General features: G+C 68.5%; 47 protein-coding genes (2 of these 47 only partly in view). 29 read left to right on the forward strand and 18 right to left on the reverse strand.

All coding sequences use genetic code 11. The features are described 5' to 3' along the window. On the forward strand, nucleotides 1–14 hold the final stretch of the coding sequence (gene ddaH / locus BJ987_RS19625) for a dimethylargininase (RefSeq protein ID WP_209892061.1). It extends 835 nt beyond the left edge of the window; the window shows 14 of its 849 coding nt (coding positions 836–849); its start codon lies beyond the left edge, outside the window; its stop codon occupies nucleotides 12–14. Between the two features lie 15 nt (nucleotides 15–29). On the opposite strand, the gene BJ987_RS19630 is transcribed toward ddaH, so the two are convergent. The 6 genes from BJ987_RS19630 to BJ987_RS19655 all read right to left on the reverse strand — a co-directional run bounded on the left by BJ987_RS19630 (nucleotide 30) and on the right by BJ987_RS19655 (nucleotide 6521). Further along, nucleotides 30–1151: a transcription termination factor Rho, short form gene (locus tag BJ987_RS19630; protein ID WP_372446880.1), complete on the reverse strand. Its 1122-nt coding sequence runs from the start codon at nucleotides 1149–1151 to the stop codon at nucleotides 30–32. Nucleotides 1152–1474: 323 nt separating this feature from the next. Continuing rightward, on the reverse strand, nucleotides 1475–2656 hold the full coding sequence (gene cobG, locus BJ987_RS19635; protein ID WP_209892065.1) for a precorrin-3B synthase: 1182 nt from the start codon (nucleotides 2654–2656) through the stop codon (nucleotides 1475–1477). Nucleotides 2657–2822: 166 nt separating this feature from the next. Beyond that, nucleotides 2823–3233 (reverse strand): arsenate reductase ArsC, encoded by a 411-nt coding sequence (locus BJ987_RS19640; protein ID WP_209892068.1) that lies wholly within the window; start codon nucleotides 3231–3233, stop codon nucleotides 2823–2825. A gap of 107 nt (nucleotides 3234–3340) precedes the next feature. Further along, nucleotides 3341–4432, reverse strand: coding sequence for an ACR3 family arsenite efflux transporter (arsB, locus tag BJ987_RS19645; RefSeq protein ID WP_209892071.1), 1092 nt, complete (start codon nucleotides 4430–4432; stop codon nucleotides 3341–3343). Beyond that, nucleotides 4429–4806 carry an ArsR/SmtB family transcription factor gene (locus BJ987_RS19650; protein WP_209892074.1) on the reverse strand — a complete coding sequence of 126 codons (378 nt, stop codon included), beginning with the start codon at nucleotides 4804–4806 and terminating at the stop codon, nucleotides 4429–4431. Before BJ987_RS19650 ends, arsB begins: the two co-directional genes overlap by 4 nt. Before the next feature lie 140 nt (nucleotides 4807–4946). Beyond that, nucleotides 4947–6521 (reverse strand): MFS transporter, encoded by a 1575-nt coding sequence (locus BJ987_RS19655; RefSeq protein ID WP_209892076.1) that lies wholly within the window; start codon nucleotides 6519–6521, stop codon nucleotides 4947–4949. Between the two features lie 95 nt (nucleotides 6522–6616). Here BJ987_RS19655 and BJ987_RS19660 point away from each other — a divergent pair, with 95 nt between their 5' ends. From BJ987_RS19660 to BJ987_RS19670, 3 genes are read left to right on the forward strand one after another with little or no spacing between them, the layout of a single operon-like run. Continuing rightward, a complete protein-coding gene (locus BJ987_RS19660; protein ID WP_209892079.1) occupies nucleotides 6617–7216 on the forward strand; it encodes a TetR/AcrR family transcriptional regulator in 600 nt (199 codons plus the stop codon). A 10-nt stretch (nucleotides 7217–7226) separates the two neighbouring features. Then, complete coding sequence (locus BJ987_RS19665) at nucleotides 7227–7667, forward strand: nuclear transport factor 2 family protein (protein ID WP_209892082.1); 441 nt, start codon at nucleotides 7227–7229, stop codon at nucleotides 7665–7667. A 29-nt stretch (nucleotides 7668–7696) separates the two neighbouring features. Further along, nucleotides 7697–8824, forward strand: a complete 1128-nt coding sequence (locus BJ987_RS19670; RefSeq protein ID WP_209892085.1) for a methyltransferase — start codon at nucleotides 7697–7699, stop codon at nucleotides 8822–8824. Here the strand turns inward: BJ987_RS19670 and BJ987_RS19675 are convergent. Further along, nucleotides 8821–9204 (reverse strand): RidA family protein, encoded by a 384-nt coding sequence (locus BJ987_RS19675; protein ID WP_209892088.1) that lies wholly within the window; start codon nucleotides 9202–9204, stop codon nucleotides 8821–8823. The two genes, BJ987_RS19670 and BJ987_RS19675, sit on opposite strands and share 4 nt — an antisense overlap. A 263-nt stretch (nucleotides 9205–9467) precedes the next feature. Between BJ987_RS19675 and cobN the strand changes: the two genes are divergently transcribed. Continuing rightward, the gene (cobN, locus tag BJ987_RS19680) at nucleotides 9468–13232 is read left to right on the forward strand and encodes a cobaltochelatase subunit CobN (protein ID WP_209892091.1); all 3765 of its coding nucleotides are present in this window, start codon (nucleotides 9468–9470) and stop codon (nucleotides 13230–13232) included. Between the two features lie 223 nt (nucleotides 13233–13455). Beyond that, complete coding sequence (locus tag BJ987_RS19685; protein WP_209892094.1) at nucleotides 13456–13968, forward strand: DUF8020 domain-containing protein; 513 nt, start codon at nucleotides 13456–13458, stop codon at nucleotides 13966–13968. A 124-nt stretch (nucleotides 13969–14092) separates the two neighbouring features. Here BJ987_RS19685 and BJ987_RS19690 read toward each other — a convergent pair whose 3' ends face one another. Beyond that, nucleotides 14093–15067 (reverse strand): helix-turn-helix transcriptional regulator, encoded by a 975-nt coding sequence (locus BJ987_RS19690; RefSeq protein ID WP_209892096.1) that lies wholly within the window; start codon nucleotides 15065–15067, stop codon nucleotides 14093–14095. 146 nt (nucleotides 15068–15213) lie between these two features. Between BJ987_RS19690 and BJ987_RS19695 the strand changes: the two genes are divergently transcribed. Continuing rightward, a complete protein-coding gene (locus BJ987_RS19695) occupies nucleotides 15214–15567 on the forward strand; it encodes a hypothetical protein (RefSeq protein ID WP_209892098.1) in 354 nt (117 codons plus the stop codon). Here BJ987_RS19695 and BJ987_RS19700 read toward each other — a convergent pair. Beyond that, nucleotides 15564–16112, reverse strand: coding sequence for a class I SAM-dependent methyltransferase (locus BJ987_RS19700; protein ID WP_307869682.1), 549 nt, complete (start codon nucleotides 16110–16112; stop codon nucleotides 15564–15566). The two genes, BJ987_RS19695 and BJ987_RS19700, sit on opposite strands and share 4 nt — an antisense overlap. Before the next feature lie 201 nt (nucleotides 16113–16313). Between BJ987_RS19700 and BJ987_RS19705 the strand changes: the two genes are divergently transcribed. Continuing rightward, entirely contained in the window at nucleotides 16314–17480 is a 1167-nt protein-coding gene (locus tag BJ987_RS19705) for an epoxide hydrolase family protein (RefSeq protein ID WP_209892100.1), read from the forward strand. Between the two features lie 154 nt (nucleotides 17481–17634). Here BJ987_RS19705 and BJ987_RS19710 read toward each other — a convergent pair whose 3' ends face one another. Beyond that, nucleotides 17635–17898: a helix-turn-helix transcriptional regulator gene (locus BJ987_RS19710; RefSeq protein WP_209892102.1), complete on the reverse strand. Its 264-nt coding sequence runs from the start codon at nucleotides 17896–17898 to the stop codon at nucleotides 17635–17637. A gap of 82 nt (nucleotides 17899–17980) precedes the next feature. Between BJ987_RS19710 and map the strand changes: the two genes are divergently transcribed. Then, nucleotides 17981–18748, forward strand: a complete 768-nt coding sequence (gene map, locus BJ987_RS19715; RefSeq protein WP_209898744.1) for a type I methionyl aminopeptidase — start codon at nucleotides 17981–17983, stop codon at nucleotides 18746–18748. A gap of 12 nt (nucleotides 18749–18760) precedes the next feature. On the opposite strand, the gene BJ987_RS19720 is transcribed toward map, so the two are convergent. Continuing rightward, nucleotides 18761–19477 (reverse strand): DUF8817 family protein, encoded by a 717-nt coding sequence (locus tag BJ987_RS19720; protein WP_209892104.1) that lies wholly within the window; start codon nucleotides 19475–19477, stop codon nucleotides 18761–18763. A 107-nt stretch (nucleotides 19478–19584) separates the two neighbouring features. On the opposite strand from BJ987_RS19720, the gene BJ987_RS19725 reads away from it, so the two are divergent. From BJ987_RS19725 to BJ987_RS19735, 3 genes are all read left to right on the forward strand, one after another. Next, nucleotides 19585–20133, forward strand: coding sequence for a PadR family transcriptional regulator (locus tag BJ987_RS19725; protein ID WP_209892107.1), 549 nt, complete (start codon nucleotides 19585–19587; stop codon nucleotides 20131–20133). Nucleotides 20134–20168: 35 nt separating this feature from the next. Then, nucleotides 20169–20552, forward strand: coding sequence for a PPOX class F420-dependent oxidoreductase (locus BJ987_RS19730; RefSeq protein ID WP_209892110.1), 384 nt, complete (start codon nucleotides 20169–20171; stop codon nucleotides 20550–20552). A 157-nt stretch (nucleotides 20553–20709) separates the two neighbouring features. Then, nucleotides 20710–21228: a DUF4333 domain-containing protein gene (locus BJ987_RS19735; protein WP_209892112.1), complete on the forward strand. Its 519-nt coding sequence runs from the start codon at nucleotides 20710–20712 to the stop codon at nucleotides 21226–21228. Between the two features lie 4 nt (nucleotides 21229–21232). Here the strand turns inward: BJ987_RS19735 and BJ987_RS19740 are convergent, their stop codons facing one another. Together BJ987_RS19740 and BJ987_RS19745 are read right to left on the reverse strand one after the other, a co-directional pair. Next, nucleotides 21233–22645 (reverse strand): TldD/PmbA family protein, encoded by a 1413-nt coding sequence (locus BJ987_RS19740; protein ID WP_209892115.1) that lies wholly within the window; start codon nucleotides 22643–22645, stop codon nucleotides 21233–21235. Then, complete coding sequence (locus BJ987_RS19745) at nucleotides 22642–24159, reverse strand: TldD/PmbA family protein (protein WP_307869683.1); 1518 nt, start codon at nucleotides 24157–24159, stop codon at nucleotides 22642–22644. The genes BJ987_RS19740 and BJ987_RS19745 overlap by 4 nt, the downstream gene beginning before the upstream one ends. Nucleotides 24160–24285: 126 nt before the next feature. Here BJ987_RS19745 and BJ987_RS19750 point away from each other — a divergent pair, with 126 nt between their 5' ends. Beyond that, nucleotides 24286–24936, forward strand: a complete 651-nt coding sequence (locus BJ987_RS19750) for a TetR/AcrR family transcriptional regulator (protein ID WP_307869684.1) — start codon at nucleotides 24286–24288, stop codon at nucleotides 24934–24936. 13 nt (nucleotides 24937–24949) lie between these two features. Here BJ987_RS19750 and BJ987_RS19755 read toward each other — a convergent pair whose 3' ends face one another. Continuing rightward, a complete protein-coding gene (locus BJ987_RS19755; protein ID WP_209892121.1) occupies nucleotides 24950–25717 on the reverse strand; it encodes a sulfite exporter TauE/SafE family protein in 768 nt (255 codons plus the stop codon). A gap of 80 nt (nucleotides 25718–25797) precedes the next feature. Here BJ987_RS19755 and BJ987_RS19760 point away from each other — a divergent pair, with 80 nt between their 5' ends. From BJ987_RS19760 to BJ987_RS19805, 10 genes are all read left to right on the forward strand, one after another. Then, a complete protein-coding gene (locus tag BJ987_RS19760) occupies nucleotides 25798–26976 on the forward strand; it encodes a sensor histidine kinase (RefSeq protein WP_209892124.1) in 1179 nt (392 codons plus the stop codon). A 26-nt stretch (nucleotides 26977–27002) separates the two neighbouring features. Further along, nucleotides 27003–27659 (forward strand): response regulator, encoded by a 657-nt coding sequence (locus BJ987_RS19765; protein ID WP_209892127.1) that lies wholly within the window; start codon nucleotides 27003–27005, stop codon nucleotides 27657–27659. Between the two features lie 129 nt (nucleotides 27660–27788). Continuing rightward, nucleotides 27789–28292: an FxsA family protein gene (locus tag BJ987_RS19770; protein ID WP_209892129.1), complete on the forward strand. Its 504-nt coding sequence runs from the start codon at nucleotides 27789–27791 to the stop codon at nucleotides 28290–28292. Between the two features lie 67 nt (nucleotides 28293–28359). Then, nucleotides 28360–28935 (forward strand): Uma2 family endonuclease, encoded by a 576-nt coding sequence (locus BJ987_RS19775; protein WP_209892132.1) that lies wholly within the window; start codon nucleotides 28360–28362, stop codon nucleotides 28933–28935. 80 nt (nucleotides 28936–29015) lie between these two features. Continuing rightward, nucleotides 29016–30611 carry an amidohydrolase gene (locus BJ987_RS19780; protein ID WP_307869685.1) on the forward strand — a complete coding sequence of 532 codons (1596 nt, stop codon included), beginning with the start codon at nucleotides 29016–29018 and terminating at the stop codon, nucleotides 30609–30611. A gap of 102 nt (nucleotides 30612–30713) precedes the next feature. Continuing rightward, the gene (gene lnt, locus BJ987_RS19785; protein ID WP_209892138.1) at nucleotides 30714–32336 is read left to right on the forward strand and encodes an apolipoprotein N-acyltransferase; all 1623 of its coding nucleotides are present in this window, start codon (nucleotides 30714–30716) and stop codon (nucleotides 32334–32336) included. Between the two features lie 373 nt (nucleotides 32337–32709). Next, nucleotides 32710–46563 (forward strand): non-ribosomal peptide synthetase, encoded by a 13854-nt coding sequence (locus BJ987_RS19790; protein WP_209892141.1) that lies wholly within the window; start codon nucleotides 32710–32712, stop codon nucleotides 46561–46563. Beyond that, nucleotides 46563–46784, forward strand: coding sequence for a hypothetical protein (locus BJ987_RS19795; protein ID WP_209892144.1), 222 nt, complete (start codon nucleotides 46563–46565; stop codon nucleotides 46782–46784). Before BJ987_RS19790 ends, BJ987_RS19795 begins: the two co-directional genes overlap by 1 nt. 66 nt (nucleotides 46785–46850) lie before the next feature. Further along, nucleotides 46851–47846, forward strand: a complete 996-nt coding sequence (locus BJ987_RS19800; protein WP_209892147.1) for an ATP-binding cassette domain-containing protein — start codon at nucleotides 46851–46853, stop codon at nucleotides 47844–47846. 77 nt (nucleotides 47847–47923) lie between these two features. Continuing rightward, the gene (locus tag BJ987_RS19805; RefSeq protein WP_209898751.1) at nucleotides 47924–48739 is read left to right on the forward strand and encodes an ABC transporter permease; all 816 of its coding nucleotides are present in this window, start codon (nucleotides 47924–47926) and stop codon (nucleotides 48737–48739) included. Between the two features lie 338 nt (nucleotides 48740–49077). Here BJ987_RS19805 and BJ987_RS19810 read toward each other — a convergent pair whose 3' ends face one another. After that, the gene (locus tag BJ987_RS19810) at nucleotides 49078–49413 is read right to left on the reverse strand and encodes an RNA polymerase-binding protein RbpA (protein ID WP_209892151.1); all 336 of its coding nucleotides are present in this window, start codon (nucleotides 49411–49413) and stop codon (nucleotides 49078–49080) included. A 169-nt stretch (nucleotides 49414–49582) separates the two neighbouring features. Here BJ987_RS19810 and BJ987_RS19815 point away from each other — a divergent pair, with 169 nt between their 5' ends. Then, nucleotides 49583–49942 carry a hypothetical protein gene (locus tag BJ987_RS19815; RefSeq protein ID WP_209892154.1) on the forward strand — a complete coding sequence of 120 codons (360 nt, stop codon included), beginning with the start codon at nucleotides 49583–49585 and terminating at the stop codon, nucleotides 49940–49942. On the opposite strand, the gene BJ987_RS19820 is transcribed toward BJ987_RS19815, so the two are convergent. Next, entirely contained in the window at nucleotides 49914–50987 is a 1074-nt protein-coding gene (locus BJ987_RS19820) for a hypothetical protein (RefSeq protein ID WP_209892157.1), read from the reverse strand. The genes BJ987_RS19815 and BJ987_RS19820 overlap by 29 nt on opposite strands. Nucleotides 50988–51162: 175 nt before the next feature. Next, entirely contained in the window at nucleotides 51163–51873 is a 711-nt protein-coding gene (locus BJ987_RS19825) for a M23 family metallopeptidase (RefSeq protein ID WP_209892160.1), read from the reverse strand. Nucleotides 51874–52083: 210 nt separating this feature from the next. Here BJ987_RS19825 and BJ987_RS19830 point away from each other — a divergent pair, with 210 nt between their 5' ends. After that, entirely contained in the window at nucleotides 52084–52374 is a 291-nt protein-coding gene (locus BJ987_RS19830) for an ArsR/SmtB family transcription factor (protein WP_372446881.1), read from the forward strand. On the opposite strand, the gene BJ987_RS19835 is transcribed toward BJ987_RS19830, so the two are convergent. Next, the gene (locus BJ987_RS19835; protein WP_209892164.1) at nucleotides 52371–53351 is read right to left on the reverse strand and encodes a glycosyltransferase family 9 protein; all 981 of its coding nucleotides are present in this window, start codon (nucleotides 53349–53351) and stop codon (nucleotides 52371–52373) included. The genes BJ987_RS19830 and BJ987_RS19835 overlap by 4 nt on opposite strands. 174 nt (nucleotides 53352–53525) lie before the next feature. Here BJ987_RS19835 and BJ987_RS19840 point away from each other — a divergent pair, with 174 nt between their 5' ends. The 4 genes from BJ987_RS19840 to BJ987_RS19855 form a co-directional block, all read left to right on the forward strand. Continuing rightward, nucleotides 53526–53939 carry a VOC family protein gene (locus tag BJ987_RS19840; protein ID WP_209892166.1) on the forward strand — a complete coding sequence of 138 codons (414 nt, stop codon included), beginning with the start codon at nucleotides 53526–53528 and terminating at the stop codon, nucleotides 53937–53939. Nucleotides 53940–54021: 82 nt separating this feature from the next. Then, the gene (locus BJ987_RS19845; protein ID WP_209892169.1) at nucleotides 54022–54744 is read left to right on the forward strand and encodes an HdeD family acid-resistance protein; all 723 of its coding nucleotides are present in this window, start codon (nucleotides 54022–54024) and stop codon (nucleotides 54742–54744) included. Between the two features lie 309 nt (nucleotides 54745–55053). Next, nucleotides 55054–56499, forward strand: a complete 1446-nt coding sequence (locus BJ987_RS19850; RefSeq protein ID WP_209892172.1) for a Y4yA family PLP-dependent enzyme — start codon at nucleotides 55054–55056, stop codon at nucleotides 56497–56499. Then, a protein-coding gene (locus tag BJ987_RS19855; RefSeq protein ID WP_209892175.1) for a pyridoxal-phosphate dependent enzyme crosses the window boundary here: on the forward strand, nucleotides 56496–57671 show its 5' portion. It continues 144 nt past the right edge of the window; only the first 1176 of its 1320 coding nucleotides appear in the window; it begins with the start codon at nucleotides 56496–56498; the stop codon falls past the right edge of the window. The genes BJ987_RS19850 and BJ987_RS19855 overlap by 4 nt, the downstream gene beginning before the upstream one ends.

Below are 57671 nucleotides of genomic sequence, written 5' to 3' on the forward strand. Positions count from 1 at the left end.
AGCTGCACGACTGATAGCGGACGGCGGGGTCAGCCCGCGTTGCGGATCTGGGTCAGGAACTCGGAATTGGTCTCGGTTTGCCGCAGGCCGGTCAGCAGGAGTTCGATAGCCTGCTGCGGCTCGCGGCCCGAGATCGTCTTGCGCAGGGATCGAGTGGCGACGAGTTCCGCTGGGGTGAGCAGCAATTCCTCTTTACGAGTGCCCGAGCGATCGATATCGATCGCGGGGAATACGCGGCGTCCGGCGATCTGCCGGTCGAGTTTCAGCTCGGCGTTACCGGTGCCCTTGTATTCCTCGAAGATGACGGTGTCGGCCAGCGAGCCGGTTTCGACCAGGGCGGTCGCGATGATGGTGAGCGAGCCGCCGTGCTCGATATTGCGTGCGGCGCCGAGGAATTTCTTCGGCGGGGCGAGCGCGCCCGCGTCGACGCCGCCGGACAGGATCCGGCCGGAGCCGGCGGCCGCGAGGTTGTAGGCGCGGGCCAGGCGAGTCAGGGAGTCCAGCAGGACGACCACGTCGTGGCCCATTTCGACGCGGCGCTTGGCGTGTTCGATGGCCAGTTCGGCCAGCGCGATGTGTTCGTGGGCGGGTTGGTCGAAGGTCGCGGCGGCGACTCGGGCCGGGACCGCGCGCGACAGGTCGGTCACCTCCTCCGGGCGTTCGCCGATCAGGATGAGCACCAGTTCGCACTCGGGATGATTCTTGGCGATGCCGTGCGCGATCGCTTGCAGCACAGAGGTTTTGCCCGCCTTGGGCGGTGCCACGATCATGGCGCGCTGGCCTTTGCCGATCGGCATCACCAGGTCGGTCGCCCGGGTGGTGAGTTCATGCTTTTCGGTCTCCAGCCGAAGCCGGTCCTGCGGGTAGATGGGCGTGAGATCAGCGAAGTGCGGCCGAGACTTGGCGTTGCCGGGCGGTAGGCCGTTGATGGTGGCGACCGCGGTCAGCGGAGGAAGCTTGGCCCCTTCGCGCTGGACGCCGACGGTGCCGGTGAGCGTGTCGCCGCGGCGAAGTCCGTAGTCGCGGACCAAACGCGGCGGCACGTGAGCGTCACGCGGACCGGGCAGATAGCCGTCGGCGCGCAGCGTGGCGTGGTTGTCGGTGATGTCGAGGATGCCGGTGACCGGCGTCTGAATAGTGTTGTCTTGCATGATGTTTCCCCTGAGGGTGAGATGTTGGAGGCGGCGGATCGCCGGGACTTCCGCCGGTTGGAATGGCGCTCGCAACCCAGATCGAGATGAATGGGGCCGGGTATGCGGGATCGCCGTGGCGATTGGGGGTTTGTGGGAGGGAGTTGACACCTACGTCCACAAGATGGAGATATCCCTAGGATAGCCGTACTGTGTGGTTCGCGCAAACGGGGTGCGGTTTGGGGGCCGGCCCGGGACTCGGCGCAACCCCGAGATCGCGCACTTGATCCGGCAAATATCTTGGGGAGCAGTCGTTCTGGCGATGTGGCAGCCGTCGCTGGCGATCAATCGATGCGGTAACCGTCAGGGGTGGCGGTGACGTCGGTTACCACGCCGCGGGGGCGGCCGCAGTGGCGCTCGCAACCGGACCAGTGCTGTCGTCCTGCGGCTACGACATCGTGCGCGGCGAGGTTCTTCGATCGGGGCTCACTATGGTTCGTTCCGGTGGGCAGGACCCGGCCCGATTCGACCGCCGCGGTGACATCCGCCCGCACATCGGTGTGCGATTTCGCGCAGCCCGGCTGGCCGGCACAAGCGCTGACCAGCAGCCACGGTGAGTTCGCGTCGAAAATCAGTCCCATCGGGGCCAGCACGCGGACCACCTGCTCGGCTGCGCCCTCCGTCAGATCGGTGATGATCAGACTTCGCCAGGGGGTCACGAAGATCGGGCGTTCGATGGCGGCGAGGAATTCGGCGAGGCGGGCGGGCAGGGATCCCAGGCGAACCCCCGCGCCGAGACTGACGAGGCCGTTGTCCTGATCCAGCCAGCCGATCGGGATGTTTTGGGCTGCAACGAATTCCAGCGGTTCCGCAGTGGGGGAGAGGCCGAGGTGATCGATCACCGCACTCACCCCGTCCTGGACCTCGTGCAGCCGCCACTGCCCGGAACTCAGGTCGAGGAACCCGTGCGCCGCGGCCAGCATGACGTCGACGGCATCGGACGCGTGCACCCTTATCCCGCTGTCCTGTCCGGCGAGCACCAGCGCGAACTCGTCCGGCCCGACCGCGTGCACGCCGATATCGCCACCGAGCCCGCTGACATCTCCGCGCCCGTCGTCGAGGGTGAACAGCACACGCCCGGGTAGCTGGGCCAGGCGCTCCTCCGCGCGCAATCCGGAATCGAGCGCGAGCACCAGCGCATGGACATCGGCCAGGCCGCCGATCCGGCCCGCCAGCGGCGAGGCGACGATATTTCGGACCCGCTCATGAGAGTGACTGGGTAGCAAACCCGCCGCCGCCAGCCGCCGAGACAGCTCACCGGCATCCCGCACCTGCCGCAACTGCAGGTTCCCCCGCGAGGTCAGCTCGATGGCGCCGTCACCGAGCTCATCCGCGGCTTCCGCGAGCACTTGCCACTGCCCAGGCTCGAGCCGACCCCCGGGCACCCGCACCCGCGCCAGCGGTCCGTCGGCCGCCTGATGCAGCCGCAGCACCCCGGGGCAGGAATCGGAAACCTCACGCGTCACCCTTCGAGCCTACGAGCCGTCACCCCGCACCCCGCGATCGGCTTCGACGGCTCGATTCGACAGATTCGTCCGGTTGGCTTCGTCTTGCCGAAGGACGACCCCAGCGGGCCCAAAGCTCGCGCCTTACTTGGGCTACTGGATTTCGCTGGTCGGCAGACTGCTCGGTTCAGCTCGGCGACCCCGCGAGTTCGAAGATCAGCTTCTCGACGTGGTCCCGGATTCGGTCGCGGATGGGGCGCACCGCTTCGATCCCCTGGCCTGCCGGGTCGTCGAGTTTCCAGTCGCGGTAGTCCACGCCCGGGAAGTACGGGCAGGCATCTCCACACCCCATGGTGATGACGACAGTGGAGGACTCGACGGTGTCGGGAGTCAGTATTTTCGGGGCCTGTGCGGTGATGTCGATGCCGACCTCGCGCATGGCTTCCACGGCGGCCGGGTTGAGGGTCTCGGCGGGCGCCGAACCGGCGGAGCGGGCTTCGATGGTGTCGCCGGCGAGGTGGGTGAGGAAGCCTTGTGCCATCTGGGAGCGTCCGGCGTTATGGACGCAGACGAACAAGACGCTGGGCTTGGAAGCCATTGCGGGATAGGCCTTTCGGTATAGCTAGTGAGCAGTGCGCGGTGATGTCGAGTCGATACCGCTCTGGCCTGTCGCGTCGACGCAGCCGAACGGCGCTGACGGTGTCCTCACGGCAGCGCGGCCGGTGTGGTGGACGTGGGCTCGAATCGTTTGCGCAGGGCGAGTGAGACATAGACAAGTCCGACGAGGACGGGGACCTCGATGAGCGGGCCGACGACTCCGGCGAGTGCCTGGCCGGAGGTGGCCCCGTAGGTGGCGATCGCGACGGCGATGGCGAGTTCGAAGTTGTTGCCCGCCGCGGTGAACGCCAGCGTGGTGGTGCGTTCATATCCCAAACCCATGACAGCACCGAGTGCGTAGCCGCCGCCCCACATCAGGGCGAAGTAGACCAGCAGCGGGATGGCGATGCGCACCACATCCAGGGGTTGGGAGGTGATCTGTTTTCCTTGCAGTGCGAACAGGATCACGATCGTGAACAGCAGCCCGTAGAGGGCCCACGGGCCGATGGTGGGCAGCAGTTTCGACTCGTACCATTCACGGCCCTTGGCTTGTTCGCCGAAGCGCCGGGTCAGGTATCCGGCCAGCAGTGGTATGCCGAGGAAGATCAGCACCGATTTCGCGATCTGCCACGGCGAGGTGTCGATGGTGGTCTGTTCCAGACCGAGCCAGCCGGGCAGGACCGAGAGGTAGAACCAGCCCAGTACCGCGAACATGATGACTTGGAAGATCGAGTTCAATGCCACCAGCACGGCGGCGGCTTCGCGGTCACCGCAGGCCAGGTCGTTCCAGATGATGACCATCGCGATGCAGCGGGCGAGCCCGACGATGATCAATCCGGTGCGGTATTCGGCGAGATCGGGCAGCAGCAGCCAGGCCAGGGCGAACATCAGCGCCGGGCCCAGCACCCAGTTCAACATCAGCGAGCCGATGAGGAGTTTGCGGTCGCCGGTGACGGTATCGAGGCGGTCATAGCGGACCTTGGCCAGCACCGGATACATCATGATCAGCAGCCCGAGAGCGATCGGCAGCGAGATGCCGTCTATCTCGACGGTGCTCAGGGCGTCACCGAGGCCGGGGACCAGGCGGCCCAGCAGCAGCCCGGCGGCCATCGCGACACCGATCCACACCGGCAGGAACCGGTCCAGGGTGGACAGCTCGGCGACGACACCGTGGCCGGGATGTGCGGTCTCGACGCTCACGCGAGGACCTCGCTCGCGGCGCCGCTTTCCACCAGCAGCACCGCCGAAAGACGTTGCAGCGCTTCGGGGATCACCCGGTAATACACCCAGGAGGCGCGGCGTTCACTGTCGAGCAATCCGGCCTCGCGCAACACCTTGAGGTGGTGGGAGATCGTCGGCTGGGTGACATCGATGCCTTCGGACAGATCGCACACGCAGGCTTCCTGGCCTTCGCGGGAGGCGATCGTGCTGAGCAGCCGCAACCGCACCGGATCGGAGAGCGCCTTGAACACGCTCGCCAGCTCGGCGGCGGTCGTTTCGGTCAACGGTGCGCGCACGATCGGCGCGGCCGAGCACTCCTGCACCGGGGTGATCGGCAGCTTCGACTTCGACATACGTCTATATTGACAGGTATCTATCCCGCGGCCCAAGCGAACAACCGATGAACACAAGCGTCATCTCCGACCGACCCGGGTCGGCCCGCCGGTAGAGCCTGGGCTACCGGTGGCCCCAGATCAACCGGCCCACAACTCGCTCAGCTCGACGTCGGCTTTCCCGCCGTGACCGGTTCCGGGTCGGTTGCAGGTTCGGGGCCGGGGGCTGGGCGGCGTCCTGGGGCCCAGACCGAGATCAGGAGCGCTGCGATCAGGGTCAGGCAGCCGACCACCAGTGCGGCCTGCTGCACGCCGTGCATGAACGCGTCCTTGGCGAAGTCCGCCAGCGGTTGTGCTTGCGGGCCGGCGCGTTCGGCGACCTGGAGGGCGGCGGCGAGGGAATCGCGGACGGGTTCGCGGGCCGCTTCGGGGAGTCGGGGTAGCGCGGGGGTGATGCGGTCGCTGTACCCGGCGGCGAGCAGGCTGCCCATGATGGCGATGCCGACAGCGGCGCCGACTTCGCGTGCCGCGTCATTGACCGCGGCCGCGACGCCGTGCTTCTCCGGGGGTGTGCCGGCGATGATCGCGGTCGTCGCGGGCGCGCTGCACAGGCCGAGCCCGGCGCTCATGATCAGCAGCGGCCACAGGGCATCGAGGTAGCCGGCGTCGATGTCGAGCCGCGACATCACCAGCATCGCCGCACCGAGCACGGTCAGACCGGTCAGGGTCGTCCAGCGCAAGCCGATCCGGTCGGCCAGCCACGGGGCGACCGCGGACAGCGCCACCATCGGCACCACCATCGGGGCGATCGCGACGGCCGACATGAGGGGCGAATAACCGAGGATGAGTTGCAGGAACTGCACCAGCACCATGAAGGTGCCGAACGAGATCAGGAATTGGATGGTGATCGAGGCGGTGCCGCTGCCGAATCCGCGATCGGCGAACAACCGCACATCCAGCATCGGTTTGGCGACCCGTAATTCGATCAGCGTGAAGATCGCGGCCGCGATCAGTCCGCCGCCGAACAGTCCCAGCACCAGTGGGTCGAGCCAGCCTCGCTCGGGGGCTTCGATCGCCGCGACCACCACCATGCCGACCGCGAGCGCGGCGGTGAGCCCGCCGAGCGGATCCAGCGGGGGCCGTTCCTGATCCAGCGATTCCGGCACGGTGAACGCCGCGAGGCTGAGCACGAGCCCGGCCACCGTCATCGCGACGAAGATCGACACCCAAGACCACTGGGCCAGCAGCAATCCGGACCCGATGATGCCGAGAACTGCTCCGGCACCGGCGATTCCGGCCCACAGCCCGACTGCCGCGCCGCGCCGATCCGCGGGGAAACCGGCGGTGAGCAGCGACAGCGTCGACGGCATGACCAGTGCGGCGCCGGCACCGGCGGCCGCACGGGCGGCGATCAACCAGACCGGGTCGTCGAGTATCAGCGGCACCGCCGAGGCGATGGAGAACGCGATCAGGCCGCCGATCAACATCTTTCGCCGCCCGAACCGGTCGCCGAGGGCGCCGGCGGGCAGCACGAGGCAGGCCAGGGTGAGCGTGTAGCCGTCCACGATCCAGGTCAGCTGACGCTGACTGGCGCCGGTGGCCGCGGCTACCTCGGGCAGCGCGGTGTACAGCGCCGCCATCGAGGCGATGACCAATGTCACTGCGAGGCAGGACAGTACGATCAGCCGGCGTTGCGCCGCCGAGAGTCCGGATCGGATGGTTCGGGTGGTGCGCATCAGAGCTCCGCTACTATCCGTATCGTTACGCTACTAGTAGTAGCACAAGTAATGTGGGTGGCGATAGCCCTCGACGAGAGGAATGCTCTGCGGACATGAGCGCGACCGACGACAACGATGTCGACCCGCGGCGACTACGGTCCCGCACCCGGCTGCTCGACGCCGCCACCGCGCTGCTGGAATCCGGTGGGCTGGAAGCGATCACCGTCGAGGCCGTGACCAAGCTGTCGAAGGTCGCCAAGACCACCCTCTACCGGCATTTCGACAACGCCGTGCAACTGCGGGCCGCGACCATCGAACGACTCCTGCCGCCGGCGGTCGAGACACCGGAACCGGGACCGCTGCGCGATCGCCTGATCGCCCTGCTGGAACGCCAGTTCGCCGTGATCCGCGACGCGCCATTGCAGGTGACGACGCTGGCCTGGCTGGCGACCGGCACCGATTCCGCCGACGCCCCCACTCTCAACGCGCTGCGCCAGCGTCTCATCGACCAATACAGCGTGCCGTTCGATCAGGTGCTGGACACCCCGGAAGCTCAGGAATTGCTGCGCGACCTCGATGTCGGTTCGGCACTGGCCCAGCTGGTCGGCCCGCTGGTGTTCACCAAACTCACCGGCATCGGCCAGGTCACCCCGGCCGACTGCGCCCGCATCGTCGACGACTTCCTGTTCGCCCGCACGGCCGGACCTCGGTAGAGTCCAGGCCATGCTCGAAACTGCCGGTCTCGCAGACCGTTTCGCGATTACCGAAGTGTTCACCCGGATGTTCGTCTACTGCGATCAGCGGCGCTGGGACGACTTGGTCGGCGTCGTGTTCACCGAGAAGGTGGATTTCGACGGCGGGTTCGGCGGGTCGGTCGGGGAGCGCCCCGCCGCCGACATCGTGGCCGACTGGCGCGAGGGCCTCGGCGCGCTGGACGCCGTGCACCATCAGGCGGGCAACTATCTGATCGAGCTGGACGGCGACACCGCCACCGCGCACGCCGACGCGATCGCTGTGCACGTGCGGAATTCCGCGGCCAACGGCACGACGCGCACCTTCGTGGGCAGCTACGAGCTCGGCGCGCAACGCACGCCGCAGGGCTGGCGGGTCAGCAAATTCCATTACCTGCTGAAGGTTGTCGACGGGAACGCGGATCTGACCTGATCGGGGCGCCGTGCGACCATGGAGCACTCATGCCCACCATCCGCTGGACCGAAAACGGATCGGCCCGTACCGCTCCCTGGCATTCGGAGAATGCCGCGCCGCCGCCCGCCGAGGTCGTCGTAGTCGACGATCGCACGACGGCGAAATCCGCCTATCGCCTGGCCCGGGCGGGTACCGGGCTGCTGTGGCGAGGCGACTTTCACAATGCTCGTCAACTCATGCGGGCCATGGAGCGGCTGTTCGATCGCAGGCGTCGCAAGGCGCCGGTCGGAGACGATCCGGCCACCCTGTTCCTCGCTCATCGGGCCGAGCGCGCCGAGCGTGCCGACCTGCTCGGAAAACTCTTGGTGCGACTCGAGCCCGACCACTCGCTGGATCTGCGCCGTGCGCCCGATGTGCGAGCGGCGTGCGCGCACGCGTACGGCAGCGCGGCCGGGGAGATGTGCGTGTCGCTGCCCGAACTCCTGGGCGTGCTCAGCGCCTACCAATGGCACCAGAAGGGTGTCGAGGTCGCCGCGTTGGGCGCACGCGTATTCCCCGATTACGGTGTCTTCTCGCCGATCCGCGGCGAGTACATCGATCTCGTCGCGCGGGCGCCGTGGCCGACGGGTGTCGCCGAGCCGCGCGTATTCGACCTCGGTACCGGCACCGGGGTACTCGCCGCCGTCCTCGCCCGGCGGGGCGCCCAGGTCGTCGCTACCGATATCAATCGCCGCGCGGTGGCGTGCGCCCGAACGAATTCGGACCGGCTCGGTCTGGCCGACCGGGTTCGGGTCGTCGAGGCCGACCTGTGGACGAGTGGGCGCGCGGACGTGGTCCTGTGCAACCCGCCCTGGATTCCCGCGCGGCCGACCTCGGACCTCGAACTCGGTGTGTACGACGCGGATTCCGGCATGCTGCATCGATTCCTGGACGGTCTCACCGAGCACCTCACGCCGCGGGGCGAGGGCTGGCTGGTGCTGTCCGACCTCGCGGAACATCTCGGACTGCGGACCCGCGCCGAGCTGCTGGCCCGCATCGACAACGCGGGACTACGCATCGTAGCCAGAGACGACACCTCCCCGCGCCACCCGCGCGCCGCCGACGTCACGGACCCGCTGCACGCGGCGCGGAGCCAGGAGGTCACCTCGCTGTGGCGGCTCGCCGCGCAGAACTAGGCGGCGGCGATCACTTCGATCTCCAGCAACCAGGCCGTGTCGAAGATCTCGGCGATCACGACGGTCAGGGCCGGCTGATGGTCGCCGAGGACGTCTTGACGGATCTTGGTGTTGACATCGGCCAGCGAACGCTCGCTCAGATAGGTCGTCACCTTCACGATATTGGTGGTGGCCATGCCCGCCTGCGAGAGCGTCGCCACGATATTGGCCCAGATGAGCCGGCATTGTTCCGCGGGATCGGTGGGCACGGCGCCGGACCGGTCCTCCGGGATCTGGCCGCTGACGAACAGCAGGCGGGTGGCCTCGGCCACCTCCAAGCCGTTGGTGTAGCCGCCGATCGGCGCGGGCACCGAATCCGAGTCGTGCGCAATCAGTTCCACGACGGGTGAGCCTAGGCGTCCGGGCCTGATCTCGAGGCGAACTCGACAGACCCGTGCATCCGGCCTCGGCGCGCCGCAGGCCGCTGGGTAGCATCTGGGTGCTCGGCGGGCGACGAGGAAACCGGTGCAATCCCGGTGCGGTCGCGCCACTGAAACAGCCAGACCCTCTGTGCTAACCCACCCCGCCAGCACGCTGGCTGCCGTCCTACCGGGACGAGCAGCAACCCACCATCGGGCGCGTAACCCGAGGAAGGCCGTCTCCTGTGATTCTGCTGCTGTCCACCTCCGACACCGACCTGCTCAGCGCCCGCGCCAGCGGCGCGGACTACCGCTGGGGCAATCCGGCCCGGTTGCTCGTCAGGGGGAGCGAAGCGACGGGGGGTGGTTCCGGGGCGAGCGAAGCGACGGGGGGTGGTTCCAGGGCGAGCGAAGCGACGGGAGGTAGTTCCGGCGACCTCTCGGATCTGCTCGAGGGGGCCGATCTGGTGATCGTGCGGATCCTCGGCGGCAAGCGCGCCTGGGAAGACGGTTTGGAAGTGGTGCGCGCCAGCGGGATTCCGATGGTCGCCCTCGGCGGCGAGATCGCGCCCGACGCGGAGCTGATGGAGTGCTCGACGGTGCCCGGCGGTGTCGCGGCCGACGCGCACAACTATCTGGCGGCCGGCGGTGCGGAGAATCTGCGTCAGCTGCACAACTTCCTGTCCGACACGGTGCTGCTGACCGGTCACGGTTTCGAGCCGCCGGTGCAGCTGCCCAGCTGGGGCGAGCTGGAACGTGACGCCGCCGCGGTCGACGGTCCGACGGTGGCGGTCGTGTATTACCGCGCCCAGCACCTGGCCGGGAACACCGGTTACGTCGACGCCCTGTGTGGTGCGATCGAACGCGCGGGCGCGAAAGCCCTGCCGCTCTACTGCGCCTCGCTGCGCACCGCCGAACCCGGACTTCTCGATGCCCTCCGCACCGCGGATGCCCTCGTGGTCACCGTGCTGGCGGCGGGCGGCACCAAACCCGCGAACGCGTCGGCCGGAGGTGACGACGGGGCCTGGGACGTGGCGGCCCTCGCCGAGCTGGATGTGCCGATCCTGCAGGGTCTGTGCCTGACCAGCGGGCGTGCCCAGTGGGCAGCCAACGACGACGGGTTGTCACCGCTGGACGTCGCGACCCAGGTGGCGGTGCCGGAGTTCGACGGGCGGATCATCACGGTGCCGTTCTCGTTCAAGGAGTTCGACGCCGACGGCCTGACCACCTACGTGCCCGACGCCGAGCGCGCCGCCCGGGTGGCGGGTATCGCGGTCCGGCACGCCCGGCTGCGCCGCATTCCGAACGCGGACAAGCGAATCGCGCTCATGCTGTCGGCCTACCCGACCAAGCACGCCCGCATCGGCAACGCCGTCGGCCTGGACACCCCGGCCAGTGCGATCCGGCTGCTCACCGACATGCGCAGCGCCGGTTACGACCTCGGCGAACCCGGCGAGATCCCCGGTCTGGCGGAACAAGACGGTGACGCGCTGATCCACGCGCTCATCGCCGCGGGCGGCCAGGATCCGGACTGGCTCACCGCGGAACAGTTGGAGGGCAACCCGATTCGCATCGGCGCCGCCGTCTACACCACGTGGTTCGAGTGCTTGCCCGAGGATCTGCGCGAGGCGGTCGTCGAAGCCTGGGGGCCGCCGCCCGGCGAGCTGTATGTCGACCGGTCGCAGGATCCCGCGGGCGAAATCGTCATCGCCGCACTGCGTTTCGGCAATGTGGTGCTGATGGTGCAGCCGCCCCGGGGTTTCGGTGAGAACCCGGTCGCCATCTATCACGATCCCGATCTGCCGCCCAGCCACCACTACTTGGCCGCCTACCGATGGCTCAGCGCACCGGAGGGTTTCGGCGCCGACGCCATGGTGCATCTCGGCAAGCACGGCAACCTGGAGTGGCTGCCCGGCAAGACCCTCGGTATGTCCGCCTCCTGCGGCACCGACGCCGCCCTCGGCGAGCTGCCGTTGATCTACCCGTTCCTGGTCAACGATCCCGGCGAGGGCACCCAGGCCAAGCGCCGCGCGCACGCCACCCTCGTCGACCATCTGATTCCGCCGATGGCGCGCGCCGAAAGCTACGGCGACATCTCCCGGCTGGAACAACTGCTCGACGAGCACTCCAATATCTCCACCTTGGATCCGGCCAAGCTGCCCGCCATCCGCCAGCAGATCTGGACGCTGATGCGCGCGGCCAAGATGGACCACGATCTGGGGCTGACCGACCGCCCGGACGAGGACGTCTTCGACGACATGCTGCTGCATGTCGACGGCTGGCTGTGCGAGATCAAGGATGTGCAGATCCGCGACGGCCTGCACGTGCTCGGGCAGGCCCCGGTGGGCGAGACCGAACTGGACCTGGTGCTGGCCATGCTGCGCGCCCGCCAGCTGTGGGGCGGTGAGCAGAACGTGCCGGGCCTGCGAGAAGCGCTGGGACTCAGCGAGTCCGGCGACGAGGTGCGCGGCCGGGTCGACGTGGTCGAGGCGCGAGCGCGCGAACTGCTGGGCGCACTGCAGGGCGAGGGGTGGTCCGCCGGTGCGGTCGACCGGCTCGTCGCGGACTTCGCGACCGCGATCCTGGACGGCCACCGAACGCCCGGCGAGCCGGGCGGCGACGCGTCTGTCTCCGACAACCCAACGGCGGCAGTGGATTCGGATCGGCTGGCCGCGGTCGCCTCGGTGCTGCGTTTCGCGGCCACCGAGGTGGTGCCGCGCCTGCGTCAGACCGGCATCGAGATCGAGAGGGTGTTGCACGCCCTCGACGGCGGCTTCATCCCGGCCGGGCCCAGCGGTTCGCCGCTGCGCGGCCTGATCAATGTCTTGCCGACGGGACGCAACTTCTACTCCGTCGATCCCAAGGCCGTCCCGTCCCGGCTGGCCTGGGAGACCGGCCAGGCCATGGCCGACTCGCTGCTGGAGCGCTATCTCGCCGATCACGGCGAATACCCGCGCTCAGTGGGTCTTTCGGTGTGGGGCACCTCGGCGATGCGCACCTCCGGCGACGATATCGCCGAGGTCCTCGCCCTGCTCGGGGTGCGCCCGGTGTGGGACGAGGCCAGCCGCCGCGTCACCGACCTCGAGGTGATCGCGCTGGACGAGCTGAACCGTCCGCGCATCGATGTCACCGTGCGCATCAGCGGCTTCTTCCGCGACGCTTTCCCGCATGTACTGGCCCTGCTCGACGACGCCGTTCAACTGGTCGCCGACCTGGACGAGCCGGCCGAGTCGAATTACGTTCGCGCGCACGCTCAGTCGGATCTGGCCGAGCACGGCGACCGGCGCCGGGCCACGACCCGTATCTTCGGCTCCAAGCCCGGCACCTACGGCGCGGGACTGTTGCAGCTCATCGATTCCAAGAGCTGGCGCACCGATGACGACCTCGCGCAGGTGTATACCGCCTGGGGCGGTTTCGCCTACGGCCGCGATCTGGACGGCGCGCCCGCCGCCGCGGACATGCGTACCGCCTACAAGCGGATCGCGGTGGCCGCCAAGAACACCGACACCCGCGAGCACGATATCGCCGACTCCGACGACTATTTCCAGTACCACGGCGGCATGGTCGCCACGGTGCGCGCGCTGACGGGCAAGAACCCGGAGGCCTACATCGGCGACAGCACCCGCCCGGACGCGGTACGCACGCGCACCCTGTCCGAGGAGACCGCACGCGTATTCCGCGCCCGCGTGGTGAACCCGCGCTGGCTGGAGGCCATGCGCCGGCACGGCTACAAGGGCGCTTTCGAGATGGCCGCCACCGTCGACTATCTGTTCGGCTACGACGCCACCACCGACGTGGTCGCCGATTGGATGTACGAGAAGCTCACCGAGAGTTACGTTTTCGACGAGGTGAACCGCAAATTCATGGAGCAGTCGAACCCATGGGCGCTGCACGGGATCACCGAGCGCCTGCTGGAGGCGGCGGAGCGGGGCATGTGGGCGGCCCCGGAGCGGGAGACGCTGGATCGCTTGCGTCAGGCATATCTGGAAACCGAGGGCGAGCTGGAATAGCGTGGTGCCGCACAACAAAGCGACGCGTCGGTTTTCTTGGCGGCAAAGGATTCTCGACAGCACCGAGTGGCCAATTTTGAATTCCGCACGGGGAGAAATCAATCCCCCACTTCTGGTGGCCTCATTCCGTCACATCCATTGCGGTGAAGGCGCATGATTATTGCATCTCATGTCCGTATCTCGGGGTACCAGAATCGATGCGGCTGGATGATTGGATAATCTTATGAAGCTCAGAAAGTTTGTAGCGGCAGCAGTATTGACCGCCGCTGCGACCGGCGTCACCGCGGCCACCGCCCACGGCGCGCCCACGCCACAGACGTTCAACGGGTCCGACCGTGGCGTCGAGTACGTCGCCGCGGTCGCGCCGGACAACTCGGCCGCGACCCTCAGCTTGGCCTCGGGCAAATTCGAGCTCAGGCCGGAGGGCATCACCGTGATCGCGCCCGACGGCGCGGTCCTGGCCTCGGTACCTACCACGCTGCACTCCGCGGCGGGGCAGGTGCAGGTCACCCCGCAGCTCGATCCGGCTGCGACTACCCTGACGTTGACTCCGGTCAACGCCCCGGCCGCGCAACCGGATCTGCAGAATATCGGTGACGCGGGCACCACGGTGGCGGGCGTCCTGATCGGGTGTGCCATCGGGTTCCTGATCGGCTTGCTGTTCGTCTTCGTGGGCGCGATACCGGGCTGCATCATCGGCGGGATCATCGGCGGTATCGCAGGTGCCAACCAATGATGGTGTCACCACGGTGAGAAATCTCTGATGGATATCCCCGGCCCAGCGGCCGCATCGGTTCCCGATAATGGCCGCTCGACCGGGGATATCGCTGTTCGTGTCAACAGCACCCGGCGGTCGCCGTCTATTTCGCTCCCGCCGCGCGCAGGAATCGTGCCGCGGTGGCCCGCAGTTGCGCGGCGAGTTCCGGTGCGTCGAGTACTTCGAAATCCAAGTCGAGCAGCCCCAGGTACAGGGTCAGCTGCTGCGCCGTATCCGAACCCACCTGCGCTACACAATGATTCGGCCCGTCCGGTGCTATGGTCACGGCGGGCGGCAGGTGGGCTCGCACCTCGGCGGCCGGGGCCGCGAACCGTACGCGCGCCCGGTACCGCCACATCGCCGACCCCACGCCGCGCTGAACGCGTTCCGCCACTTCGGTTTCGGGTAACGACCGGGCGGTGAACCGGGGGCCGTTCGGCGTGCGCGGTGTCATCCGATCGGCCCGGAACGTCCGCCAATCCCGTCGCCCGGTATCCCAGGCGACGAGATACCAGTGCCCGCGCCAGTGCGCCAGCCGATGCGGTTCCACATCACGCCGCGAGATCGTCCCGGAAGTCCCGGCGCCGGAATATGATTCGTAATCGAACCGCAATCGCTCGCTTGCCCGGATGGCCGCGGCGATCGCCGTCAGCACCGTCGCGTCGACTGTTTGCCGCGGCCCGGCCGGCACGTGCACCGTGGCGGAGGTCAGCGCTCGCACCCGGTGCCGCAACCGCGACGGCAGCACCTGCTCGAGTTTCGCGAGCGCCCGCACCGAGGTCTCCTCGATCCCGGTCACCGCGCCATTGGCCGCCGTCGCCAGTCCGACGGCCACCGCGACCGCCTCGTCGTCGTCCAACAGCAGCGGCGGCAGCGAGTTTCCGGCCCCCAGCCGATAGCCGCCCGCCGCCCCCGGGGTCGCCTCCACCGGATACCCGAGCGTCCGCAATCGCTCGATATCGGTCCGGATCGTGCGCGTGGATACCGCCAGCCGCTCCGCCAGCGCGGGCCCGGTCCAATCGCGGCGCAGTTGCAGCAGGCCGAGGAGTCGCAGCAGGCGAGCCGATGTTTCCAACACCCACCGATCGTCGCACCGATCGCGGCGGATATCTTTCCGCATTCGGGAATCGCCCGGTCCGGACGTGGGCCGCCGCGCACGTTGCGCGAGTCGGCATGATGGAAGAAGAAAGAGGCAGGCTCCGATCCATCGCGAGGAGGTCTGACATGGTCAACGACGTCGAAAAACGATGGTCCGATGACAACACCTACCGCCGCGCCGCGACCTATGGTCTCTCGGTGATCGGTGTCGCCGTGCTGGTGGCGGCTCTGAGCTACTGGTGGGCGGCCGCCCGGGAACGCTGCTCGGGCGCGGACGCCGTGCTCTGCGACACCAGCTCCCGCGTCGCCGTCGTCTTCGGGCCCGGCGTGGTCCTGCTGCTCGGTGGCCTCGGCGCGTTCGTCATCACCTACCTCGCCTACCGCCGCGGCAAGAACTGGGTGATCTGGCAGGGCGCGGGGTGGTTCCTGTTCGTCCTCATGACCGTCTATCTCGCCATCGGCGGCAGCGCCGGCCGCTAGGCGCGCTGGAACACCGCGCGCCAGCGGGCGACGCCCGGCACGTCGGGACGTGGGACCTCTTCGATCAGCACCGGTTTCAACTCCTCGGTGGCGAAGGCGTCGATCTCGGATCGGGTGAGCGGCCACGGCGGCCCGTCCACCTGCGCCCCCTCGGCCCGGATACCGGAGATGACGAGCAATGTGCCGCCCGGCGCCACCAGGCTCGAAACCCGCGCGGTCGCCCGGTCGCGGACCGACAGCGGCATCGACTGCACCGTGATCGACTCCACCACCAGGTCGTATCCGCTGATCCAGGCCGCGGGCGGGGCCAGTAGGTCGGCCACCACATACTCGACCGTGGATTCGGGAAAGCGGGCCCGCGCGGTCGCGAGAGCGGTCTCGGAGATATCGAACGCGGTCGTCCGAAACCCGAGGGCGGCGATGTACTCGGCGTCCCGGCCCAGCCCGCAGCCGATGACGAGCGCGCGCCGCCCGGCCCCCTCCGCCGCGTGCCGTGCCATCCACGTGACCAGCAGCGGGTTGGGTTCGGCGGCGTCCCACGGCACGATCGCCGACCCGTCGGCGGCCTCGGCCTACAGCTGCTCGAACCAACCGGTGGGGTCGCCGCGGCGTAGCGATTCGGTGGCCAGGCGGGTCGCGTCCGCGTCATCGGGGTTGCTCACTCGGGCGAGTCTCGCACAAATTCTTCCGACGTGATTTCGGAATGCGGAAGGAAGTTTTCCGCATTGCGCTGGAGAGTGGTGCTCATGACGAACACAGCGCAGATCCGCCCCTTCCAGATCGACATCCCGCAGGCCGAGCTCGACGAGTTGCGGCAGCGGCTGGCCGCGACCCGCTGGCCGGTGCTGCCCGCGGGGACCGAAAACGATTGGCGCCGCGGCATTCCCGGCAACTATCTGCGCGAGCTGGCCGAGTACTGGGGTGGATCGTTCGACTGGCGCGAGCAAGAGGCGGCATTGAATGCCTTCCCACAGTTCATCACCGAGATCGACGGGCAGCCGACGCACTTCTTCCATGTGCGGTCGGCGGAACCGACCGCGGTGCCGTTGCTGCTGGTGCACGGCTACCCGAGTACCGTGGTCGAATTCCTCGACGTCATCGGCCCGCTGACCGATCCCCGGTCCTATGGCGGTACGGCGGCGGACGCGTTCCATGTGGTGATTCCGTCGCTGCCGGGGTTCGGGTTCTCCACACCGCTGGCCGACACCGGGTGGGAGATGAAGCGGACCACCGAGGCCCTCGCCGAACTCATGACCCGACTCGGATACGAGCGGTTCGCCACCCAGGGCAGCGATGTCGGATCAGGGATCACGGGGCGATTGGCGGCCACGCTGCCGGAACGGGTGATCGCGAGTCATGTGGTGACCGATCGGGGGATGCTCGGGCTGATGGGGGAGCAGGTTCCGCTGCCGGAGCATCTGACCGACGACGAGCTGGCGTTGATCGCGGTCGAACAGGCGAAGTGGGCACAGGAACAGGGTTATCTTGTGCTGCAACAGCATCGGCCGCAGTCGATCGGTCCGGCGCTGACCGATTCGCCGGTGGCTCAGCTCGCGTGGATCGCCGAGAAGTTCCAGAACTGGACCGACCCGGCGCGCTCGCCGGAGGAATCGGTGGATCGCGATCGGTTGCTGGCCACGATCAGCATTTACTGGTTCACGGGCAGCGGCGCGACCGCGGCCCAATTCCTCTGGGAGGTCGAACATTCGGGACTGGATTGGGTCGCCCCGTCGAATGTGCCCACCGGTTGGGCCGTGTTCAACACCAGCCCGGTGATGCGCTCGGCGATGAACCCCGGCGGTTACCTCGAGCACTTCACCGAGCACACCGAGGGCGGGCATTTCGCGGTGATGGAGCAGCCGGGTCTGTTCGTCGAGGACGTACGCGCCTTCTTCCGGAAGCATCGCGGGTGAGGCGCCCGGCCGTCGCAACCGCCGGTGCGCGATGGGCTGGGTGGCTGGGCCATCGGCCGGTTGAATGGATGTGCGCGACCGGCTGAGCGGACTGGTGCGCGACCGGTCGAGCGGACTGGTGCGCGACCGGTCGAGCGGACTGGTGCGCGACCGGCTAAGCGGATTCGGCGAGCGCGGCGGAACGCCAGGTGTCGGCCAGCTCCTGGAGCGGCAGGTCGAGCGCCTGGCTCAGCGCCACCACCGTTCCGAAGGCGGGGGAGGGCAGGCGGCCGGTCTCGATCTTGCGCAGGGTTTCGGGCGAAATGCTCGCGGCCCGAGCGACTTCGGCGAGATCGCGCTCGCCGCGGGCCGCGCGCAGCAGCCCGCCGAGGCGACGGCCGGCCTCGATCTGGGCGGTGGTGAGCGGAAGACGAACCATGATCCCACGCTAGCACGCCGATTGGTATAAAAATACCGGGCACGCTACGGTGGTATTAAAATACCAACGAGAGGTGAGCGCAGTGGTGGAGTTGAAGTCGCCCGAGGAGATCGAGCGGATGCGGGTAACCGGACAGTTCGTCGGCGAGGTGCTCGCGGATCTGCGCACCCGCGCTCAGGTCGGCGTGAATCTGCTGGATCTGGAAGCGCATGTGCGCGAACGGATCCGGCGGCGCGGCGCGGTGTCCTGCTACTGGGATTACGCACCGTCGTTCGGTCGCGGGCCGTTCCGCAATACGGTCTGCCTGTCGGTCAACGACGCTGTGCTGCATGGACTTCCGCACGACTACGTGCTGGCCGACGGCGACGTGCTGAGCATGGATCTCGCCGTCGGGATCGACGGCTGGGTCGCGGACGCGGCCACCACCGTCATCGTCGGCGACGCCGCCCCGGCGGACGCGAAGCTGGTCCGCGCCACCGAGGAGGCGCTGGCCGCCGCCATCGCGGTCGCGGTGCCCGGCAACAAGACCGGCGATATCTCCGCGGCCATCGGCGCGGTCGCGAAAGCGCACGGCTATCCGGTGAACATGGAGTTCGGCGGCCACGGCCTGGGGCGCACCATGCACGAGGACCCGCACGTGGCCAATGCGGGCCGCCCCGGCCGCGGCTACCCCCTGCGCCCCGGTCTGACCATTGCCATCGAACCCTGGTTCGCCCGCACCACCGACCGCATCTACACCGATGCGGACGGCTGGACGATCCGGTCCGCCGACGGCTCGAACACCTCGCACTCGGAGCACACCGTCGCCATCACCGAAGCCGGTCCACAGGTGCTGACCTCGGCGGTGTAGCGCCGGAACCGGTTACTCGGTCAGCCACCGCTCCAACTCGGTGCCCGCCTGGAGTTCCTCGGCGACGATCGCGCGATCCTCGGACGAGAGATCGAGCTCGCGGACCTGCGCCCGGTAGGCCGCGGCTCGTTCCGGCTCCGCCATGGCGACCGCCAATTCCGCGAGCATGGCCAGCGCGCGACCGCGCTCCACCGGCGTCGACTCGATGGCGAACCGGCCCAGTCCGACTTCCAGTACCCGGGCCGCGGCCTTGTCGTCGTTCTTGAAATCCCGCAGGATGCGGGCGTTATCGAGCGTCTTGGCGAGGTTGTCCAGTTCGGCCGAGCCGCCGTACTCCACCGCGTCCTCCGGCTCGTCCCGCTGAATGAACAGCAGGTAGTTGCCGGACGGGTCGACCAGGGTGAACCGGCTCTGGCCCGGACGAAACCGGGTGATTCGCGGTGACCCCTGCGCCGGGATCTTCCCGTAGCGCGCCCGCAGGCGTGCGGTGAAGTCGCGGTGCCGGGCGGCCACGTCGTCGACCATGATCAGGCACCCCACCGACTCGGCCGCGGCATCGAGCCCGGTGGGCCGGGCGGTGAAATGCACCGGGCAGCCGTCGCGCTCCAGCGCGAGGTAGGTGTACGGCCGGGTCTGGGCGGAGACGACCTTGTACCCGAGGGCTTTGTAGAAGTCGAGGGTTTCCTCCGTCGATCCGCTCCAGAGCACCGGTACGGGGTAGTCGGCCATGGATCTCTCCTCAATCGATACTAATCAAGTTTGACTACCTCAGGCTAGGACCGGCGTCGAACGGAAGTCAAATTTGAGTAGTATGAGTTCGAGCGAAGGAGCCGAACATGCCCGCTGTACGTCTGCTGGTGCTGGGCGTCATCCGACGGCAGCAACCCACCCACGGCTACGCCGTGCGCCGCGAACTGCTCTCCTGGCAGGCCGAAACCTGGACCAATGTGAAGCCGGGCTCGATCTATCATGCGATCAAGCAACTCGCCGCCGAAGGAAAACTCGACGCTCTCCGGACCGAGGACAGCGCCGAAGGTCCGGGCCGCACCCTGTACGCGATGACCGAGGCGGGGGAGGCGGAGTTCCGCAAGCTGATGGACAGTGCGCTGGTGAGCATCGACATGGAGGAACTCGGCGCGGCGATCGCCTTCATGGACGCGCTGCCGCGCGGGCATATCGTCGAGAAGCTACGTCAACAGCAGCGCAACAGCGCCGAGGTGCGCGACGGACTGCTCGAGATGATCCCGACATTTCCCGGCCGCTACGAACCGCCGTACTCCACCGATCTCCTCGAACTCTGGAGCGGAGTGTTCGCGAACCTCACCGGCTGGACCGGTGGACTGATCGAACGGCTGGAGGCCGGCGAATATCGAACAGCCGACTGACGCAACGAGATCCGGTGCCCAGTAGGCTGACCCACATGACGAACACCCTCGGGGCCGTCGGCAAGGCCGACTACGTATTGCTGACCACCTTCCGCAAGGACGGGACCCCGGTCGGCACCCCGGTCTGGGCCGTGGCATCCGAGGGCAAGCTCTACGCCTGGACGGTCACCGACAGCTGGAAAGTGAAGCGACTGCGCCGCAATCCCGCTGTCACCCTGCAGCCGTGCAGTCCGAGCGGCAAACCGCACGGCGAAGTCATCGAAGGCACCGGGCGGGTGCTGGACGCGGCGGGCACCGAACGGGTTCGCAGTCTGTTGAAAAAGAAGTACTTCATTCTCGGGCCGCTCATCATTCTGGGCAGCAATCTGCGCCGCGGCAAAGCGGGCACGATCGGCATCGAGATCACCCCCGCCCCTTGATCATCCGCCGTTCGGCGCGGGCCCGGCGTGCCGGGCCGACCGAATCGGCACGACTCGCGGCGCACCCGCACGCGCTCGGCTATCCTTCCTCGGGCACGGGGGTGGTCCACAGCCGAGCACATCGCTTCGACTCTGCCCCAGTAGAGGGAGGGACTGTATGACTGCACCGACAAGACGGCCGAATGCCTCTCGCCCGTACCCGATCGCCGAACCCACCGAGCCCGAATACGGACCCGACCACAATGGCTGGGTCCCCGTCATCATCGCCGGGGTGGTCGCTGCCTTCGCGATCGCCGTCGCCGGTGTGATCGCCGGACTGGTTGTCGTCAATATTCGCGAAAACGACACCCCCGCACCGAAACCCACACCCACCGCGGCGGTCCAGGCCCCGGCGGCGATCGCGCCGATCGGCGCGCTGCCGACCACTCCGGTGGCCACGCCCGCCGTCGTCGTGCCGGACAACCTCGACCCGGTCGCCGTGCAGCGCGGCATCGTCGAGGTGCTCAGCGAGTCCTACGGCCTGGCGGCGATCAAAGACGTCAAATGCCCCGAGGAGTTGCCCGTGGTCGTGGGCAGCAGCTACGAATGCAGCCTCCGGATCGATGGGCTGAAGAAGACCGTCGCGGTCACCGTCACCGATCAGGACGGCACCTACGAGGTGTCACGGCCGCATTGAGCGCTCAGGTCGCCTGACTCACCGAAGACATGTGGAAGTCGGGAATCCGCAACGGCGGCATGGCCGTTCGGGTGAACCAGTCCTTCCACTCGCGCGGCAGGGTGACCTGGGTACGGCCCGCTTCGCTGACCCGGCGCAACAGGTCCAGCGGGCTCTCGTTGAACCGGAAGTTGTTCACCGCGGCGGTGACCTCCCCGTTCTCCACCAGATAGACGCCGTCGCGGGTGAGACCGGTCAGCAGCAGCGTGGCCGGATCGACCTCACGGATATACCAGAGGCAGGTCAGCAGCAGACCGCGTTCGGTACCCGCGATCATGTCCGCGAGCGAGGTATCCGTCCCGCCCGTCATGAGCAGGTTCTCGCCGGGAACCGTGACCGGAGCGTCGAATTCGGCGGCCGTCGCGCGCGGATACACCAGTGACCGGATGACACCCTCACGCAGCCAGTCCACCCGATCGGCGGTCAACCCGTTGTCGAACACCGACACCGACTCCGACGACGAGGACGTGGCGACGAACGGGATGTACTCGAGTCCGGCGGCGGCGGGATCGGAGTAGAGGGTGAGCGGAAGATCGGTGAGCCGCTCCCCGACGCGCGTGCCGCCCGGCCGGGCGAAGGCGGTGTGGCCTTCATGCGCGCCGCGGCCCTCCATGGACCAGTTCATATAGATCATCAGGTCGGCCACCGCCGAGGGTGGGAGCAAGGTTTCGTAGCGGCCCGCGGGCAGCTCGACACGACGCTTCGACCAGTCCAGGCGGCGCGACAATTCGGTCAGCAGGCCGGGGACATCCACGTCGGCGAAATCCTGCGTACCGGCGCCGGCCCAGGCGCTCGCCAGATCCGCTCCGGCGCCGCGCTTTCCGTTGATCTCGATCGACCCGGTCGGCTGAATCCAGCGCCTGCGGATCCCGGTCGAGGTGCCCAGCCAGGTGGAATGCACCTGATGGTGGGCGAAACCATAGAGCTTGTCGCCGCCGTCGAAGCCGGTCGCGAGATCGCGGGCCACGCCTTCGAAGACGGTGATGTCGGTGGTGCGGGGCGCGCCGTCCCAGGGCAGATCCCAGTCCGCGCTGTCCGCGCGCAACGCGTCCGGATCCAGCAGGGGCATGGCGTCTTTCGCGGGTTCGGCGGTGCGGGCCGCTTCCTCGCTGGCGCGCACCACGGCCTCGACCTCGTCGGCGTTCACGCTGGTGGAGCTGATGCTGCCGACACGGGCGCTGTTCGGCCCGTCGCGGAAGATCGACACCACCGCCCAGGATCGGGACACCGAGGAACCGTTGGTGGTCATCGAATTCCCGGCCCACCGCAGCGACGCCTCGTGCGCGTCGGTGACGAGGACGACGGCCTCGTCCGCCCGGGACAGGCGCAGGGCCTGTTCGACGACCTCGGGAGCGGCCGAAACCGTTGTCGCAGTCACTGTCCCGCCTCGTTTCGGGTGTTGAGAATATTGACGCCGCGCACCAGGACCGACGGGCAGCCGTGGCTCACCGCCGCCACCTGGCCGGGCTGGGCCTTGCCGCAGTTGAACGCACCGCCCAGCTGCCAGGTGGATGGCCCGCCCACGGCCTCCATCGCGCCCCAGAAATCGGTGGTGGTGGCCTGGTAGGCGACATCGCGCAGTTGGCCGTCCAGCTTGCCGTCCCGGATCCGGAAGAATCGCTGACCGGTGAACTGGAAGTTGTAGCGCTGCATATCGATCGACCAGGACTTGTCGCCGACGATGTAGATGCCGTCGTCGACGCGGGAAATCAGTTCGGCGGTGCTGGTATCGCGGTCCGGATCCGGTTGCAGCGACACATTGGCCATGCGCTGGATCGGCACGTGATGCGCCGAGTCGGCGTAGGAGCAGCCGTTGGACCGGTCCAGGCCGAGCCGCGGGGCGAATACCCGGTCCAGCTGGTAGCCGACCAGGATGCCCGCGCGCACCAGATCCCAGCGCTGCCCGGCCACGCCCTCGTCGTCGTAGCCGACGGTGGCCAGGCCGTGGGGCTGGGTCCGGTCACCGGTGACGTGCATGATCGGGGTGCCGTAGCGCAGCGTGCCGAGTTTGTCGGGAGTGGCGAAGGAGGTTCCGGCATAGGCGGATTCGTAGCCGATGGCGCGGTCGTATTCGGTGGCGTGGCCGATGGATTCGTGGATGGTCAGCCACAGATTGGACGGATCGATGACGAGATCGGTCGGGCCCGCCGTCACGGTGGGGGCCTTCACCTTCTCCGCGAGCCAGGCCGGGATCTGCGCGAGTTCGCCGTCCCAGTCCCAGATCCCGTCGGCGCCGGTGACGTACTCCCAGCCACGTCCGGCCGGTGCGGCCAAGGTGCGCATGGATTCGAAGACGCCCGAGGCGGAGTCGACGGTGATCGCTTCCAGCACCGGATGCAGTCGCACGCGCTGCTGGGTGATGGAGGACCCGGCCGTGTCGGCGTAGAAGGTCTGCTCTTTGACCTGCAGCACCGAGGCGGTCACGTGATCGACGCCGTCGGCGGCCGACAGGCGACCCGAATAATCCTGCAACACATCGACTTTGTCGGCTGTCGGCACCGTGAACGGGTCCAGCGCGTAGGCCGAGACCCACTGCGCGTTGTCGTAGCGGGGCTCGTCGGCGAGTTCGACTTTCTCCCGGTTCAACGCGCGCAAGGTCTTGGCGACGGTGATCGCGCGCTGCGCGACCTCGGCCGCGGTGTCGGGGGTGAGTGCGGCGGCGGAGGCGAAACCCCAAGTTCCGTCGACGATCACGCGCACGGCGAGGCCGAGGTCGGTGGAGTTGCTGATCGCCTCCACCCGGCCGTCCCGGATCCGGATGGACTGCGTCACCAGCCGGTGCACCCGCAGGTCGGCGTGCTGGGCTCCCGAAACCCGCGCGGTGGACAGCGCGGCGTCGGCGAGCGTCGACAGCGGTAGCGCAAGGAACTCGGCGTCTACTCCTGAGGTCACCCTGGCTACGCTACACCTCCCGCGAATTACCCTGAGCGACTATGGGACCGGCTTTTCAAGATCGCACGGCGCGCGGGAAACCCGTGGTTACAGCACCCGGAGCGTCTCATGCCGTACTGTGCCCGCGTGCCACCATCCGCCCTCCGCGACCGTAAACGGGAACGCACCCGCCGCGCTCTTCTGGAAGCCGCTGTCGAGCTTTTCGAGTCCAGAGGTTACGAGGAGACGACGGTGGCCGATGTCGCCGCCGCCGCGGAGGTCGGCACCCGCACCTTCTTCAACTACTTCGCGAGCAAGGAAGAACTACTCTTCCCCGAACCCGACGAGCGGGTCCGGGCCGCGGTCGCGGCGATCGGCTCCCGCACTCCCGAGGAACGGCCCGTCGAAGTGCTGCTGCGCGCGTTACGCGCGGCCGGTGACAATCCCGGCGACCACCTCGTCGACGACCTCAACGCCCGCATCGCCGCTGTGCGCGCTCAGGTTTCGCGTACCGTGCCCGCGGTGAGCGGACGGGCCGCGCACGCGCAACTGGTCGCGCAACGTGAGATCGGCCGGCAACTGCACGCGGCGTTCCCCGACGAACTCGACGAGGTCGGGGCGGCAGCCCTGGTCGGCGCGGTGGTGGGCGCGGTGTCGGGTGCGTTGACCGTGCTGTTCCAGCAACCGAATTCGACGCCCGAGGACGGGGAGCGACTGCACCGCCGTATCCACGAGACCACGTCCGAGGTGCTGCGACCCTGGCTCGCGTCCAGCAAGGCGCCCGAACCGGTCGGCTGAAAACGGGGCGGGCTCAGCCGAATTGCTGCCAGCCCAGCCGCGCCACCATCGCCACGACCACCACCAGCAGGACGACGCGGACGAACTTCGCGCCGTTGCGCAAGGCCATGTGCGAGCCGAGGACCGCGCCCGCGATATTGGCGACCGCCATGGCCGCGCCGAGCGCGACCAGAATGTGGCCGGTCGACCCGAAATAGATCAGCGCGCCCACATTGGAGCCGCAGTTGATCACTTTCGCCATCGCGGCGGCCCGCACGAACTCGGTGCCGAGCAGCGTGGCGAAGGTGATGATCAGGAAGGTGCCGGTACCCGGACCGATCAAGCCGTCGTAGAGGCCGATCAACCCGGCGGCCAGCGCCACCACCAGCAGCACTTTGCGGCGGGTCGGCGGATGGGTGGCCATGGTGACGCCGATCGAAGGCCGGAACGTGACGAACAGCGCCACGCCCACCAGCACCACCAGCACGATCGGGATGAACAGCTCCCGATCGATCAGCGATACGGCCGCGGCGCCGGCCGCGGCGGTCACCGCGGCGATCAGGGCGGCGGGCACCATCATGCGCCACTGCATCGGCACTTTGCGCGCGAACGTCGCCACCGAGGCGGCGGTGCCCGCGACGGCCGCCATCTTGTTGGTGCCGAGTGCGGTCTGCGGCGCGATGGTGGGCGCCACCAGCAACAGCGTCGGCAAGATGATCAATCCGCCGCCGCCGACCACCGCGTCTACCCACCCCGCGGCGGTCGCGGCCACCAGCAGGGCCGCCCAATCTCCTAGATCCACGCCCGCAACACAACCAGACATCCTATGTTTGCCCATACTGCGGGTCGGCATCTCAACGGACCCCGCATAGTCTGAACCGCATGCGCCGGTTCAGTTTGTGGCTTCGCGGCAAGCCTGTCGTGGCCGACTCCATGCTGGCGTTCACCTTGCTTTTGGTCGACATCTTCGCCGGTGTCGACGACAGCGAGCATCCCGTCGTCTATCTGGCGCTGAGCGGTCTGCTGCCGCTGCCGGTGGCGCTGCGCCGGATCTATCCGCGCGCGATGGCGGCCACCATGCTGGCGTTGTCGCTCGGCACGACCATGCTCAGCTATCTGCTCGACGACATGGCGGTGCATCCGGGATTGCTCGCGCTGGGCATCATGCTCTACACCCTCGTCGCCTACGTCGGCCGGCGCGAAGGTTTGCTGCTGCTGGCCGGTCTCATCCTCGACACCGTGCTGTCCATCGTGCTGCTGCGCCAGCCGGTGCTCACCACCAGTTGGGCCATCGGCATGTTCTACGCGCTGTGCTGGACCCTCGCCGAATTCAACGGCGCCCGGCACGCGTACGACGCCGAGGTGGCGGCGCGGCTCGCGGTCGCCGACTACGACCGGGAGCGCCGCACCCATGAGGCGGTCTCGCGGGAACGGACCCGCATCGCCCGCGAACTCCACGATGTCGTCGCGCACGCGGTGAGCGTCATCATCGTGCAGGCCGACGGCGCCAAGTACGCGCTGCGCCGCGATCCGGACACCGCCGAACAGGCGCTGACCACCATCTCCGCCACCGGACGCGAGGCGCTGCGCGAATTGCGCCGCACCGTCGCGCTGCTGCGCACCGAGCACGCGGCCGATCAGCTGCCGCAGCACGGCACCGCGGGCATCGCCGCCATGGTGGACATGATGCGCGGCACCGGGCTGGCCGCGGACCTGGAGCTCACCGGTGAACTGGACGGCATCGCACCCGAGGTCAGTCTCGGTGTGCACCGGATCATTCAGGAGTCGCTGACCAATACGCTGCGGCACGCGGGAGCCAGCCCCAAGGCTTGGGTGCGGGTCCAGCGGCGCGAGTCCGACGTGCTGGTGGAGGTCATCGACACCGGGGGCACGCCGATGCACGGTCCACCGGCGCATCCGATTCAGGGCAGCGGGCTGGGCCTGCTCGGGATGCGCGAACGCATCGCCGTGCTGGGCGGCACGCTGGAGGTCGGCCGCACCCCGGAGGGCAAATGGCGGGTGCACGCCACCATCCCGCTCACCCCGGGACTGAGCGAATAGCTCTGCTGTGCCGATAGATTGAGACCGTGCCGATCACCGTTCTCGTCGTCGACGACCAGGAATTGATGCGCATGGGCCTGAAAATGGTGCTCGGCGCACAACCCGACCTCCAAGTGGTGGGGGAGGCGGAGAACGGCGCGGCCGCGGTGACGCGGGCCCGCGAGTTGCGGCCCGACGTGGTGCTCATGGACGTGCGGATGCCTGTGGTCGACGGTGTCACCGCCACCGGGCAGATCGTCGAAGCGGGCCACAGCAAAGTCCTCGTGATGACCACCTTCGATCTGGACGAGCACGCACTGGGCGCGCTGCGCGCCGGCGCCAGCGGGTTCCTGTTGAAGGACACCCCGCCCGAGGACCTGATCTCCGCGATCCGCAGTGTCGCCGCCGGTGACGCCGTCGTCTCCCCGAAGGTCACCAAGCGCCTGCTGGACCGCCTCATCGCCGAAGAACCCGGTGGCATGCGCGACCCCTCCGTCCTGGACGTGCTCACCGCCCGGGAGCGCGAAGTCCTCGAACAGATCGCCGCGGGCCGCTCCAACGCCGAGATCGCGGGGCAGCTGTTCCTCTCCGAAGCCACCGTGAAAACGCACGTCGGCCGGGTGCTCACCAAACTCGGCCTGCGCGATCGAGTGCAGGCCGTGGTGCTGGCCTACGAGACGGGCCTGGTCCGCCCCGGCGGCTGACGGTGCCCGAAATCTCAGGGCCTTCCCAGGCCGCCGGGAGAAATCCGCTCGATCAGGACGTTGAACAGACAGGCGCGCCCGCCGCACCACCCCGCATCGGGGCGTCGCTGCAACTCCGAAAGGATCGCCATGCCCGCCTTGATCTTCTTCCTGTACGCCGTCACCGAGCTGGCCGCGCTCGTGGCCGTCGGCCACTTCTTCGGCGTCGTCCCCGCGATCCTGTCGCTCATCGCGATCTCCACCCTCGGCCTGCTGCTCATCGGCTCCCAGGGCCGCCGCGTCTTCGAACAGTTCCGCCGCGCCCGCCGCGGCGAGGTCACCCCCGGCACCGCGGTCGCCGACGCCACCCTGGTAGCCGCCGGCGGCATCCTCATGTTCATCCCGGGCCTGGTCACCGGTCTCATCGGCCTGCTCTTCCTGCTTCCCCCCACCCGCTTCCTCGTCCGCCCCCTGGTCCGCTCGTTCGCCGACCGCCGCGTCGGCAAACTCCGCGCCCACATGCCCTACCGCGGCATCGTCATCGACGGCGAAGAGATCGTCGACCGCGGCGAAGTCATCGACGGCGCCGTCGTCCAGCAGTGGTACGACGACGGCAAGGGCACCCCGCACCGCGTCATCGGCCCAGCGGTTTAAGGCGTACGACCGCTGTTCTGCGATACCTTTTAGGCTCAGCCGTTCGCAAGGGTTGGAGTGATCGTCCGTGAGCGTCCCCGCCATGCACCCGCGCCCGGGAAACCTGCGCGCCGTCGCGGAACAGATCGAATCAGCGACGGGCCTGCGTGTGGAGATCCTGGGCGGGAATCTCGTGATGTCACCGACCCCGCGCGGCAAACACGCGGGCACGATCCGGCGGCTTCGGCGGCAGTTGGAGCCGAGAATCCCGCAGGGCCTGGCCGCGTACGAGAACAGCTCGATCCCGATGCCGGACGATGAGGACGACTACTGCACGCCGGACCTGATCGTCCTGCCTGAATCTTGGGACGACGACGACGAATGGCTGGCCGATCCCGCCGATACCGAATTGGCGGTCGAGGTGATCTCGAAGTCGGAGAAGGCGCGACAGATCACGGACAAGAACGGGTGGTGTGCCGCCGCAGGGGTCAAGATGCTGCTGGTAGTCGATCCCCGGCACGGTGTGTGGACGCTGTACACGCACCCTAAGGACGGCGTCTATCACGGCAAACTCGACGGCGACTACGGGGACGCGGTCACACTTCCCGAGCCCTTCGCATTAGAGCTCGACAGTGGATGCCTGCCGCGATATGGAGACCGCTGACCTCCAGCCGGTGTGGGGTGCGGCATAGCGGTGTGTGGGGTGTGTGGGTGTGGTGGGGGGATACGGCAGACTGGGCACTCGTGGGTACCCAGTTGCTGATCGGTGGTCGGATTTACAGTTCCAGCGCTCCTGATGCGACCGCTATGGCGGTGACGGATGGGATGGTGGTGTGGCTGGGGGCGGACAAGCCGGGGCTCGCGCTGCATCCGGACGCGGAGATCATCGATCTGGCCGGAGCGTTCGTGGCGCCGGGGTTCGTGGATCCGCATGTGCACGTGACGGCGCTGGGCTTGAAGACGACCGGCCTCGATCTAAGCGCGGCCGAGACCCTCGAGCAATGTCTGGGCCTGGTGCGGGAGTTCGCGGGCGCGCACCCGGAGGGTGGCATTCTGGGGGACGGGTGGGACGAGACGCGCTGGGGCGGGCGGGCGCCGACGGTCGAGGAGATCGACGCGGCTGCCGGTGCGGGGCGATCGGTGTATCTGGCTCGGGTGGACGGGCATTCGGCAGTCGTCTCCTCGGCGCTGCTGGCGGCGGTTCCCGAGGTGGTTTCGGCGGTGGGCTACACCGCGGGGGAGCCGGTGCGGGCGGATGCTCATCATCTGGTGCGGGCCGCGGCGCTGGCGGGATTGACTCGGGCACAACGGGATTCGGCGCGCAAGGCGGCCTTGGACGCGGCGGCGGCACAGGGCATCGTGGCCGTGCACGAATGCGGCGGCCCGGATATCGCGGGCCGCACGGATCTGCGGGAGTTGCTGGAGTTCGAGCACGGTGTCGAGGTCCGGGCGTACTGGGGTGAGGCCGTGCGGAGCGCGGAGGAGGCGAAGGCGCTGGTGCATGAGCTCGGGGTGCACGGGCTCGCCGGTGATCTGTTCGTCGACGGTTCGCTCGGCTCGCGCACCGCGTGGCTGCGCGAACCCTATGCCGACGCCGACAGCGCCGGCCGGTCCTACCTCGACGCCGACGCGATCGCCGCCCACGTGCAAGCCTGCACCGAAGCCGGCATCCAGGCCGGTTTCCACGTCATCGGTGACGCTGCCATGGACGCGGTGGTCGCCGGATTCGGACGGGTCGTGGACGTCCTCGGCGGCCCGGCCGTGGCCGCGCGCGGACATCGGGTCGAGCATGCCGAAATGCTCGATGCCGACCAGATCGCCAAGCTCGGCGCCTGGGGTGTGCTCGCCAGCGTGCAGCCGGGTTTCGACGCCGCCTGGGGTGGTCCGGCGGGCATGTACGCCGCCCGGCTCGGCAAGGAGCGCGCCGCGACGCTGAACCCGTTCTCCGCCATGGCCGCCGCGGGCATCTCGCTCGCGATCGGCTCCGACGCACCGGTCACCGCGCTGGACCCGTGGGCCGCGGTGCGCGCCGCCGCCAACCATCGGACCTCCGGCAACGGCATTTCTCCGCGCGCGGCCTTCGCCGCCGCCACGCGTGGCGCGTGGCGCGCGGGCGGGGTGCGGGACGGACTCGCGGGCACGTTGGTGCCGGGAGCCCCTGCCTCCTATGCGATCTGGGAGGCCGACGACCTCGTGGTAGCTGCCGCGGCCGACACCGTGCAGCGGTGGTCCACCGATCCGCGTTCCCGGGTGCCCGGACTGCCGCCCCTCGACCCGGCGGCTCGGCTGCCCCGCTGCCTGCGCACTGTGCACCGCGGGGTCACCATTTATGCGGCATGAACCCGTACGGCCCGCGCGCACACAACGTTTCGCCGGATCGTGGATGTGCAGTACCGAGATTTGTTGTGCCGCAGCGGTGCCGGATGTGGAGTGTGCAGGGCGATGACTGAGGGACGCGGCGCGGTGCTGGAACGGGCGACGAAGACGGTCGGGCACTATCCGGTGCTGAGCCGATCGGTGGCGGCGGTGGTCGCCGGGCTGCTGATGTTCGGCAGTTTTCCGCCGCGACCGTTCTGGTTCCTCGCGCCCCTCGGCGTCGCGGTGCTCACCCTCGTGGTTCGCGGAAACGGCAAGCTGCGCGGCGGATTCGGGTACGGCATGCTCGCCGGGCTCGGGTTCTTCCTGCCGCTGCTGCCGTGGACCGGAATCTATGTCGGGCCGGTGCCGTGGCTGGCGCTGTCGGTCGTCTGCGCGGCGTACGTCGGCTTGTTCGGCATGCTGGCCCGGCTGCTCGGGAATCTGCGCGCCTGGCCCCTGTGGGTCGCGCTGGCGTGGGTCGGCACCGAGTGGGTGCGATCGAACTTCCCGTTCGGCGGATTCCCCTGGGGGCGGCTGGCTTTCGGGCAGTCCGACGGCTGGTTCCTGCCGCTGGCGATGGTGGCGGGCGCGCCGCTGGTCGGATTCGCGGTGGCGCTCACCGGAACCGGCGCGGCGGCGCTGATCGATCGGCTGCTTCCCCGGCGACCGGAGCACTCGGCAAGCTCCGTGGAACCTGCTGCCGTGGCGGGAAAACCCCAGCTCAACAGTATCGCCCGGGTCGGAATTGGCACCGCGGCAGCAACTCTGGCTATCATGCCTCTCACCGGAGTGATCCTCCGGGCCGCGCTGCCCGCCCCGGATGAGGGCGACCGGATGATCACGGTCGCCGCAATCCAGGGCAGCGTGCCGCGGCTCGGTCTGGATTTCAACGAACAGCGGCGCGCGGTCCTGGACAATCACGTCCGGCGCACCGAGGAGTTGGCCCGGGCGATCGCGGCGGGGACCGCGAAACAGCCGGATGTCGTGATCTGGCCGGAGAATTCGTCCGATATCGATCCGTTGCGCAATGCCGACGCTCGCCAGCTGATCACGTTGGCTTCCGAGCAGATCAAGGCGCCCATCCTGGTGGGCGCGGTACTGGTCAACGCCGATCGCACCACCACCAATTCGGTGATGGTGTGGAACGGCGCGGCGGGCCCGGCCGACCGGCACGACAAGAAGATCATCCAGCCGTTCGGCGAGTATCTGCCGATGCGCTCGTTCTTCCGTCTGTTCTCCGAATACGCCGACCGCGCAGGCTATTTCGTGCCCGGCGACGGCGACGGCACGGTGCACGCGAACGGCGTCGACATCGGTGTGGCCACCTGCTACGAGGTCGCCTTCGACCGCGCCTTCCAGGATTCCATGCGAGCCGGCGCGCAGTTGCTGACAGTGCCGACCAACAACGCCACCTTCGGCGACAGCGAGATGACCTACCAGCAACTGGCCATGTCCCGGGTGCGCGCCGTCGAGCACGGCCGGGCGCTGGTGGTCGCCGCTACCTCGGGCGTCAGCGCGATCATCACCGCCGACGGCGTGGTGCGTCAGCAGAGCCCGCTGTTCGTGCCCGCGGCCCTGGTCGCCGAGCTTCCGTTGCGCGACAGCACCACACTCGCTACCCGATTCGGCTCCCTGCCCGAATATCTCTCGGTTATTCTCACCGGAGTCGCTGTGGTAGTGGCGCTGCGGGCCCGTCGCCGACCGTAAGACATCGGCCCCGGCCGTCGCACGTAATTCTCCAGGTAGTAGCTAGCAGCTCTGAATCGGGTTCACTCCGCACGCCTGATGAAGTATTTCCCGCGCTCATCGCGGCACCTGCGATAAATAGCCATCCATTAGCTGATGGAATAGGCGCTACCCCAACGCACTCCGATGTGAAACAAATCCACATCGGCGACCATCCGTTGGTCTTGATGCTCCGAATCATAGGTCGTGGATCACGTCCTACGGCTGGCGCGTGCGCGCGGGTCGTGGTGGTGCTCGGGGAGTTGCGTCAACTGCGCTACCCGTCGCCCGATTACCACCCCTCCCGGGGTCGCAAGGCGACGCGGTGTTCCAACCGGCAGAACGGAGTGATTTGATGAGGTCATTGGCCACCGATCGCGTAGACCAATGCTCTTCCAGCGAATTCTCGGCACAACCTTTTCCGCTCACGCCCGCGCAGACGGCCCTGTGGTACGCGCAGCGGATTCGTCCGGAGGTGCCGCTCACCATCGCCCAGTACGTGGAGATCCACGGCGATCTCGACGTGGGCCGGCTGCTCTACGCGATCGAACGGTTCGGCGCCGAGACCGAGGTCGGCCATGTGCGCCTGCAGGAGATCGATGGCATCCCGCATCAGATGATCGATATGCGGCGCCGTCCGGGCTGGGCGCGCATCGACCTGCGCGCGGAGGCCGATCCCAAGGCCGCCGCGCTGCGCTGGATGGACGCGCACTCCGGCTCGCCCATCGATCTGGAGCGAGATCCGTTGACCACCAACGCGATCCTGCGCGTCGGCGACGCCGACTACATCTGGTACGCCCGCGCCCACCACATCGTCATCGACGGCTACGGCGCCATGAACGCCCTGACCCGCACCGCGGAGATCTACTCCGCCCTGGAAAACCAGAGCGAACCCGCGGTATCCCGCGCGACCCCGTTGCGGGATATCTACGCCGACGAGCAGACCTATCGCGATTCCAGCCGCTTCCGCAACGATCGGGAATACTGGACCGAGCAGCTCGCCGGCGCCGGCGGTGTGGTCACCCTGTCCAACGCCACCGTCACCGGCTCCCTGCCCGAAGCCGGGCGTCGTACCGCCGCCGGCGAACTCGACCAGGCCACCGACGCCGCGATGAACGCCGCCGTGGCCGCCTTCGGGACGCACAGCTCCACCCTGTTCGCCGCCGCGCTGGCCTGCTACGTCCGCTCGGTCACCGGCAATCCCGATGTGGTGCTGAGTCTCCCGGTATCCGCGCGCACCACCGTCGCACTGCGGCGCTCGGCGGGCGTGGTGTCCAATGTGGTGCCGATCCGCTTCCGCTTCGGCGCCGAGACCACCGTCGCCGACGCGGTGCGCGCCGCGGAACTGCAGATCACCGGCGCGCTGCGGCACCAGCGCTACCGGCACGACGACATCCGCCGCGACTGCGGCTACTCCCGGGACGCGCGCGGGTTCTTCGGCCCGATGGTCAACATCATGCTGTTCCACAACGAGCTGAAGTTCGGCAGTCTGCCCGGCTCGCTGCATGTGCTGTCCACCGGCCCGGTGGAGGACCTGTCGGTCAATCTCTACAACGGCGACGGCGGTCGTATCCACGTCGATTTCGAGGCCAACCCGCGGCTCTACTCCGACGCCGAGGTCGGTTCGCATCACGCCCGATTCCTGGACTTCCTCAGCCGCTTCCTCGCCGCGGAGCCGGCCACACTCGCGAATACGCTCACCGCCATCACCGCGGCGGAACGCGACCTGGTGCTCTACGACTGGAACGCCACCGAGGCCCCGGTGCAGCAGGGCACCCTGGCCGGGCTGTTCGCCATCCAGGCCGGGCTCTGCCCGGACAGTGTCGCGCTCGAATTCGGCGCTGAGACACTGACTTACGCGGAATTCGACGATCAGGCCAATCGCCTGGCCCGGCTGCTCATCGCGCGCGGCGCGGGTCCGGACACCCTGGTCGGCCTGTGCCTGCGCCGCGGCATCGAACTCGTCGTCGGCATGTACGCGATCGTCAAGGCGGGCGCGGCCTACCTGCCGCTGGATCCGGAGCACCCGGCCGAGCGGATCGAGGAGATCGCCCGGCAGGCCGACCCGGTCTGCGTATTGACCGCCGCGCGCGACAGGCTCGTCCTGCCCGAAGGCGTGCCCACCCTGGCCATCGACACCCTCGACCTGGCGGATCTCGACGGCGCGCCGGTCACCGACGCCGATCGGCGCGCGCCGCTGCGCGCGGATCATCTGGCCTATGTCATCTTCACCTCCGGTTCCACCGGCAAGCCCAAGGGTGTCGGCGTTACGCACGCCGCCATCGTGAACCGGCTGCGCTGGATGCAGCACGCCTATCCGCTCGACGCCACCGACGCGGTGTTGCAGAAGACCCCCGCCACCTTCGACGTGTCGGTGTGGGAGTTCTTCTGGCCCTTGCAGATCGGCGCACGACTGGTTGTCGCCATGCCGGACGGTCACCGGGATCCGGTGTACCTGGCCCAGCTCATTGTCGAGAAAGGCATCACCACAGCGCATTTCGTGCCGTCCATGCTGTCGGTGTTCGTCACCGATACCGACGTGCGCGGCTGCGCCGGTCTGCGTCAGGTGTTCTGCAGCGGTGAGGCGTTGCCCGCCGCCACGGCGCACGAATTCCGGGCCGCGCTGCCCCAGGCCGCCCTGCACAATCTGTACGGGCCCACCGAGGCCGCGGTCGACGTCACCTACTGGCCCTGCCCGCCCGACCCGGCGAGCGTGCCGATCGGCAGCCCGGTGTGGAACACCCAGACCTACGTGCTGGACCCGGAGCTGCGTCCGGTGCCGCCCGGCGTGGTGGGGGAGCTGTACCTGGCGGGTGTGCAGTTGGCCCGCGGCTACCTCGGGCAGCCGCGCCTGACCGCGGACCGGTTCGTCGCCAACCCGTTCACCCCCGGCGCCCGCATGTACCGCACCGGCGACCTCGCGCGCTGGCAGGTCGACCCCGATCACGGTGCGCAACCCGCCGACGAATCCATCGGTGTGCTGGACTATCTCGGCCGCACCGACTTTCAGGTCAAGATTCGCGGCCTGCGTATCGAACTCGGTGAGATCGAGTCCGCGCTGCTGGCCGATCCCGCCGTGGCGCGTGCCGTCTGTGTGGCCCGTGCCGGGCGCGCCGGTGACGAACTCGTCGGTTATGTCGTCGCCACTCCCGGCCACACCATCGACACCGCCGCACTGCTCACCGCGCTGCGGCAGACCTTGCCCAGCTACATGGTGCCCGTCATGCTGGTCGCGCTCGAGGAATTACCGCTCAACTCGAACGGCAAGATCGACCGCAAGGCCCTGCCCGCGCCCGCCGCGGTGGCGCGCCCGCAGCGCGTCAGCGCCGAACCGCGCACCGACGTCGAACGCACGCTGGCCGGGATCTTCGCCGAGGTGCTCGACCTCGATCCGTCCGAGGTCGGCACCGCCGACAACTTCTTCGATCTCGGCGGCAACTCGCTGGTCGCGGCGCGCGCCGTGGCCCGGATCAACGCCGCGCTCGGTGTCGGCCTCACCATTCGCGACCTGTTCGAGGCAGCGACGATCGCCGCGCTCACCGTCCGTTTCGCCACCCATACCCCGAGCTCGACCCCGAGACTCGTCGCGGGGAAACGCCCGGACCGTATTCCGTTGTCGCTGGCCCAGCAGCGGCTGTGGATCCTGAACCGGTTCGCCGAGCACGCCGCCGCCTACAACATGTCCCTGGCCGTGCGCGTCGACGGCCCGCTCGACCTGGACGCGTTGCGCGCCGGACTCATCGACGTCATCGAACGGCATGAGAGCCTGCGCAGTACCTTCCCGGAATCCGCGGCAGGTCCCTACCAGGTGGTGCATCCGGCCGCGGAGATTCCGCTGACGCTGGACCCGATCGAAGCGACCGGCGCCGATGTCGCCGCGCTCGCCACCGAATTCGCCGGGTACGGGTTCGATCTGCGCAGCCAGGCCCCGATCCGGGTGGCGCTGTGGTCGACCGGACCGGACCAGCACGTGTTCCTGCTGGTGCTGCACCACATTTGCGGTGACGGCTGGTCTGTCGCTCCGCTGGCGCGTGACCTGATGGCCGCGGTGGCGGCTCGGGCTCGGGGTGCCGCGCCCGGCTGGCAGCCGCTTCCGGTGCAGTACGCCGATTTCGCGCTGTGGCAGCGTGAGCTGCTCGGCGACGAGAACGACGAGACCAGCGCGCTGAGCCGCCAGCTCGACTTCTGGCGCGGCACGCTGGACGGGCTGCCCGACCAGCTGGACCTGCCGCTGGATCGGCCGCGCCCGTTGCGCCGCGGTACCGGCGGCGGCCGGGTGGAGTTCACCATCTCCGCCGAAACTCGCCGCGCGGCAAGCGAACTCGCCGCTACCCGGGGCGTCAGCATGTTCATGGTGCTGCATGCCGCGCTGGCGACACTGTTGGCCCGGCTGTGCGGCAGCGACGATATCGCGATCGGTACGCCCATCGCCGGTCGCACCGATCCGGCGCTGGACGACCTGGTCGGCATGTTCGTCAACACCCTCGTGCTGCGCACCGAGGTCGATCTCGCCGCGGGCTTCGGCCAGATGCTGGACCTGGTCCGGGAAACCGACCTGAACGCGTTCGCCAATGCCGACGTACCGTTCGAACGACTGGTCGAGGTGGTCAACCCGGATCGCTCGGCCGCGCGTCATCCGCTGTTCCAGGTGATGCTGTCCTACGACCGCGCACCCGAGCTGCGGATCGAGCTGCCCGGCGTCGACGGCGCCCCGGTGCGAGCCGAGGTCCTGCCGCTGGACGCGGGCATCGCCAAGTTCGATCTGCAGCTGGAGGTGCGCGACGGGCGCGCCGATGGTCCGCTGGCCGCCGAATTCGGTTACGCCACCGATGTTTTCGATGAGCGTACGGTGGCGGCGTTCGCGCGCCGGTTCGTCGCGGTGCTCGACGCCGTGGTGGCCGCACCGGAGGTCCCGGTCGGCGACATCGAGATCCTGGACCGCCGGGAAGCCGCGAAACTGGTGCCGATCGCCGGCTCGCCCGCCGAGCCCTCGGTCACCCTGCCCCGGATGCTCACCGAGATCGCCGAGCGCCTGCCCGATGCGGTCGCGGTGCGTTACGAGGGCCGCGACACCACCTATCGCGAGCTGGACGAACTGTCGAACCGCCTGGCGCGGGTGCTGATCGAGCACGGCGCCGGCCCGGAGGTCGTCGTCGCGGTCGCCTTGCCGCGCAGCCTGGACTCGATCGCTGCGGTCTGGGCTGTCGCCAAAACCGGTGCGGCCTATGTGCCGATCGATCCGGGCTACCCGGCCGAGCGCATCGGGCACATGATCGCCGATTCGGGCGCCATGCTCGGGCTGACCATCCCCGAGTGCCTGGCGGCCATGCCCGCCTGGCCGCTCGCGCAAGGGAAGCACCGCAAACAATCTGTGGATTGGCTGGTGCTGGGGTCCACCGAGCTGGCCGAAGAATCCGCGCGCTACACCACCGATCCGATCACCGACGTGGAGCGGCACCATCCGCTGCGCGTGGCGCATCCCGCCTATCTCATCTACACCTCCGGCTCGACCGGCAAACCGAAGGCCGTCGTGGTCACCCACGCCGGTCTGGCCTCGCTGGCGCACGAGCAGATGCACCTGTTCGGTGTCACCGATGCCGCGCGCACCCTGCACTTCTCCTCGCCGAGTTTCGACGCCTCGGTGCTCGAGTTGCTGCTCGGTTTCGCGGCGGGCGCGACCATCGTGGTCGCCCCGGCGGGTCTGTACGGCGGTCGGGAACTCGCGGATCTGCTGCGGACAGAACGGATTACGCACGCCTTCATCACCCCGGCCGCGCTGGCGACGGTGCCCGACGAGCAGCTCGATCAGCTCGAAGCCGTGATCGTCGGCGGCGAGGCCTGCTCCGAGGAATTGGTCGCGACCTGGTCGCGACGGCACCGGATCCACAACATGTACGGGCCGTCGGAGGCCACCGTCGCCGCCACGGCCTCCGGGCCGATAGCGGCGGGACAGCCGGTGCCGCTGGGTCTTCCGGTGCGCGGGATGCGGTTGTTCGTGCTCGACGGACGCCTGCATCCGGTACCGCCGGGCACCCCGGGCGAGCTGTATCTGTCGGGCCCCGGGCTGGCACGCGGCTATCTCGGCCGGCTGGGCTTGACCGCACATCGTTTTCCGGCCAACCCGCACGGCCGGCGCGGCGAACGCATGTATCGCACCGGCGATCTCGTGGTCGCCGACGCCACGGGGCTGCTGCGCTTCCTGGGCCGCGCCGACGACCAGGTCAAGATTCGTGGCTTCCGGATCGAGCTCAGCGAGATCGACCATGTGCTGCGCGCGCATCCGGGCGTGAATTTCGCGATGACGGTCGTGCATACCGATGAGCACGGTCAACCGCGCCTGGCTTCCTATGTGACCGCCGACGCCGGTGACGGCTTGTCCGGTCACTCGACAGAGTCGGCGCCGGTCACCGGCACGGCGGTCGCCGAGACCGCGCGGCAGCGGCTGCCGGGCTACATGGTGCCCGCCTCGGTCGTGGTGCTCGACGAACTGCCGGTCACCCAATCCGGGAAACTGGATCGAAAGGCGTTGCCGGCACCGGTGTTCGCCGCCGCGGGCTCCTCGCGACCCCCGGCCGACGCCACCGAGCAGCGGGTCGCGGAGGTATTCGGGCAGATCCTCGGGCACCCCGTCACCGGAGCCGAGGACAGCTTCTTCGACGTGGGCGGCAACTCGCTGCTGGCGACTCGCCTGGCGGCGGCGCTGCACGCGGAATTCGGTGTGGACCTGCCGGTTCGGGCGATCTTCGAAACCCCCACGGTCGCGGGAGTGGCGGAGCGACTCACGGAAGCGCCCCGGACGCAGCGGCTGGCGCTGGCTGTGCGCACGCCGCGTCCGGGACGCATTCCATTGTCGCTGCCGCAGCAGCGACTGTGGTTCCTGAATCGATTCTCACCCGAATCCAGTGCCTACAACATCGCTTTCGTCATTCGAATCGACGGCGATTTGGATGTGGCGGCGTTGCGGGCCGCGCTCACCGACCTGGTCGATCGGCACGAGGTGCTGCGCACCGTCTTCCCGGAGGACGACCAGGGTGCGTGGCAGCGTGTGCTGCCGACGGCCGAGGCGATGCCGGAGGTCGTGCCGGTCGATACCGACGCGGCCGGGGCGGAGCGGGCACTGCGTCAGCTGGCGCGCCGCGGCTTCGACCTCACCACCGAGGTTCCGCTGCGAATCTCCTTGTTGCGCAGTGAATCCGAGCGCTACCTGCTGGGTATCGCGCTGCACCACATCGCCGCAGACGGCTGGTCGCTGGGTCCGCTGACCCGCGATCTCGCCGCCGCCTACGTGGCCCGCCACGACGGCGAGGCCCCGGCCTGGCAGCCACTTCCCGTGCAATACGCGGACTTCGGGCTGTGGCAGCGCGCCGTCCTCGGCGACGAAACCGATCCGGACAGCCTCGCGGGACGCCAGCTCGCCTACTGGCGCACCGCGCTGGCCGGTATTCCCGAGGAACTGCCGCTGCCGTACGACCGTCCACGCCCCGCGGCACCGACTCACGAGGCCGGGACCGTCGCGTTCACCGTGCCCGAGCCGGTGCAGCAGGCCCTGTCGGAGCTGGCCCGGGAACAGGGCGTCAGCCTGTTCATGGTGCTGCGCTCGGCGCTGGCGGTGCTGTTGCGCTGCGTGACCGGCGGCCGCGACATCGTGATCGGCACCCCGATCGCGGGCCGCACCGACGCCCAACTCGACGAACTCGTCGGCATGTTCGTCAACACCCTCGTGCTGCGCTCCGATGTCGACCCGGACCGTCCGTTCGCCGCGCTGCTGCGCGCCGACCGCGACACCGAACTGGCCGCGATGGAGCACGCCGATATCCCGTTCGAGCGGATCGTCGAGGAACTCGGCAAGCAGGTGCGCGCCACCAACCGGCCGCCGCTGTTCCAGGTGGCGCTGACCGTCCAGGACGGACCGGTGCCCACGTTGCAGTTGCCGGATCTGGCGTTGCGCGCCGACGAACTGGATATCGCGCTGGCCAAGTTCGACCTGGAGTTGCGCGCTACCGCCATTGCCTGCGACGGCCCGGGTCAGTCCGGCCAGGCCTTCGAATTCGTCTATGCCGCCGAACTTTTCGACGCGGAGACGATCGAGACCCTGGCCGACCGGCTGCTGCGCGTGCTCGCCGCGGTCACCGCCGACCCGCGGGTATTGATCCGCGATATCGACGCCCGCACCGAGACCGAACGGCGGTTGCTCACCCCCGCCAACGGATCGCCGGCCAATCCGCCGTGCACGCTCGCGGCGTGCTTCACCGCGACCGCGCACATGCATCCGGACCGGCTGGCGCTGAGCTTCCGGCCCGATCCGGACGCCGAGCCGATCACCCTCACCTACGCCGAAACCGATCGGGTCTCCAACCGGTTGGCGCGCGCCCTCATCGAGCGCGGCATCGGGCCCGGCGACCGGGTCGCCCTCGGTCTGATCCGGTCCATCGAATCGGTGGTGGCGGCGCTCGCCGTCGCCAAAGCCGGTGCGGCGTTCGTGCCGGTCGACCCGAAGTACCCGGCCGATCGCGTCCGGCACATGCTCGCCGACTCCGGCTGCTGGACCGGTATCACGATGTCCGCGCAGGCCACCCGGCTGCGCGCGGCGGGCACCCCGCACGACGGCGGCCGCGTCACCGAATGGCTGCTGCTCGACGACGAGGATCTGATCAGCGAACTGGCCGAGCACGACGACGATCTGATCGAGGACTGGGAGCGCACCCGCGATCTGCAGATCCTCGACCTGGCCTACGTGATCTACACCTCCGGCTCCACCGGAAAGCCGAAGGGAGTGGCCGTCACCCACGGCGGCCTGTCCAATCTCGCCGACGAACTGCGCGACCGCTTGCGTGTCGAGCGGGACTCGCGCGCGTTCCACTTCTCCACGCCCAGCTTCGACGCCTCCATTTTCGACGTATTGCTGGCTTGGGGATCCGGTGCGGGGCTGGTCATCTGCCCGCCCGATCTCTACGGCGGCGACGAACTCGCCGCGCTGATGACCCGCGAGCGCGTCACTCATACCTTCATGACTCCGGCCGCGCTGGCGACGATCGACCGCGACCGCTGGCCGCTGCCCGACCTGCAGGCGATCTGCGCCGGTGGGGAGGCGCTGGAACCGAGTCTGGTGGCGCGCTGGGCGCCGGGACGGTCGCTGTTCAACGGATACGGCCCGACCGAGACCACCGTGGTCATCACGGTGGCTGGGCCGTTGAACCCGGGCGAGCCGGTGACCATCGGCATCCCGGTGCGCGGTGCCCGCGCGCTGGTGCTCGATGAGCGGATGCGCCCGGTTCCCGTCGGCGTGCCCGGTGACCTGTACCTGGGCGGATTCGGCCTGGCGCGCGGCTATTTGGACCGGCCGGGGCTGACCGCGAGCCGGTTCGCCGCCGACCCGCACGGCCCGTCCGGGTCGCGGATGTACCGCACCGGTGACGTGGTCCGCTGGAACAAGCTGGGCGAGCTCGTCTACCTGGGGCGCAGCGACCACCAGGTGAAGGTGCGCGGCTTCCGCATCGAGCTCGGCGAGATCACCCACGCGCTGGCCGGACATCCGAGCGTGCGGTACGCGCACACCGAGGTGCGCCGTCTGGCCGGTATGGACCGGATCGTCTCGTTCGTCCAGCCCGCCGACGCGCGGGGTATCGACACCGAGACGCTGCGCCGGCATGTCGCCAATCAGCTGCCGGCGCACATGGTTCCGGCGGCGATCACGGTACTGGGGGAGCTCCCGCTGACCCCGGTCGGCAAGCTCGACACCGCCGCGCTGCCCGAGCCGCAGTTCACCGCGGGGCCGGTGGCCCGCGCTCCGCGAACCGAGACCGAGCAGCTGGTGGCCGGCGTGATGGCCGAGCTGGTCGGCGCGGACGCTGTCTCCGCCGACGACAGCTTCTTCGATATCGGCGGAAATTCCCTGCTGGCAACGCAATTGGTGGCCCGGTTGGCCGCGGCCGGCACGGCGCGGCTGGCGGTGCGCAGCGTGTTCGCCGCGCCGACCGTCGCGGAACTCGCCGCGCTGCTCGACGCGCGGCCGGGGGAGGACCAGGCGCGTCCGCCGTTGGTGCGGCGGGAACGCCCGGATCGGATTCCGCTGTCGGCGGCACAGCGCCGCCTGTGGTTCCTCAACCGATTCAACGAAATCGGCAGGACTGCAACGGAATCCGGCAACGCGAGTGGCGCCTACAACATTCCGGTGGTGCTCCGGATGACGGGCACGCTCGACGTGGACGCCCTGGTGCGGGCCCTGCACGAGGTGCAGCGCCGGCACGAGACCCTGCGCACCGTGTTCCCGGAGGTCGACGGAAGCCCCGAGCAGCGGGTGCTCGACCCCGCCGACGCGGCTGTCACCCTGTTCGTCGCGACGGTGACGCCGGGCGAGGTCCGCGAGGCGGTACGGAGTTTCGCCGCCCCCGGCTTCGACCTGGCCGACCAGGTACCGCTGCGGGCCGCGTTGATCACCGTCACCGAGCGGGCCGACCCGGACGGCGTCCTGCCGCCCGCCGCGTCCACCGAGAACGTGCTCGTCCTGGTGGCGCATCACATCGCCATGGACGGCTGGTCCCTGGAACCGCTGGCGGCCGACGTCGCCCTGGCCTATCGGGCGGCCTGCGCGGGCACGGAGCCGGGCTGGCCCGAGCCCGAGGTGCAGTACGCGGATTACACACTGTGGCAGCGTGATTCGCTCGGCACGGAAGACGATCCGCAGTCCCTGGCCAGCCGTCAGCTCGCCTACTGGCGCGACCGTCTCGACGGCATTCCCGAACTGCTCAACGTGCCCGCCGACCGGCCGCGCCCACCGGTACCGTCCTACCGTGGCGGCCTGGTGGAATGCCCGATCGACGCGTTCACGCACCGGGAACTGCACGCTGTCGCGGCCGGCAACAACGCCAGCATGTTCATGGTGCTGCACACCGCGCTGGCGGTGCTGCTGCACCGGCTGACCGGCAGCGACGACATCACCGTCGGCACGCCGATCGCCGGACGCGGCCACCCCGCGCTCGATGGGATGGTCGGCATGTTCGTCAATACCCTGGTGCTGCGCACCGAGGTCGACTCGGCGACCGCTTTCACCGACCTGCTGCACCGGGTGCGCGATCTGGACCTGGACGCGTTCGCGCACGCCGACCTGCCGTTCGAGCGGCTGGTCGAGGTGCTGAACCCGGCCCGGTCGCAGGCGCATCACCCGCTGTTCCAGGTGATGCTCTCGGTGCAGAACCACCCGGTGCGGGTGCTGGAGCTGCCGGGTCTGCGGATCGAGGCCGAGGACGTCGACGCGGGCATCGCCAAATTCGACCTGCAATTCACGCTGACCGAAAACCACACGGCGGCAAAGGAACCCGCGGGCATCACGCTGTCGGTCAACTATACGAGCGATCTGTTCGACGAGCGGACCGCGCTGCGGCTGGGCACCCGACTGACCCGGTTGCTGGCCGCGATCGCCGCCAACCCCACCGCCCCGGTCGGTGACCTGGAGATCTTGGACCAGGCCGAATGGGCCGGTTTGGCCCAGGTGCGCGGCATCGAACCGGATCGCCCGATCACCTTCCCGGCGGTGTTCGCGGCGGCGGCAGCGGTCGACCGGACCGCCATCGCGCTGCGCTCGGGCGACACCCAGGTGACCTACGACGCGCTCGACCGCTGGACCAACCGCCTTGCGCGCGTGCTCACCGAACGCGGTGTCGGCCCGGAAAGCCTGGTGGCCCTGGGCATCCCGCGTTCGGTGGAATCGGTGGCCGCGATGCTCGCGGTGGCCAAGGCGGGTGCGGCGTTCGTGCCGGTCGACCCGCTGTACCCGCCGCAGCGCATCGGGCACATGCTGACCGATTCCGGTGCGCGCGTCGGCGTCACCCTGGCCGAGTACCACGACCAGCTGCATCTCGCGTGCCGCGACACCCACTGGTTCACGCTGGACGATCCCGAGTTCCGGGCCGAGGTGCTCGCCGCCCCGGACGAGCCGATCGCCGAGTCGGAGCGGAAAGCCGCTCTGCGCGTGGACAATCCGGCCTACGTCATCTACACGTCCGGTTCCACCGGTACGCCCAAGGGTGTCGTGGTTACCCACGGTGGCCTGTCCAACTTCGCCAACGAGACCGCGCAGCGTTTCGGTGTCGGGCCCGGTAGCCGCGTCCTGCACTTCGCGACGCCGAGCTTCGACGCCGCCATGCTCGATCTGCTGCTGGCGCTCGGCGGCGCGGCCACCCTGGTGATCACCCCGCCCGGTGTGGTCGGCGGCGCCGACCTGCGGGAGGTGTTCATCGAGGAGCAGATCACGCACGCGTTCATCACCACCTCCGCGCTGGGCACCGTCGACCCGGCCGGGGTCACCGAGTTGCAGCACGTGCTGGTCGGCGGCGAGGCCTTGCCGCCGGATCTGGTCACCCGCTGGGGGCCGGGCCGGAGCCTCTACAACGTGTACGGACCGACCGAGACCACCATCGTCACGGTCATCTCCGCACCCATGACGCCAGGCGAGCCGATCACCATCGGCGGCCCGATCCGCGGGGTCGGAGCCACCATCCTGGACGGGCGCCTGCGCCCGGCCCCGGTCGGCGTCACGGGAGAATTGCACCTGGCCGGCAACGCGCTCGCCCGCGGCTACCTGAACCGGCCCGGACTGACCGCGCAGCGGTTCATCGCGAACCCGTACGGCAAACCGGGCGAACGCATGTACCGCACGGGCGACCTGGTGCGCTGGTTCGGTCGCGGCACCGCCGCGGCGGCTTCGGCGCCGAGTCCGATGGTGTCCGTGCGTGGTTCGCGTCCGGCGCCCGCGGTGAGCGCCGCGCCGATCGCGCCGCGCGAGATCGAATATGTCGGTCGCACCGACCATCAGGTCAAGATCCGCGGCTTCCGTATCGAACTCGGCGAGATCGATACCGCGCTCACCAAGCACCCGGGCGTGGAATTCGCCACCACGATCGGACATCGCACCCAGGCGGGCGCGACCGCGCTCGTGTCGTACGTGAAGCCGCGCGCCGGTTCCGGGCCCACCGTGCCCGACCTTTTGCGGCACGTATCCGGGCTGGTGCCGAGTTACATGGTCCCGCAATCGATCATGCTGATCGACGAAGTGCCGCTCAGCCCGGTCGGAAAATTGGACCGCAAGGCGCTGCCGGAACCGGTGTTCACCGCGATCGTCGGTTACCGCGCGCCCGCCACTCCCATGGAGTCGGCCCTGTGCGCGGCCTTCGCGAGCGTGCTGGGCGTGGAGCGGGTCGGTGCCGACGACGGGTTCTTCGAACTCGGCGGCAATTCGCTGCTGGCCACGAAAGTCGTGGCGCAGCTGCGCGATACCGGTATCGACATGCCGGTCCAGCTGATGTTCGGCGAGGCCACCCCGGCGGCCATCGCGGCCCGGCTGGAGACCGCGGGCGGTGCGGATGCGGCGATGGCGGCGGCACTGGCTCCGGTACTCCCCATCCGGCCCGTCACCGCGGCCTCCGGTCCGGCTCCGCTGTTCTGCGTGCATCCCGCGATCGGCCTGGCCTGGTGCTACTCGGGCCTGCTCGCGCACCTCGCGCCGGACCGTCCGGTGTACGGCCTGCAGGCCCCGCACGTGGCCGGGCGGGACGGCTTCGACTCGATCGCGCGGGCCGCGGAATACTATGTGGCCCAGATCAAGTCGGTCCAACCGTCCGGGCCGTACCATCTGCTCGGCTGGTCGCTGGGCGGGTTGATCGCGCACGAGATCGCGGTGCGATTGCAGGAAGCGGGGGAGCGGGTCGCGCTGCTGTCGATGATGGACAGCTACCAGCTCGCCGACCGATGGCTGGAACAGGCCATGCCGAGCGTCGCGGAGATCGTCGAGGAATTCGGCAGTGACCTGCTGGGCGGCACCGCCGCGGAACTGGATCCGGCGATGAGCCTGCGCGACGCGGCCGAACTGCTGCGCTCGCGGCCGGGTCCGTTCGCGGCGCTCACCGTCGACCATCTGGAACGGCTGTACGCGGGCTACGCCAATGGCACCGTGCTCGCCCACGGGTTCCGGCCCCGCACCTTCGACGGCGACCTGGTGTTCTTCACCGCGGCCGCCGACGAGATCAATCTCGCCGACCCGGACCGCCGCGCCGCGGCCTGGGAACCGTTCGTCACCGGACAGATCCACGAGCACCGGCTCCCATGCCGGCACTCGGGAATGACGACGCCCGAATCGCTCGCCACCATCGGCCCGGTCCTGCACCGGCAGCTCGAAACCGCGTCACGTCGCACCGACCAGAAGGAGACCGTCTAGTGAGTGAGGGCGTGTACTTACCCACCCCGTCCGCGGCGCCGACTGCCGTCCCCGGGCGTCCGGCCGCGCAGACGCCGTCCTCTCGCGGGATGCGTTCGGGCGGCGGCACGAGACCGGCGGAGCCGAACCGCTACAGCCTGGCGGATTTGAGCACGCTGGTCACCAGCAAGATCCTGCAGAGCAGGCTCGCGCCGCGGCTGGGCGAGGTCTCTCATGAGTGAGCGGAGCGAGCGAATCATGGTGCGGCGGAGGCACAGGGCACAGCCGAGCGGCAGCGAGGTGAGGTCATGAGTCTGGCGGTGGAAGTGCTGGGGCTGGTGAAGAGCTACGGCAAGATCCGGGTGCTCGACAACATCGACCTGCAGATCCCCGCGGGCACCGTGATGGGGCTGCTCGGACCCAACGGCGCGGGCAAGACCACCACGGTCCGGATCGTCACCACTCTGCTGCGCCCGGATGGCGGCTCGGTGCGAGTGGCGGGCGTGGACGTGTTGCGTGACCCGGCGGCCGCGCGCCGCCGCATCGGCCTGTCGGGGCAGTACGCGGCGGTCGACGCGAACCTGTCCGGTTACGAAAATCTGCGCATGGTGGCCCGGCTCTACGGCATGTCACCGCGCCAGGCCACCGCACGAGCCGCCGAACTGCTGGACGCGCTGGGGCTGGACCACGCCGCGCACCGGCGCGCGGGCACCTACTCCGGCGGCATGGCCCGCCGGCTCGACCTGGCCGGTGCGCTGGTGGCCCGGCCCGCGGTGGTGGTGCTCGACGAACCCACCACCGGTCTGGATCCCCGTGGGCGCCTGGACATGTGGCGCGTCATCGGCGATCTGGTCGATGACGGCACCACGGTGCTGCTCACCACCCAGTACCTGGAGGAAGCCGATCTGCTCGCCGACCGGATCACCGTCGTCGACCGGGGACGGGTCATCGCCCGCGGCTCGGCCGACGAGCTGAAGACCTCCATCGGCGGCGACCGGCTCACCGTCACCCTGGCCGCCGGCCAGGAGATGAAACCCGCGCTCGCGGTGCTGGCGCAGGTCGGCGTCGGCGAACCCAGCCACGAGGCGGGCACCGACGAGGCGTCCGTGGTGGTCGGCGACGGCACCCGGACCATGGTCGAGGCGCTGCGCCGGCTGGACGACGCGGGCGTATGCGTGCTCGACGCGAGCGTGCACCGCCCCAGCTTGGACGACGTGTTCCTGTCCCTGACCGGCACCGTCGCCCAGTCCGAGACCGACTCGGAGAACGAAACCGATGAGGTAGAAGAGGAGATCATGTCGTGACCGCCGGTGCAATGTTCCGAAGTGCGGACGCGGACACGGACGCGGAGACCGCGCCGAAACCGCCTGCGAAGTCCGCGATGGCGCCCGAGGTCGCCGAGCCGCCGCTGCGGGTCTTCCGGGACAGCGCGATCGTCGCCTACCGAAATCTGCTGACGATCCTGCGGGTGCCGACGCTGCTGGTGACCGCGACCATTCAGCCGCTGATGTTCGTGTTCCTGTTCGCCTACATCTTCGGCGCCTCGCTCGGCGGCAGCCAGTACCGGGAGTTCCTGCTCGCCGGAATCTTCACTCAGACAGTGGCTTTCAACGCCGCGTTCACCACGGTGGGTCTCGCGGGCGATCTGCACAAGGGCATCATCGATCGGATGCGCACGCTGCCCATGTCGCGGATGGCGGTGCTGATGGGCCGCACCCTGTCGGATCTGGTGGTCAATATCCTCAGCCTCACGGTGATGGTGGGCTGCGGCTATGTGGTCGGCTGGCGGATCAACGGCGGGATCGCCGATGCCGTCCTGGCTTTCGGCATCATCCTGTTGTTCGCCTTCGCCATGTCCTGGGTGGGCGCGCTCACCGGCCTGCTGTCGCCGACGGTGGAGGTAGCCCAGAGCGCCGGACTGATCTGGCTGTTCCCGCTCAGTTTCATCTCCTCGGCGTTCATCTCCGCCGAAACCCTGCCCGGCCCCCTGCGCACGGTCGCCGAATGGAATCCGATCACCGCGGTGTCCGCGGCGGGCCGCAAACTGTTCGACAACGGCGCACCGCCCAGTTTTGCCCCCGCCACCGGGTGGGCCGCCGAGCACTGCGTCGAATACGCGATCGGCTGCTCACTGCTCATCCTGGCCGTCGCCGCCCCCCTCGCCCTGCTCCGCTACCGCAAAGTAGCGAGCCACTAGAGAAGGACGGGCCGATGGCCGACGGGCTCAGCGCAGCTGACATCCAAGACATCTTGGAAAGTCATAGCAGAGGGACGATCGCGATCGAGATGATCTGCCGAGATAATGGGCTACGATGGCCGACCGACGACGAAATTGATACTGAGATTCGGGCCCGTATGGGTTTGGACGACGAGGACGAGGGAGCCGACCCGTGATCACTCTTACCGCCGCTCAGCTGAAGGAGCTGGCTCGATTGATCGCCGCTGGTGAGTTTGCCAAGCCAGCTCGTTGATCCGATCCCGCTGCATGTAAAAGGCCGCTTCCCAAGGGAAGCGGCCTTTTACGTTGCTGTGCGACTACGCCCGGCGGCGGGTCTTCAGAAGTTCCAGGCGCTCCTTGAGCAGCTCCTCGAGCTCTTCCTTGCTGCGGCGTTCCAGCAGCATGTCCCAGTGCGTGCGCGGCGGCTTGACCTTCTTGGTCTCCTGGGTGGTGCCCTCCATGAGGGTGCCCTCCTGGCCGTTACGGCACAACCAGGTCGGTGGGATCTCGGCATCGTCGGCGAACGGCACGTCGAACTCTTCACCGTTGTCGGTGCGATACCGGGCGATCCGACGCGGAGCCAGGTCGTGGTCGCGATCGGTCTCGTAGCTCACCGCTCCGAGCCGACTGCCCCGGAGTACGCGATCTGCCATGGTGTGCCTCTCCCTGTGTGCTCGTGGACCTCGCTGGACCATCCAGTACAACGGCCAGCCGGTGCGGATTAGTTCCCGCAGGCTGGCAGCGACGGTGAACCCAGCCATTGTAGTTGTTGGCGTGTCGTGGTTTTCCCACGCCTCACCCGAGGCGTTACTGTTCTGCCTCATGTCGCGCCGCTTGCTGTCGTCCTGCCTGTGGTGTGGGCGGGAGATCGTGGATTCGGGATCATCCGGTCGCTCCGCGGGCTCCGCTCCGGCTGCGGGGCGTAAACGCCGGTACTGCCGGCAATCCTGTCGTCAACGCGCCTACGAACACCGCAACAGTCTGAAGGGAACCGGGATTCCCGACGACTCGGTGGTGCTCAGCGCGCAGGAGGCCGCTGACCTGGCCGATCGCTGGTTCGCCGCCCGCTGCGCGGCCGAGGACGTGGCGACCGCGATCAGCGAGGGCGCCGGCGCGGAGGAGCTGGCTGTGCTGAGCAAAACCCTGGTGGAGCTCACGCGCGACGCCGAGCGTCTGCGCTAGGCCGACCCGTCGCCCGGCCCTCATCGAACCGCCGCTGGTACACCGCGTACCCGAGCAAGCCCGTACCGGCGAGGACACCGCCGAAACAGGCGAGCGTGATGCCGTCCGGGCGGAGCAGTGCTTGGGCGCGCATCGCCTGGAAGAACGTCACTGCGAACAGTCCGGTGTAACCCAGCGCGAGCACGCCGATCAGGGCGGCGCGCGTGCGCTCGGCGCGCAGCCAGGCGTATCGGGGCGCGAGCCAGGCCAGCACGACCACCGCGAGCAGCAGCACCTGGATGCCGTGCAGCCCGAGGAAGTGCGGGATGCGCAGGTCGCCGCCGACGGTGCTCCAGCCGATGATCGGCAGGCCGGCGTCGTCTCGGGCGGCTTCGGTGCGCGCGGATTGCTCCAGCACGGTGTGCCCGGCGACCAGTTCCATGCTGTTGCCGTCGGCGTCGAGCACCCGCTGGGTACCGGTGAACCCCATCAGGTAGGCCTGTGCCATGCCGAGCACCGCCAGCGCGAGCCCGGCGTGGATCGCCCGCGTCGTCGGCCGGTCCACCAGCTTCTGCCAGGAAAGAATCAGCACGATAACGAGATTCGCGAGGAACAGACCTGGTACACCGGACATGAAGATCTTCTGGCCGATGACGTTGACGGCGTCGACGTCGTGATTGTTGAAGTGGCTGTAGGTGCCGCGCGCGGCTTGCAGGGCGATGAACCCGACGTCGGCGAATCCGGTGATCGCGAAGGTCGTGCCCAGCCACCAGGTGGCCCGGGATCCGCGGTGCGGTAAGGCCAGCAACCACGCCAGCGTCAGCCCGTAGAGCGCGAAGGCGAAACCGAACTTCAGCGGCTTCACCCACACCGACTCGCCGAGCAACATCCGGTCGTCGAAGACCACGCCCGCGAAGGAGCACGCCACCAGCGCGCTCATCGCGACGACCATGTACATCAGCGGGCGGTGCAGCGGTCCGCTGATCCGAGCCTGCTCCGGCGCGGCCCGGCGGTGCCGGGGGAGGCTGGAATCCGGTGCTGCCGAAGGAATCTCGATCGTGGACATGCCTCGAAATTAGGATTCGGGGGCACTCGGGTACCTCCCGCTACAGCGCCATTCCCGGCTAGTACCGGAGTGCTAGCACCCTTCGGCACGCCGAATGCCCCGCGAACGACGATGTTCGCGGGGCATTCCGGGCATCCGCCGGTCCCTCATCGACCGGCGAATACCGGGGGTGGGCTTATTCGCCGCCGATGCTCTCCACCGGAACGCCGCGCTCGGCGAGCCAGGGGGCGGGGTCGATCGGGCCGATCTCGGGGTGGTGCACTTCGTAATGCAGGTGCGGACCGGTGGAGTAACCGCGGTTACCGACGGTGGCGATGAGGTCGCCCGCCTGGACCTGCTGGCCGACGTGCGCCAGAATGTCGTTGACGTGCCCGTAGACGCCGACGGTGCCGTCGTCCTGCTGCACGCGCACCCACATGCCGAAGCCGCTGGCGGGGCCCGCTTCGATGATGACGCCGTCGGTGACCGCGACGATCGGCGCGCCGAGGGCGTCGCCGAAGTCCAGACCGGCGTGCATGGCGCCCCAGCGGGTGCCGAAGTTGGAGGTCAGCGCGCCCGCGACGGGACGGACGGTGCGCGGCCGGTTTTCGATGGCCGGCTTGTGCGGCTCCCACGGCAGCGTGCCGGGGGCGAGTTGGGGGAGTTGCGGAAGTTCGGGCAGGGTGAACGCGACGGCTTGGGCGGCCTGGGTCTCGGTGCTGAGATCGACGGACTTACCGGCGTCCAGGCGACCGGTGTCGTCCATGTGCTGGTCGGCACCGGCCAGGATCGCGAGCGAAGCGGTGACAACCGCTGACACGGTGGCCACCTTGGTGGCGGCGGCGCGGCGGCGGGCAAGCTTGGAGCCGCCGGTCCGCCGCGAAGATAACGGATCGGTTACGGGCATGATTTGAACGTACGGGAGGGTTATCCACCGCCCGTAATCTTGTGGCTACCGTCACAGACGGCTAAAAGCCCTGTTCGAAGATCACGAAGGGGTAACGAGCAATCTGCGATTCGGATACGACCTGGGAAAACATACTTCTTCCCCGAATTCGCCAAAAGTATGCCAATCGATCACACTACTTAAGTGCCGACTAAAGGAGTTCGGGCGCTCGTGGCGCTCTCGGATCCCACTCGGCGGGCCATCTTCGAGGCGCTGCCGCAGGCGCCGCGCGCGGTCGGAGACCTGGCGGCGACTCTGGGAATCAGCAGCTCAGCAGTGTCGCAGCAGTTGAAAGTGCTGCGCGAAGCCCGGCTGGTGATGATGCGCCAAGACGGCAATCGCCGCCTCTACTCGCTGGACCCGCGCGGCCTCGCCGACGCCCGCGACTATCTGGAACAGTTCTGGCCCAGTGCCCTCGCCGCCTACTCGGCGGCGTTGAGCGAAGCCGAGAGCCGGACCTAGCCGACCCGGCGATACGGCGTGCGGCGGCGCTCGGTGCCCGGCCAATGTCGCTGACCGAGTTGTTTGTCGACGGCGGCGATCACCTCGGTGACCCCGATCCGGAGCAGTCCGGCGTCCGGGGTATCGGCGTCCGGATCCCCGATCTGCCCGGCCCACAGCACGACGTGCCGTCCCATCAGGTGCGGCGGTGGCCCACCCCAGCGCGGCGGCGTCGGCCCGAACAACTGCACCGTGCGGGTACCGAACGCGGTGGCCAGATGGGCGGCGCCGGTGTCACCGCACACCACCAGCGCGGCCTCGGCCACGGTAGCGGCGAATTCCAGCAGGCTCTGATCACCGGCGAGCACGTGACTGCGCGGCAACCCGGCCCGCGCGGCCACGCTCGAGGCGATGTCGCGCTCCGACTCGTCACCGGTCAGCACCACCTCGCGGCCCAGCACCAGCAGATGACGGACCACCGCCGCGAACCGATCGGCGGGCCAGCGCCGCGCCTTCTTGCCCGCTCCGACATGGACGACGACGCAGTCGCGGTGGCTGGTGGTGGACACCGGCGGAACCAAGCCGAGATTGCGGCGGTCGGCGGTGATCCCGTCCGACTCCATGAGCCGGCACCAGCGCTCCACGGGATGCATATCGGTCTGCCAGACCGGGCCCTCCAGCTCCGGGAAGGCCGGATTGCGGTAGCTCAGGATCCGATCGGCATCGGTCTTGGTCAGCTCCACGATGCTCTCGGTGCTGGGCCAGTGCAGATTCACCGCGAGCTGCGGCGGGGGCTCGTCCCAGCGCAGCGCGCCCAGTTCCGGGGTCGGCACGATCGCGTCGACGGCCGCGGTGAGGTCGATGATGGGTTTGAGGCGGTGCGGGGCGGCTAGAACTATGTGGTCGCGCGGCTTGGCCCGGCGCAGCGCACGAAGCGCCGGGACTGTGGTGAGTAGATCACCCAGCCCGCGTGCCTGCAGCACGAGTACTACCGCCACCCTCTTCTCCTAGCCACCGATAGACGCACCGAACCCGACCCCTCGAAGAGCCACTCCGAGATGACTTCCCCAGCGGGTCAGGCGGTAAACCCCGGCTGAGGTATGCGTTACCCATCGCACACCCGAGCCGGGCGCAGTAACCTCGCAGATGGCACCTACGGCAAGGAGCGTCCGATGGTCTCCAAGCTCAATCCCTATCTCGGTTTCGGTGACACCGCGCGCACAGCGCTCGAGTTCTATCGCGAGGTATTCGGCGGAGAACTCACGATCAGCACCTTCGGCGAGTTCGGCGACGTGGCGGGTGACGGCGCCGATCTGGTCATGCACGGGCAGCTGGAGACGCCCAGCGGCTTCACCCTGATGGCCGCGGACACTCCGCCCGGTATGGATTACCAACCGGGAAGCAGCATTTCGGTCAGCCTCAGCGGCGACGACGGCGAGGAGCTGCGCGGCTACTGGCAGAAGCTGATCGCGGGCGGCACCGTCACGGTGCCGCTGGAGAAGCAGATGTGGGGCGACGAGTTCGGTATGTGCCGCGACAAATTCGGGGTCGACTGGATGGTCAATATCGGCGCGGCCGCGCCGTAGTCCCTTCGCGGCCGTCATCGGTACCTCGGCGCGTCATAGCAAATTTTCGGCGAACTATTTTTCCGCGGCCTAACATCGCGGCATGACGACGACAAACGGTGCGACCGAGGGCCCCCTGCAGACGCTCGCCAGAGGGGCATGGCAAACCATTCTGCTGTTGGGTGTCCTATCGGTGGCGCTCGGCGTGCTGGTCCTGGCTTGGCCTGGGCAAACCGCCGTGGTCGCCGGTGTCATCTTCGGCGTCTATCTGCTGATCAGCGGTGTCCTGCAGCTGATCGCGGCGTTCGGCGCACCGGCGCGGGCCGGTCTGCGAGTGCTCGCGTTCGTCAGCGGCGTCCTGTCGATCATCATCGGCCTCTTCTGTTTCCGGGACGAGCTCACCGCGGTGTGGCTGCTCGGGCTCTGGATCGGTATCGGCTGGCTGTTCCGCGGCATCAGCTCGCTGATGTCGGCGGTCTCCGAACCTCGACTACCGGGCCGAGGTTGGGTCGGCTTCTTCGGTGTGCTGACCGCGATCGCCGGCATCGTGCTGATCATCTGGCCGTTCGAGTCGGCGGTGACCCTGGCCTGGGTGGCCGGCATCTGGCTGGTGGTGCTGGGCATCATGGAGATCATCACCGCGTTCCGGGTCCGCTCGGACGCCCGTCTGCTGCAGGTCGCCTCGGACTATCGGCCCGCGCAGCACCGCACGTCCGAGTACCGGCCCTCGGCCGCCGACGCCACGATCTATCGTTCCGGCGAGCACGCGCCCGCCGCCCCGCGCCCCCAGCAATTCCGGAACCCGGAAACCCACGACACGATGTAACCGAGCCTCGATCCATCGGGCGTCCGAAAGGACGCGAGTAACTTTTCGGCGTGCCGCCCTCCGCGGCACGCCGAATACTTTTGTGTGGCAGGGAGGGTGCGGCGGCTGAGTCGTTGCCGCAGCGGTCTTTCCGGCGCTGAGGGTTGCGCGATGCGGGCGAACAGGCGATTATATCAAGATCGGGAATCGTTTTCATTAAGCTGTGGTGTAGCGGCGCCGACCGGGACGGTTCGGCAGGGTTCACCGTCGGTCTCCAGCCTTGGTGCCGTGTCATGCTGGAGTCGGCGGGGGTGTGAGATGGGGTGCATAGTGGAAACGAATCTGTTTCTGAGCCCGCTGGTCAGCGGGTTGTTGCGGGAGGTCCTCGATAAGCCCGACGCGCTGTTCGGCATGGTGGAAGCATTGGGGTCGCCACTCAATGTGGTTGTGCCCCAGCGGATAGCGGAGAACGCCAACGAATACCGGGCGGTCTACCAAAAACATCGGCTCAGCGGCAGCGTCTATTTCGCGCACAAGGCCAATAGATCCAGTGCGCTGATCCGCGAGCTGGCGGCGGGGGACATCGGTATCGACGTGGCCTCGCTCGGCGAGTTGCGGCACGCGCTGGAATCCGGATTCAGCGGTGACCGGATCATGGCGACCGGACCCAAGGACCCCGACTTCCTATGGCTGGCAGCCAGAGTGGGCGCTGTGGTCAACGCCGACTCCCGGGAGGAACTGGCGGAACTGGCCGCTCTGGTCGAGCGCCGCGGTCTGCCGGTCGTGCGTGTAATGGTCCGGCTGTCGGCGTTCGATTCCCCGGGCGTGAAAGTGCTGAGCCGGCCGAGCCGTTTCGGCGTACACCAACGCGAATTGGCGGGCGTGCTCGACGATCTCGAACAGTGCCGAAGCGCCCTGGATTTGATCGGGGTCGCCTATCACCTCGACAGCAACAGCGTCGAGGAAAAGGCGCTGGCACTGGAGGGCTGCCTGCGCGCCATGGGCGCGGCGGTCGCCCGGGGCTTCGCGCCGCGGGCGATCGACATCGGCGGCGGGTTCGGCGTGAATTACCTGGCGCACCAGCGGGAATGGGAGCGCTACACCACCGAACTGACCAATGCCGTGCTGGGCGCGCGAGATTCGATGACCTGGCAGAACCACGGCTACGGCCTGCGCGCCGAGGCAGGGACGATACGCGGGTCCCTGGGGGTGTATCCGAGCTATCGTCCGGTCGCCGGCGCCGGCTACCTCGACGAATTACTGACTCGCACGGCTCCGTCGCTGGGCAGGCCATTGGCGACCTTGCTGCTGGAAAACCTCTACGACCTGCATATCGAGCCGGGACGCGCGCTGACCGACCAGTGCGGTCTCACCGCGGCCCGGGTCGAGGAGGTTCGCACCACGCACACCGGCGATGTCCTGGTCCGCGTGGCCGCGAACTCGCGCGACATCAGTATCGAGGATCATGCCGTGCTGATGGACCCGGTGCTCCTGGCGGCTCGGCCCGCACCGGGGCCGCCGGTCGCGGTCTATCTGACGGGCAACCTGTGCCTCGAGGACGACCTGATCACGCGCCGGAAGGTGACGCTGGCGCAACTGCCGGCTCCCGGCGACCTGCTGGCATTCGTGAACACGGCGGGCTACTTCATGGACTTCGCCGCCGACCACGCGCTGATGCAGCCCATCGCCCGCAAGGTCGCCGTGTACCCGGCTCAGGACGGGTGGAAGTGGTGTCTGGATGAACAGTACTGGCCTGGGAAAGGTGACCGCGCATGAAGTACGACAGCATTCTCGAGGTCATCGGGGATACCCCGCTGGTCCGGATCGACGAGAACGTCCACGGGCTGCGCAATATCGACCTGTACGCGAAGCTGGAGATGCTCAATCCGTTCGGTTCGGTCAAGGATCGGCCGGCCTGGAATATGGCCCGCGCCGATCTGGCCGGCGCGATCGAGCGCGGGGACGCGATCGTCGAGTTGTCCAGCGGTAATACCGCCAAGGCGCTGGCGATCATCGCGGCTATGCACGGGTTGCCGTTCAAGAGCGTGACCAACCGGATGAAGGTCCCCGAGATCAAGGATCTGCTGTTGCTGCTCGGCGCGCAGATCGAGGAACTGCCGGGGCAGACCGAGTGCCTGGATCCGACCGACACCGAGGATCCGCTCACCCGGATGTACCGGATGCTCTCCGAGGAGGGCAGCGGATACCTGCACACCGATCAGTATTTCAATCCGCGCAATCTCGACGCGCACCGCAGCGCCACGGGCCCGGAGATCGTCAAGGATCTCGACGGCCAGGGCCCGGATATCTTCATCGCCTGTGTGGGTACCGCGGGCTCCTCCACCGGCGTCGCGACCGTGCTGCGCGAACACAATCCGGATGTGCGGGTGCTCGGGCTGGTCGCGCACAAGTCCGATTTCATCCCGGGAATCCGCAATATCGACGAGGTCAACGAGGTGGGCCTGTTCGACCCGGCGAACTACGACACGATCCAGTCGGTGACCGCGCAGGAAGCGATCGACGGGATGCTCACCCTGAACCGCCGCTGCGGCATCCTCGGTGGCCCTACGGCCGGGGCGGCCTATTTCGGCGCTGTCCGCCATCTCGCCGAAACCGACGCGACCCGCACCGAGCGCGCCACCGCCGTGTTCATCGTGTGCGATCGGGTCGAGAGCTATATGAGCTACATCCGCCGGTACCGCCCGGAACTGTTGAACCAGCCGGCTCTCGGCATCGCGGCGGACACCATCACCGACGCCGAAACCGCGGCGGTGACATCGTTGGATGTCGCGCAGGCGCGGGAGTGGATCGCCCGGGACCGGCCGCTGGTCGTCGACCTGCGCGGGTCATTCGCGTACTCGGCCTTGCACATCGAGAACTCCATCAACATCGTGGATGACCTCTTCGACGAACTCCTGCGCGGCGGACTGCCTTTCGGCGCGAGCCGG

Origin of the sequence: Nocardia goodfellowii (assembly GCF_017875645.1) — a bacterium.
Classification (GTDB): domain Bacteria; phylum Actinomycetota; class Actinomycetes; order Mycobacteriales; family Mycobacteriaceae; genus Nocardia; species Nocardia goodfellowii.

What these genes read in the sequence shown, in the direction of transcription:
- BJ987_RS19630 (WP_372446880.1), bottom strand. Translation starts at nt 1,151, where the DNA reads ATGCAAGACAACACTATTCAGACGCCGGTCACCGGCATCCTCGACATC.
- BJ987_RS19640 (WP_209892068.1), bottom strand. Translation starts at nt 3,233, where the DNA reads ATGGCTTCCAAGCCCAGCGTCTTGTTCGTCTGCGTCCATAACGCCGGA.
- BJ987_RS19650 (WP_209892074.1), bottom strand. Translation starts at nt 4,806, where the DNA reads ATGTCGAAGTCGAAGCTGCCGATCACCCCGGTGCAGGAGTGCTCGGCC.
- BJ987_RS19655 (WP_209892076.1), bottom strand. Translation starts at nt 6,521, where the DNA reads ATGCGCACCACCCGAACCATCCGATCCGGACTCTCGGCGGCGCAACGC.
- BJ987_RS19660 (WP_209892079.1), top strand. Translation starts at nt 6,617, where the DNA reads ATGAGCGCGACCGACGACAACGATGTCGACCCGCGGCGACTACGGTCC.
- BJ987_RS19665 (WP_209892082.1), top strand. Translation starts at nt 7,227, where the DNA reads ATGCTCGAAACTGCCGGTCTCGCAGACCGTTTCGCGATTACCGAAGTG.
- BJ987_RS19670 (WP_209892085.1), top strand. Translation starts at nt 7,697, where the DNA reads ATGCCCACCATCCGCTGGACCGAAAACGGATCGGCCCGTACCGCTCCC.
- BJ987_RS19685 (WP_209892094.1), top strand. Translation starts at nt 13,456, where the DNA reads ATGAAGCTCAGAAAGTTTGTAGCGGCAGCAGTATTGACCGCCGCTGCG.
- BJ987_RS19695 (WP_209892098.1), top strand. Translation starts at nt 15,214, where the DNA reads ATGGTCAACGACGTCGAAAAACGATGGTCCGATGACAACACCTACCGC.
- BJ987_RS19705 (WP_209892100.1), top strand. Translation starts at nt 16,314, where the DNA reads ATGACGAACACAGCGCAGATCCGCCCCTTCCAGATCGACATCCCGCAG.
- BJ987_RS19710 (WP_209892102.1), bottom strand. Translation starts at nt 17,898, where the DNA reads ATGGTTCGTCTTCCGCTCACCACCGCCCAGATCGAGGCCGGCCGTCGC.
- BJ987_RS19720 (WP_209892104.1), bottom strand. Translation starts at nt 19,477, where the DNA reads ATGGCCGACTACCCCGTACCGGTGCTCTGGAGCGGATCGACGGAGGAA.
- BJ987_RS19725 (WP_209892107.1), top strand. Translation starts at nt 19,585, where the DNA reads ATGCCCGCTGTACGTCTGCTGGTGCTGGGCGTCATCCGACGGCAGCAA.
- BJ987_RS19730 (WP_209892110.1), top strand. Translation starts at nt 20,169, where the DNA reads ATGACGAACACCCTCGGGGCCGTCGGCAAGGCCGACTACGTATTGCTG.
- BJ987_RS19735 (WP_209892112.1), top strand. Translation starts at nt 20,710, where the DNA reads ATGACTGCACCGACAAGACGGCCGAATGCCTCTCGCCCGTACCCGATC.
- BJ987_RS19760 (WP_209892124.1), top strand. Translation starts at nt 25,798, where the DNA reads ATGCGCCGGTTCAGTTTGTGGCTTCGCGGCAAGCCTGTCGTGGCCGAC.
- BJ987_RS19770 (WP_209892129.1), top strand. Translation starts at nt 27,789, where the DNA reads ATGCCCGCCTTGATCTTCTTCCTGTACGCCGTCACCGAGCTGGCCGCG.
- lnt (WP_209892138.1), top strand. Translation starts at nt 30,714, where the DNA reads ATGACTGAGGGACGCGGCGCGGTGCTGGAACGGGCGACGAAGACGGTC.
- BJ987_RS19790 (WP_209892141.1), top strand. Translation starts at nt 32,710, where the DNA reads ATGAGGTCATTGGCCACCGATCGCGTAGACCAATGCTCTTCCAGCGAA.
- BJ987_RS19800 (WP_209892147.1), top strand. Translation starts at nt 46,851, where the DNA reads ATGAGTCTGGCGGTGGAAGTGCTGGGGCTGGTGAAGAGCTACGGCAAG.
- BJ987_RS19805 (WP_209898751.1), top strand. Translation starts at nt 47,924, where the DNA reads ATGGCGCCCGAGGTCGCCGAGCCGCCGCTGCGGGTCTTCCGGGACAGC.
- BJ987_RS19810 (WP_209892151.1), bottom strand. Translation starts at nt 49,413, where the DNA reads ATGGCAGATCGCGTACTCCGGGGCAGTCGGCTCGGAGCGGTGAGCTAC.
- BJ987_RS19815 (WP_209892154.1), top strand. Translation starts at nt 49,583, where the DNA reads ATGTCGCGCCGCTTGCTGTCGTCCTGCCTGTGGTGTGGGCGGGAGATC.
- BJ987_RS19820 (WP_209892157.1), bottom strand. Translation starts at nt 50,987, where the DNA reads ATGTCCACGATCGAGATTCCTTCGGCAGCACCGGATTCCAGCCTCCCC.
- BJ987_RS19825 (WP_209892160.1), bottom strand. Translation starts at nt 51,873, where the DNA reads ATGCCCGTAACCGATCCGTTATCTTCGCGGCGGACCGGCGGCTCCAAG.
- BJ987_RS19840 (WP_209892166.1), top strand. Translation starts at nt 53,526, where the DNA reads ATGGTCTCCAAGCTCAATCCCTATCTCGGTTTCGGTGACACCGCGCGC.
- BJ987_RS19845 (WP_209892169.1), top strand. Translation starts at nt 54,022, where the DNA reads ATGACGACGACAAACGGTGCGACCGAGGGCCCCCTGCAGACGCTCGCC.